28 protein-coding genes and 2 pseudogenes (2 of these 30 cut by a window edge) are annotated in these 57,671 nt (G+C 41.4%); 20 read left to right on the forward strand and 10 right to left on the reverse strand.

The window, feature by feature from the left end; genetic code table 11:
- The 18 genes from DWZ47_RS05905 to DWZ47_RS05990 all read left to right on the forward strand — a co-directional run.
- Positions 1-1,466 carry the 3' portion of a glycoside hydrolase 43 family protein gene (locus DWZ47_RS05905; protein ID WP_117512536.1) on the forward strand. 133 nt of this gene lie to the left of the window's left edge, so only the last 1,466 of its 1,599 coding nucleotides appear in the window; the start codon falls outside the window, past its left edge; the stop codon is at positions 1,464-1,466.
- A gap of 96 nt (positions 1,467-1,562) precedes the next feature.
- The gene (xyl3A, locus tag DWZ47_RS05910) at positions 1,563-4,148 is read left to right on the forward strand and encodes a xylan 1,4-beta-xylosidase (RefSeq protein WP_117512537.1); all 2,586 of its coding nucleotides are present in this window, start codon (positions 1,563-1,565) and stop codon (positions 4,146-4,148) included.
- 432 nt (positions 4,149-4,580) lie between these two features.
- Positions 4,581-6,308, forward strand: a complete 1,728-nt coding sequence (locus tag DWZ47_RS05915; RefSeq protein ID WP_117512538.1) for a glycoside hydrolase family 43 protein — start codon at positions 4,581-4,583, stop codon at positions 6,306-6,308.
- Between the two features lie 25 nt (positions 6,309-6,333).
- Positions 6,334-8,778: a TIM-barrel domain-containing protein gene (locus DWZ47_RS05920; RefSeq protein ID WP_117512539.1), complete on the forward strand. Its 2,445-nt coding sequence runs from the start codon at positions 6,334-6,336 to the stop codon at positions 8,776-8,778.
- 20 nt (positions 8,779-8,798) lie between these two features.
- Positions 8,799-10,775, forward strand: coding sequence for a glycoside hydrolase family 97 protein (locus DWZ47_RS05925; protein WP_117512540.1), 1,977 nt, complete (start codon positions 8,799-8,801; stop codon positions 10,773-10,775).
- Between the two features lie 19 nt (positions 10,776-10,794).
- On the forward strand, positions 10,795-12,126 hold the full coding sequence (locus DWZ47_RS05930) for a glycoside hydrolase family 43 protein (RefSeq protein WP_117512541.1): 1,332 nt from the start codon (positions 10,795-10,797) through the stop codon (positions 12,124-12,126).
- A 217-nt stretch (positions 12,127-12,343) separates the two neighbouring features.
- Positions 12,344-14,077 (forward strand): glycoside hydrolase family 43 protein, encoded by a 1,734-nt coding sequence (locus tag DWZ47_RS05935; RefSeq protein WP_117512582.1) that lies wholly within the window; start codon positions 12,344-12,346, stop codon positions 14,075-14,077.
- A 120-nt stretch (positions 14,078-14,197) separates the two neighbouring features.
- Positions 14,198-17,350 (forward strand): SusC/RagA family TonB-linked outer membrane protein, encoded by a 3,153-nt coding sequence (locus tag DWZ47_RS05940; RefSeq protein ID WP_004316139.1) that lies wholly within the window; start codon positions 14,198-14,200, stop codon positions 17,348-17,350.
- 16 nt (positions 17,351-17,366) lie between these two features.
- Positions 17,367-19,238 carry a RagB/SusD family nutrient uptake outer membrane protein gene (locus tag DWZ47_RS05945; RefSeq protein ID WP_004299665.1) on the forward strand — a complete coding sequence of 624 codons (1,872 nt, stop codon included), beginning with the start codon at positions 17,367-17,369 and terminating at the stop codon, positions 19,236-19,238.
- Between the two features lie 32 nt (positions 19,239-19,270).
- The gene (locus tag DWZ47_RS05950; protein ID WP_117512542.1) at positions 19,271-22,090 is read left to right on the forward strand and encodes a SusC/RagA family TonB-linked outer membrane protein; all 2,820 of its coding nucleotides are present in this window, start codon (positions 19,271-19,273) and stop codon (positions 22,088-22,090) included.
- A 27-nt stretch (positions 22,091-22,117) separates the two neighbouring features.
- Positions 22,118-23,893, forward strand: a complete 1,776-nt coding sequence (locus DWZ47_RS05955) for a RagB/SusD family nutrient uptake outer membrane protein (RefSeq protein ID WP_117512543.1) — start codon at positions 22,118-22,120, stop codon at positions 23,891-23,893.
- A gap of 31 nt (positions 23,894-23,924) precedes the next feature.
- A complete protein-coding gene (locus DWZ47_RS05960) occupies positions 23,925-24,959 on the forward strand; it encodes a DUF5627 domain-containing protein (protein ID WP_004322246.1) in 1,035 nt (344 codons plus the stop codon).
- A 32-nt stretch (positions 24,960-24,991) separates the two neighbouring features.
- Positions 24,992-27,244 (forward strand): endo-1,4-beta-xylanase, encoded by a 2,253-nt coding sequence (locus tag DWZ47_RS05965; RefSeq protein ID WP_117512544.1) that lies wholly within the window; start codon positions 24,992-24,994, stop codon positions 27,242-27,244.
- Positions 27,245-27,277: 33 nt separating this feature from the next.
- Positions 27,278-28,921, forward strand: a complete 1,644-nt coding sequence (locus DWZ47_RS05970; protein ID WP_117512545.1) for a glycosyl hydrolase — start codon at positions 27,278-27,280, stop codon at positions 28,919-28,921.
- A 23-nt stretch (positions 28,922-28,944) separates the two neighbouring features.
- Entirely contained in the window at positions 28,945-31,764 is a 2,820-nt protein-coding gene (locus tag DWZ47_RS05975; protein WP_117512546.1) for a glycoside hydrolase family 98 domain-containing protein, read from the forward strand.
- An 85-nt stretch (positions 31,765-31,849) separates the two neighbouring features.
- Positions 31,850-34,393 carry a glycosyl hydrolase 115 family protein gene (locus tag DWZ47_RS05980; protein ID WP_117512547.1) on the forward strand — a complete coding sequence of 848 codons (2,544 nt, stop codon included), beginning with the start codon at positions 31,850-31,852 and terminating at the stop codon, positions 34,391-34,393.
- 26 nt (positions 34,394-34,419) lie between these two features.
- Positions 34,420-36,336, forward strand: a complete 1,917-nt coding sequence (locus DWZ47_RS05985; RefSeq protein WP_117512548.1) for a sialate O-acetylesterase — start codon at positions 34,420-34,422, stop codon at positions 36,334-36,336.
- Between the two features lie 7 nt (positions 36,337-36,343).
- The gene (locus tag DWZ47_RS05990) at positions 36,344-37,732 is read left to right on the forward strand and encodes a glycoside hydrolase family 43 protein (protein ID WP_117512549.1); all 1,389 of its coding nucleotides are present in this window, start codon (positions 36,344-36,346) and stop codon (positions 37,730-37,732) included.
- 21 nt (positions 37,733-37,753) lie between these two features.
- Here the strand turns inward: DWZ47_RS05990 and DWZ47_RS05995 are convergent, their stop codons facing one another.
- Both DWZ47_RS05995 and DWZ47_RS06000 read right to left on the reverse strand, forming a co-directional pair.
- Complete coding sequence (locus DWZ47_RS05995) at positions 37,754-41,773, reverse strand: two-component regulator propeller domain-containing protein (RefSeq protein ID WP_117512550.1); 4,020 nt, start codon at positions 41,771-41,773, stop codon at positions 37,754-37,756.
- A 158-nt stretch (positions 41,774-41,931) separates the two neighbouring features.
- Positions 41,932-44,367 carry a glycosyl hydrolase family 95 catalytic domain-containing protein gene (locus DWZ47_RS06000; protein ID WP_117512551.1) on the reverse strand — a complete coding sequence of 812 codons (2,436 nt, stop codon included), beginning with the start codon at positions 44,365-44,367 and terminating at the stop codon, positions 41,932-41,934.
- A gap of 318 nt (positions 44,368-44,685) precedes the next feature.
- On the opposite strand from DWZ47_RS06000, the gene DWZ47_RS06005 reads away from it, so the two are divergent.
- Together DWZ47_RS06005 and DWZ47_RS06010 are read left to right on the forward strand one after the other, a co-directional pair.
- Entirely contained in the window at positions 44,686-46,563 is a 1,878-nt protein-coding gene (locus DWZ47_RS06005) for a sialate O-acetylesterase (RefSeq protein WP_004316127.1), read from the forward strand.
- 1 nt (position 46,564) lies between these two features.
- Positions 46,565-47,442: pseudogene (locus DWZ47_RS06010) on the forward strand (alpha/beta hydrolase).
- Positions 47,443-47,706: 264 nt separating this feature from the next.
- On the opposite strand, the gene DWZ47_RS31365 reads toward DWZ47_RS06010, so the two are convergent.
- The 8 genes and pseudogenes from DWZ47_RS31365 to DWZ47_RS06045 form a co-directional block, all read right to left on the reverse strand.
- Positions 47,707-48,231 (reverse strand): DUF6805 domain-containing protein, encoded by a 525-nt coding sequence (locus DWZ47_RS31365; protein WP_371825049.1) that lies wholly within the window; start codon positions 48,229-48,231, stop codon positions 47,707-47,709.
- A pseudogene (locus tag DWZ47_RS06015) lies at positions 48,232-50,112 on the reverse strand (glycoside hydrolase family 127 protein); the annotation flags it as partial.
- 72 nt (positions 50,113-50,184) lie between these two features.
- On the reverse strand, positions 50,185-52,653 hold the full coding sequence (locus tag DWZ47_RS06020) for a glycosyl hydrolase 115 family protein (RefSeq protein ID WP_074635904.1): 2,469 nt from the start codon (positions 52,651-52,653) through the stop codon (positions 50,185-50,187).
- A 179-nt stretch (positions 52,654-52,832) separates the two neighbouring features.
- Entirely contained in the window at positions 52,833-53,639 is an 807-nt protein-coding gene (gene murQ / locus DWZ47_RS06025) for an N-acetylmuramic acid 6-phosphate etherase (protein WP_117512552.1), read from the reverse strand.
- Positions 53,640-53,679: 40 nt separating this feature from the next.
- A complete protein-coding gene (locus tag DWZ47_RS06030; protein WP_009039792.1) occupies positions 53,680-54,516 on the reverse strand; it encodes an ATPase in 837 nt (278 codons plus the stop codon).
- A gap of 13 nt (positions 54,517-54,529) precedes the next feature.
- On the reverse strand, positions 54,530-55,813 hold the full coding sequence (locus DWZ47_RS06035; protein ID WP_022199305.1) for an MFS transporter: 1,284 nt from the start codon (positions 55,811-55,813) through the stop codon (positions 54,530-54,532).
- Between the two features lie 14 nt (positions 55,814-55,827).
- Entirely contained in the window at positions 55,828-57,177 is a 1,350-nt protein-coding gene (locus DWZ47_RS06040) for a SpoIID/LytB domain-containing protein (RefSeq protein WP_117512553.1), read from the reverse strand.
- A protein-coding gene (locus DWZ47_RS06045; protein WP_117512554.1) for a DUF4922 domain-containing protein crosses the window boundary here: on the reverse strand, positions 57,174-57,671 show its 3' portion. The gene runs 1,968 nt beyond the window's last position; the window shows 498 of its 2,466 coding nt (coding positions 1,969-2,466); its start codon lies beyond the right edge, outside the window — the gene reads right to left on this strand; the stop codon is at positions 57,174-57,176. Before DWZ47_RS06045 ends, DWZ47_RS06040 begins: the two co-directional genes overlap by 4 nt.

A 57,671-nucleotide genomic window follows, 5' to 3' on the forward strand; every position in this document is an offset into this window, starting at 1 on the left:
GTGATTACTTTTACATGGTTTCCACTACTATGCACCTGATGCCGGGAGCGCCAATCATGCGTTCGCCGGACATGAAACATTGGGAAACTATCAGCTACGTATTTCCTCGCATTGACGATGGCCCCCGTTATGATCTGCTTGAAGGCACTGCTTACGGGCAAGGACAATGGGCATCATCTATCCGCTATCATGACGGTAAATTCTATGTATGGTTTACAGCCAATGGCGCGCCCGGACGTGGGTTTGTCTATACTGCGACAGATCCGGCCGGTCCCTGGAAACTTCTTTCGCGTCCCCCGCATTTTCATGACGGTTCGCTTCTGTTTGATGATGACGGGCGGGTGTATCTCTTTCACAGTACAGGACAGCTTACGGAGTTGAAACCCGATTTGACCGATGTACTTCCCGGTGGCATCAATCAGCAAATATTTGAACGGGATGCTGACGAACAAGGTCTGTTGGAAGGTAGTTCCGTCATCAAGCATAATGGGAAATATTATTTGCTGATGATTTCTATGGATTGGAGTATTCCCGGCCGTCTGCGTCGTGAAGTGTGCTATCGTGCCGATAAGATTACCGGACCTTACGAAAAGCGTGTCATTCTTGAAACGGAGTTTGACGGGCATGGCGGTGTTGGTCAGGGATGCATCGTAGACGGGAAAAACGGTGAATGGTACGGACTCATTTTCCAAGATCGTGGTGGCGTAGGGCGTGTGCCGTGTCTCATGCCTTGTACATGGACGGAAGATGGTTGGCCTATGCTGGGAGACAAGGACGGGCACATTCCGAATGATACCACTTTATCGTATATGTCAATGGATGGTATCTGCGGTTCGGATGATTTTTCCGCTTTCGGGCTTTCCCTCTATTGGCAGTGGAATCATAACCCCGTCGATCAGGCATGGAGTCTTACCGACCGTCCCGGATTTCTGCGTTTGAAAACCTCTCGTGTGGTAGATAACCTGTTTGTTGCTCCCAATACGTTGACCCAACGTATGGTAGGACCGAAATGCATGGGCACTGTCAGTCTCTCTCTGGGGGGGATGAAAGATGGTGACCGTGCAGGATTATCGGCTTTTAATGGTGACAGCGGTGTGCTTACGATTGAAAAGAACGGAAATAAACTGTCTCTTGTGATGAGTGAACAGAAAAGTGTGTTTGAGAAAACGAAGCGTGCCATTAGCCGTGTGGATATGACCGAACAAGCCCGTATACCTCTTAACAAAGAGCTTGTCTACTTGCGTGTGGAAGGTGACTTTACCAATGGACGGGATGAGGCTCGTTTTTCTTATAGTCTTGATGGGAAAACATGGCTACCTGTCGGTCTGCCTATTAAGATGAAATTTGACTACACCCGTATGTTCATGGGCAGTAAGTTTGCCATATTTAACTATGCTACACGTTCCGTGGGCGGTTATGTGGATGTGGACTCTTTTGATTATTCGTTCTGTGATGCGTCAATGTAACACACAAATATGTATTTGTAACCAATGAAACATTGTTTTATTAGGAAATAGGCTATTTTTGTTTCCAAATTAATCATAACTAATAAGTATAATATTATGAAAAGAGGTTGGATACCGATTATGGGTGTTTGTTTGGTGTTATCGTTTTCGGCATGTAAGCAATTGCTGCCTTACCAGGACACTTCTTTAACGGCGGAACAACGGGCAGAGGATTTGTTGCCCCGGTTGACTTTGGAAGAAAAAGTATCAATCATGCAAAATGCGTCACCTGCTATCCCTCGACTGGGAATTAAAGAATATGAGTGGTGGAATGAGGCGTTGCACGGTGTGGGACGTGCCGGATTGGCTACTGTTTTTCCCCAGTCTATCGGTATGGGAGCTTCTTTTAATGATTCATTATTATATGAAGTGTTCAATGCCACTTCCGATGAGGCTCGCGTAAAATCGCGTATTTTCGGTGAAAGCGGCGTGCTGAAACGCTATCAGGGATTAACATTCTGGACACCGAATGTCAATATATTCCGTGACCCTCGTTGGGGACGCGGTCAGGAAACATACGGTGAAGACCCTTATCTGACAGGACAAATGGGAATGGCTGTAGTCCGTGGTTTGCAAGGACCGGAAGATGCCAGGTATGATAAGCTGCACGCATGTGCCAAGCACTTTGCAGTTCATTCAGGACCGGAGTGGAACCGGCATAGTTTTGATGCGGAGAATATAGATCCCCGGGATTTATGGGAAACCTATCTACCTGCTTTTAAAGATTTGGTACAGAAAGCACATGTAAAGGAAGTGATGTGTGCCTACAATCGTTTTGAGGGAGAGCCTTGTTGTGGCAGCAATCGCCTGTTGATGCAAATATTGCGGGATGAATGGGGATACAAAGGCATTGTAGTCTCTGACTGTGGAGCGATTTCCGATTTCTATAGACCGGGAACGCATGGGACTCATCCGGATAAGGAACACGCCTCGGCCGCTGCTGTGCGGACAGGCACAGACCTTGAATGTGGAAGTGAATATGCTTCACTGGCGGATGCTGTAAAAGCCGGTTTGATTGACGAAAAAGAAATAGATATTTCATTGAAACGTTTGTTGACAGCACGTTTTGAACTGGGAGAAATGGACGAACAACCGGCTTGGTCGGAAATTCCAACCTCTGTGTTGAATAGTAAGGAACATCAGGCATTGGCTTTGCGTATGGCTCGTGAGTCATTGGTGCTCTTGCAGAATAAAAACAACATCCTTCCTCTGAATACCCATCTGAAAGTAGCCGTTATGGGACCTAATGCCAATGACTCCGTGATGCAGTGGGGAAATTATAACGGTATTCCGGCACATACGGTTACCTTATTGGAAGCTGTCCGTGCCAAACTACCGGAAGGACAAATCATATACGAACCGGGTTGTGACCGTGTGGACGGAAAGACACTCCAAAGCCTGTTTGATGAATGTAGCATAAATGGTAAACCCGGTTTCTTGGCAGAATATTGGAATAATCGTGATCGTGAAGGGGAAGTGGTCACTACTGACCAGATTTCCACTCCGTTCCATTTTGCAACAACAGGGGCTACTACGTTTGCGCCCGGTGTGGAAATTACTAATTTCTCGGCTCGTTATGAATCTGTCTTTCGTCCTTCGCAGTCCGGTGATGTTGCTTTCCGTTTCCAACTGGATGGTGAAGTGACTCTTATTATAAATGGTGAGCAAGTGGCTCAGAAAATATATGTTAAGAATCCGACGAACCTCTATACGTTACAGGCGAAAGCTGGAAAAGAGTATCATATCGAGATTTTATTCAAACAACGGAATGAAAGGGCTACACTTGATTTTGATTTGGGCAAAGAGGTCGGGATCGACTTGAACCTCGCAGTGAAGAGAGTAATGGATGCTGATGTGATTCTTTTTGCTGGTGGAATTTCTCCAAGTCTGGAAGGTGAAGAAATGCCGGTAGAAGTTCCCGGATTTAAGGGTGGTGACCGTACGGATATTGAACTTCCGGACGTTCAACGTGATTTGTTGAAAGCTTTGAAGAAGGCTGGTAAAAAGGTTGTCTTTATCAATTATTCCGGTTCAGCTATCGGACTAGTGCCCGAAACGACTACTTGTGAAGCGATTCTGCAGGCATGGTATCCGGGACAGGCGGGTGGTACAGCTATCGTTGATGCTCTTTGGGGAGAGTATAATCCCGGTGGACGCCTGCCGGTCACTTTCTATAAGGATGTGAATCAATTGCCGGACTTTGAAGACTATTCCATGAAGGGGCGTACCTATCGATATATGCAACAGCAACCACTTTTCCCATTCGGTCATGGGTTGAGTTATACTGACTTTACTTATGGAGAAGCTAAATTGAGCAAGAATACAATCGCCAAAGGTGAAAATGTAGTATTGACTATTCCGGTAAGCAATGTCGGGCAACGTGATGGAGAAGAGGTGGTTCAGGTTTATTTGAGACGTCCGGGTGATAAGGAAGGTCCCCGTTATACCTTGCGTGCTTTCAAACGCGTTCATATTCCGGCAGGGAAAACTGAATCAGTAGCTATTTCTCTTACCGGTGAGAACTTTGAATGGTTTGATGCAGAGTCGAATACGATGCGTCCGTTGGAAGGTACTTATGAATTACTGTATGGAGGAACTTCTGATAGAAATAAGTTGAAAACGATTGTAATGAACGTACAGTAATACCGCTTTGGAATTTTGTTTATTTTTACAGATAGACAATCCGGATTTATTTATTGAATGAATAAAGAAAGAACGACCTTGTTCCTTTAAAAGGAACGGGTCGTTTCTTTTAAACCAAGCCCCCGTTTCTTTTAAACCAACGGGGGCTTTCCTTTAAAGGAAAATGAATATTTTCTAATCCTTGATATTCAGCATTTTATATGATGGAAGATAAAAGTGCTGAAATAATAGGTAATGTAGTTATTTATCTTACCATTTTTCTGTTTTGGGGCTTTTTGTTACATCAGAAAAGAATCATGTTACATGTCTGTGATAAATGTAACCTGTATATAGATGCCTGTATCATGATTGTACATATATGATAAAACCGAATCGATACATTTGCAAACACTACTATGGAACAGAAAATTATAGAAAATAAAAAGTGATAATATGAGAACATTAAAATTGATTTTGTCGGGCTGGCAATCCGTGGCGCTTGTCGTATTTTTTATGCTGTTTTTTAATATGGAGGTGAGTGGCAAGGGTAAAATAACGAAAAATGCTCCTGTCTTTACGCAATTTATTTATCAGGGGGAGGATGCTATTTATCAAAACAATCCTTTAAAGCCGGGTGAGTTCTATAATCCTATTTTGCAGGGTTGCTATCCCGATCCGAGTATAACGCGGAAAGGTAATGATTATTATTTGGTGTGCTCATCTTTTGCTATGTTTCCCGGGGTACCTATTTTCCATTCTAATGATCTGGTCAACTGGAAACAAATCGGTCATGTGCTGGACAGAACGTCACAATTAAAGGTTGAAGATTGTGGTATTAGTGCTGGTGTATATGCTCCTGCTATAAGATATAATCCCAATAATGATACGTTTTATATGATAACCACTCAATTTTCCGGTGGCTTTGGAAATATGGTAGTAAAGACAAAGAATCCGGAGAATGGCTGGAGTGATCCGGTCAAACTTCAATTTGAAGGCATTGATCCTTCTCTTTTCTTTGATGATAATGGCAAGGCATACGTGGTACATAATGATGCTCCTGCTAAAGCAAATGAGCGTTACTCGGGACACCGTGTCATAAAAATATGGGATTATGATGTGGAGAATGATAAAGTGGTTCCGGGAACGGACCGGATCATCGTAAACGGTGGCGTCAATATAGAAGAAAAACCGATATGGATTGAAGCTCCTCATATCTATAAGAAAGATGGACGTTATTATTTAATGTGTGCCGAAGGAGGAACCGGAGGCTGGCATAGCGAAGTCATTTTTGTAAGTGATCATCCGAAAGGACCTTATCTTCCGGCAAATAATAATCCTATTTTAACTCAACGTTATTTTCCTGCAAATCGGGCGGATAAAGTAGACTGGGCTGGTCATGCAGACTTAGTGGAGGGACCCGACGGAAAATATTATGGTGTATTTTTAGGAATACGCCCCAATGAGAAGAACAGAGTGAATACCGGACGCGAAACTTTTATTCTTCCGGTGGACTGGAGCGGAACATTTCCCGTTTTCGAGAATGGGCTTATCCCTATGAAACCTACATTGAAGATGCCTTCGGGAGTTGAGAACCAAACAGGGAAAAACGGTTATTTGCCTAGTGGCAACTTTGTCTTTAAGGATGATTTCTCCGATAAGACATTAGATTTTAGATGGATCGGTCTTAGAGGTCCTCGTGAAGAATTCGTTGAGATGACCGATAAAGGGTTGCGGATCATCCCTTTTACCTCAAATATCAATGAAGTGAAACCTACTTCTACTTTGTTCTACCGTCAACAGCATAATCAATTTACCGCGGCAGCAACCATGGAGTACAAACCAAAAAATGAGAAAGATTTTGCCGGTATAACATGTTATCAAAATGAAAGATATCACTATGTTTTCGGTATCACTAAAAAGGGAAAAGACTATTACCTGATACTGCAAAGAACCGAAAAAGGACAAGCGAGTGTCCTGGGTGAGGTGAAGATAGAAACAGAGAAACCTGTGACACTGCAAGTAACAGCCAATGGAGATGATTATCGTTTTAATTATTCGATTGATGGCAAGGGTTTCCTAAATTTAGGAGGAACCGTTTCCGGCGATATTCTTTCTACTAATGAGGCTGGTGGCTTTACAGGAGCAATGATTGGACTGTATGCAACATCTGTTGGTTATTAATTAGAAACCTTATCATTCTATAATTATGAAAATACATCATCTATTTTGGGGTATATGTTTATGCTTCAGCACAAATATCTTATTCGCACAGAACTATCAGAAAACATCGTCCGGTATCAAAACCACTGTAAATGCAGTGGATATAGAAGTACAATTCTTTGCGCCTGCTGTGGCGAGAGTAATAAAGTCACCGGAAGGTGTTGCCTATGAAAAACAGAGTCTTTCTGTAATTGCCAAACCTGAAAAGGTGAGTTTCAAAGTTGATATACAAGATAATAAGATTGTATTGAATACCAGTGAACTAAGTGTCAGTGTGGACACCGGGACGGGAATTGTTTCTTATTTCTCAAAGGATGGCAAGTCGTTATTGGCAGAGAAATCCGGTATGCAGTTTATCGATTTCGATGATGCCGGGACAAAAACTTATCAGGTTTATCAACCTTTTGTATTAGATAAGGAGGAAGCTATTTATGGTTTGGGACAATTGCAAAATGGAAAGATGATTCAGCGGAACATGACCAAAAATCTGATACAGGGAAATGTTGAAGATGTGTCGCCATTCTTCCAGTCCACCAAAGGATATGGTGTGTTTTGGGATAACTATTCGCCGACTCTTTTTACGGACAACGAAGTTGAAACATCTTTTCGTTCTGAAGTAGGTGATTGTGTAGACTATTATTTCATGTATGGGAAGGATGCCGATGGTGTAATAGCACAAGTACGCAGCTTGACCGGGCAAGCACCGATGTTTCCTTTATGGACTTATGGTTACTGGCAAAGTAAAGAAAGATATAAAAGCCAGGAGGAAGTGGTAGACGTTGTTCGTAAATATCGTGAATTGGGTATTCCTTTGGATGGTATTATTCAGGATTGGCAATATTGGGGGCATAACTATTTGTGGAATGCGATGGATTTTCAGAATCCGACTTTCAATAATCCTCAAAAGATGATGGAGGATGTCCATGCGATGAACGCACACATGGCTATATCTATCTGGTCGTCATTCGGACCGATGACCAAACCTTATAGAGAATTGGACAAAAAAGGTATGTTGTTTAACTTCACTACCTGGCCGCAATCGGGATTGGAGTCATGGCCCCCCAACATGGAATATCCTTCCGGTGTAAGGGTGTATGATGCTTACAATCCCGAAGCACGTGATATTTATTGGAAATATCTGAATGATGGAATTTTCAAGCTGGGAATGGATGCCTGGTGGATGGACTCTACCGAACCCGATCATCTGGATTGGAAGCCGGAGGATATGGATACCAAAACCTATCTGGGCTCGTTCCGTAAGGTGCGCAATGCTTATCCGTTGATGACTGTCGGAGGGGTTTACGACCATCAGCGTGCAGTGACTTCGGACAAACGCGTGTTTATTTTAACCCGTTCCGGATTCTTGGGGCAGCAACGTTATGGTGCAAATGTATGGAGTGGTGATGTCGCTTCCACATGGGAGAGTTTTAGAAATCAGATTCCTGCCGGATTAAACTTTTCTTTGTGTGGTATGCCTCACTGGAATAGTGATATTGGTGGCTTTTTTGCAGGACATTATAATAAAAGCTGGAATGATGATAGTGCTTCAAAAAATCCATTGTATCAGGAGCTTTATGTGCGTTGGTTGCAGTTTGGAACGTTCAATCCGATGATGCGTTCGCACGGGACGGATGTTTATAGGGAAATCTATAAGTTCGGAAAGAAAGGCGAGCCTGTATATGATGCTATCGAGAAGATGATAGGTTTACGTTACTCTCTGTTGCCTTATATTTATTCTACTTCTTGGGAGGTAAGCAATCGTCAATCGAGTTTTATGCGCGCTTTGATGATGGATTTTGTAGATGACAGAAAGGTGTGGGATATCAATGACGAATATATGTTTGGAAAATCGATCCTTGTGGCTCCGATTACTCATGCACAATATACACCGGAAGCTGTGGTAAAAGTCTCCGAAGAAGAAGGATGGAACAGAGATGGAGCGAAAAAAACAAAAACTGACGCTGCTGTGGATTTCATGGAAACGAAATCTACTAACATATACTTACCGGCAGGAACGCTATGGTATGACTTCTGGACAAACGAGAAACATGAAGGCGGAAAGGAAATTACCAAAGAGACTACACTTGATGTTATTCCATTGTATGTAAAAGCGGGTAGTATTATTCCTGTCGGTCCACAAGTTCAGTATGCAACTGAAAAACCGTGGGATCATCTTGAATTGAAGGCGTATGCGGGTGCGAATGGAAACTTCATTTTATATGAAGATGAATTTGATAATTACAATTATGAAAAAGGAGCTTATACGGAAATTCCAATCTCTTGGAATAATATATCTCGTAAATTGACGATAGGGGCAAGAAAAGGTGCGTATGGGGGAATGTTGAAGAACCGTAAATTTACTGTAACTCTTCAGGACGGGACTCAAAAAAACGTCGATTATAATGGGAAAGCGATTTCTGTAAAGTTTTGATTGTAATAGAATGTGTGATTATGTCAGTAGAAAAGAATCTAAAAAGTAGAAATATGATGAAGTTTTTTATAGTAATGGCTATGCTATTGGGTAGTAGTATTGTAAGTGCAGAAGATAAACAGATAGCAAGTCCTGATGGAAAGTTGGTAGTAACAGTCGCAGATATGGATGGAAGACCCTCTTATTCTGTTAGTTATGACAATGTTCTTTTTTTGAAGCCATCTCCATTGGGAATTATTGCAAATATAGGAGATTTTTCATCGGGGATGTCGCTGGAGAAGAATGTTTCAACCAATAAAATAGATGAAACATACGAGTTGGCTTCTATTAAAAAGAGCAAGGTACATTATGTGGCGAATGAAGCTGTATTTTCGTTTACGCAACAAGGGAAAACAATTTATGATGTTATATTCCGCATAAGTAATAACGATGTTGCTTTTAAATATAAGATGTATCCGCAAGGTGAGACACTAAGTTGCGTGGTTAAGCAAGAAGTCACAGGATTTGTGTTTCCTGACGGAACCACCACTTTCCTTTGTCCGCAAAGTAAACCGATGGGAGGATTTGCCCGTACTTCTCCAAGTTATGAGACGTCTTATACGGCAGATGATGTCGCAGGCAAAAATGGCTGGGGAGAAGGGTATACATTTCCCTGCCTATTCCGTAATGGAGATAATGGTTGGGTGCTTGTTTCCGAAACGGGAGTAAATGGTGGATATTGTGCGAGCCGTCTGTTGGGACACAAAGGAGGAGTGTATACCATTGGATTTCCGCAAGAAGGTGAAGCAAATGGGAATGGTACGGTTTCTCCGGGGATAGCGTTGCCGGGCGAGACGCCTTGGCGTACTATTACTGTGGGCAAGACTTTGGCTCCAATAGTGGAGACAACGGTTCCTTTTGATGTTGTAAAACCGCTTTATCCGGCAAAAGGAGAGTATACGTATGGACGGGGTTCATGGAGCTGGATTATCGGTATGGATGGAAGTACTAATTATAAAGAGCAACTCCGGTATATTGATTTTTCGGCAGCAATGGGGTATCAGTCCGTGTTGGTGGATGCCTTGTGGGATAAACAAATAGGACGTGAAAAAATTGAAGAATTGGCTAAATATGGGAAGGACAAAGGGGTAGCTCTTTATTTGTGGTATAATTCGAATGGGTATTGGAATGATGCTCCGCAAACTCCGAGAGGTATTATGGATAATGCGATAGCCAGACGTAAGGAGATGAAATGGATGCAAAGCATTGGTATTCGTGGAATAAAAGTTGACTTTTTCGGAGGTGACAAGCAAATGACTATGCAGTTGTATGAGGATATCTTGTCGGATGCAAACGAGTATGGTCTTTTGGTTATTTTCCATGGATGTACTTTGCCTCGTGGCTGGGAACGTATGTATCCTAACTTCGCATCGAGTGAGGCTGTATTGGCTAGTGAAAATCTTCATTTCTCTCAAGGCAGCTGTGATCATGAGGCCTTTAATGCTACTTTGCACCCGTTTATTCGTAATACTGTGGGTAGCATGGATTTTGGAGGTAGTGCATTGAACAAATATTATAATGCGGATAATGCTCCACGGGGAAGCCGGCGGGTGACATCAGATGTCTACGCACTGGCTACGGCGGTGCTATTTCAGAGTCCGGTACAGCATTTCGCTTTGGCACCGAATAACCTGACCGATGCTCCGTCGTGGGCTATTGATTTTATGAAAGAGGTTCCAACGACTTGGGATGAGGTACGTTTCATCGACGGTTATCCGGGCAAATACGTTATTCTTGCCCGTCGTCATGGAGATAAATGGTATATTGCCGGAGTAAATGCGCAGAAGGAAACACTGAAACTTAAAGTTAATTTGCCGATGTTCTCCAATGGAGAAAAGGTAAGACTGTTTAGTGATGATAAGGCATTGCAGGGCGGTGTGAAACAAATAGAAATAGGGAAGAAACAAGAATTACAGTTGGCTATTCCTTGTAATGGTGGAGTATTAATAACCAGATAACCATTTAAAATAAAAGAATATGAGAAACTTAAAATTTTTAGGCGTGTCGTTTTTGTTGGCAATGACTGCTGCCACTTCGGGGGTGGCACAAAATCCTATTATCCAGACAAAATATACCGCTGATCCGGCTCCGATGGTATATAATGATACCGTTTTCCTTTATACAACTCATGATGAGGATGATGCCGAAGGATTCAAAATGTTGGACTGGTTACTTTATACTTCCACCGATATGGTCAATTGGACCGATCATGGAGCTGTCGCTTCTCTGAAGAGTTTTGATTGGGTGAAACGTGATAACGGTGCCTGGGCAGAACAAGTCATCGAACGTAATGGCAAATTTTATATGTATTGCCCGATTCATGGTAATGGTATTGGCGTATTGGTCTCCGGCTCTCCTTACGGTCCTTTTAAAGACCCATTGAACAAACCGTTGGTTTGGCAGAAGGAGCATTGGTATGACATTGACCCGACCGTATTTATTGATGATGACGGACAAGCGTATATGTATTGGGGCAATCCGAATGTTTATTATGTGAAACTGAATGAGGATATGATTTCATATTCGGGGGAAATTGTACAAGTGGAAAATAAACCGGAACATTACCAGGAAGGTCCGTGGGTGTATAAACGGAACGGGCATTATTACATGGCTTTCGCTTCAACTTGTTGCCCGGAAGGGATTGGCTATGCCATGAGCGACAAAGCTACCGGACCATGGAGTACAAAAGGATATATTATGCGTCCAACAGAGCGGAGTAGAGGAAATCATCCTGGAATTATCGATTATAAAGGTAGCTCTTATGTATTTGGCCTAAATTATGATTTGCTTCATTTGGAAACATTGGATCATAAGGAACGTCGTTCCACGTCTGTTGCAAAAATGCATTATAATCCGGATGGAACTATTCAGGAAGTTCCTTACTGGCAGGAGACGAAACTGGAACAGATTGAAAACTTTAATCCTTACCGTAGAGTGGAAGCTGAAACGATGGCTTGGGGATATGGTCTTAAAGCTGAAAATCATAAGAATGGTGGTTTGTATATAACCGATATTGATGATAATGAATATCTGTGTGTGCGTGGTGTCGACTTTGGCAAGAAGGGAGCAAAGAAATTCAGTGTAAGCGCAGCTTGTGTTGAAAAAGGCGGAATGATAGAAATTCGTCTGGACAGCACTGAAGGTCCGGTAATAGGCAGTGTCAGTATATCACCGACAGGAGGACTGGATATATATAAACAGATGTCATGCCGGATAAAGAATGCAAAGGGTGTACATGATCTTTATTTCTGCTTTAAAGGAGAGAAAGGAAACAAACTTTTCAATCTGGATTATTGGGAATTTGAATAGCTTTTATTCAAAAAAAATAAGATTGTAATGTGCTTATAATCAGTGTAATTATTAGGGCGTGCTACAAGGGGAAAGATAGATGTAACATTGAAAATGAAGATGTTATTTAGGAAAAGAAGCCCGTAACATAATTATGTTTGTAGTTTTATAAGCTGGCATATCTTTGCAGAAAAAGATCAGTAATTCATATTTGATTATAAAGAAAATAAGAGGTATTATGAAGAATACACAGGTAATACAATTAATGTCAATCGTCCGGCTCTCCATATTTATGTTGGGGATAACAATGATGTCATGTAACTCAAAGAAAGAACAACAATTACCGGCTATTGGAAAATCTGTGGCTCTCTTTGATTATTTTTCTTATAAAGGAAATGATGATTTTTATATTTCCAATCCTCTGTCAGATGAAGACTATTTCTATAATCCTATTTTGCCGGGATGGTATTCTGATCCTAGTGTTTGCACAAATGGAGAAGGTGATTATTTCCTGGTAACATCTACATTCACTTATTTCCCCGGTGTTCCTATTTTTCACAGCAAAGACTTGGTGAATTGGAAACAGATAGGGCATGTGTTGAACCGTGCTTCGCAATTAGTGAATATGGAAGGACAGAAAGTGAGTGGCGGTATTTTTGCTCCGGCTATTTCTTATAATCCGTATAACAAGACATATTATATGGTAACAACCAATGTAGGAGCCGGAAATTTCTTTGTTAAGACGCAAGACCCGTTTGGTGAATGGTCGGAACCCGTCATGTTGCCGGAGGTCGGAGGTATTGATCCTTCTTTCTTTTTTGATGAAGATGGTAAGGCATATATTGTTAATAATGATGAGGCTCCGGATAATAAGCCTGAATATAGCGGACACCGTACTATACGTATACAAGAGTTTGATGTGAAAACAGATAAGACGGTCGGTCCCCGTAAAATTCTTGTAAACAAAGGAGCTCAACCGGCAGACAAACCAATTTGGATAGAAGGCCCTCATTTATATAAAATAAATGGAAAGTACTTCTTGATGTCCGCCGAAGGTGGAACGGGAAACTGGCACTCGGAAGTGATTTTCCGTGGTGATTCTCCGATGGGTAAGTTTCTTCCATGGAAAAACAATCCGATTCTGACGCAAAGACATTTGAATTCTGACCGTCCTAATTCGGTAACCTGTGCTGGTCATGCAGACTTGATTCAAACAAAAGAGGGAGATTGGTGGGCTGTTTTTCTGGCTTGTCGCTCTATTAATAATCAGTTTGAGAATTTGGGACGTGAAACATTTATGATGCCGGTGAAATGGAGTGAAGACGGATTCCCGTACATGACACAAGGCGATGATTTAGTACCTATGATTGTAAAACGTGAAGGTGTGAAACGCGATACGACAGTTACTTATGGTAATTTCGAGTTAGTAGAGAACTTTGATTCTCCTGTACTTGATATGCCATGGATGACTTTAAGAACTTCTGCATCCGATCTATATTCTTTGTCGGAAACACCCGGATACCTGACCTTGAAGTGTGCAGATATTAGCGCTACGGAAAAGAAAACTCCGGCATTTGTCTGTCGTCGGTTACAACATCATAAATTTGAATGTGCTACCCGTATGTTGTTCAATCCTTCTAACGATAAGGAAACAGCCGGAATGCTGTTGTTTAAAGATGAGACACATCAATATTTCTTCTGCTTGAATAAAGTGGGTGAGAATAAAAATATTTCTCTGAAACAAATCGGTGAAAAGGAACAGACATTGGCTTCAGATGAAATAGACGCAGATACAAATGAAGTATATTTGAAATTAGTATCTCAAGGAATTGGTTACGATTTCTATTATTCTATTGATGGTGAAAAAAGCTGGAAACTGCTTTGTAAAGATGTAGATCCCAGTTATCTCTCTACTACAACGGCTGGTGGATTTACCGGTACTACAATTGGATTATACGCTACTTGCAAATAATTATTTTTTTTATATAAATCTAATACTAGTAACTATGAGTGATATTTATAATGATAGCTAATGCAATTAAAAAAAGAATGATGATTAGAAAACAATGTAGTTAATTAACATCTTAAACTAATGGTAATGAAAAATGTAACGAAGAAAATTCAAAAAATTCCTTACCTGTTTCTCCTTATGTTGTTTAGTTTTGTAACAGCATCAGCACAGAAAGGGATAACGGTGAGGGGAACGGTTCTTGACAGTAATGGTGAGACAATCATTGGAGCCTCGGTAACTTTAAAAGGTAATAATTCAGTAGGTACGATCTCAGATATAGATGGCAATTTTGTGTTGACTGTGCCCAGTGAGAAGTCTGTCCTTATTGTTTCGTATGTAGGAATGAAACCACAGGAAGTGAAAGTATCTTCCAAAGGGATGATAAAAGTGACGTTGGAAGATGATACCAAACAACTGGAAGAAGTCGTAGTTGTAGGTTACGGACAACAGAAGAAAGCGTCAGTGGTAGGTGCTATCACGCAGACAAGTGGCAAGACACTGGAACGTGCCGGTGGTGTAACTAGTCTTGGTTCAGCATTGACAGGGTCTTTGCCGGGAGTTATTACTTCTGCTTCTTCTGGTATGCCTGGTGCAGAAGATCCTCAGATTATCATTCGTACACAGAGCTCGTGGAATAATAGTGAACCTTTAATATTGGTGGATGGTATTGAACGTGAGATGAGTTCGGTAGATATCTCGTCTGTAGAGAATATTTCAGTGCTAAAAGACGCCTCTGCTACGGCTGTTTATGGTGTGAAGGGTGCCAATGGTGTAATTCTTATAACTACCAAACGTGGTAAGGAAGGAAAAGCTAGTGTGCAAATCAAAGCTAATGTAACAGCAAAGGTGGCATCCAAACTACCGGAGAAGTATGATGCATACGATACTTTTTATCTGTTGAATAACTCTATTGAACGCGAGGCTTGTCTTAATCCTAATGGCTGGAATGACTATACTCCGACTTCCATTATTGATAAGTATCGTCATCCTGCCAATGCGGAAGAATGGGATCGTTATCCTAATACTGATTGGGAAAAAGCACTGTTTAATAGTACAGCCATGTCTTACAATACCAGTGTCAATGTTTCCGGAGGTACAAAAATTGTCAGTTATTTTGCAGCGGCTGATTTTGTAAGTGAGGGTGACTTGTTTAAAGTATATGATAACCGTCGTGGCTATGATTATGGTTTTGGCTATAATCGTATTAATGTGCGTAGTAATTTGGATTTCCAATTGACTAAAACTACAAAGTTTTCTACCAATCTATTTGGATCGAATGCTCAGCGTACCGTACCATGGGACTATAATGACCAAGATGCAACTTTTTGGGCAGCAGCCTATAAAAGTGCTCCTGATGCCATGCGTCCGATTTATTCTAACGGTATGTGGGGATGGTATCAACCTCGTGATGCCGATGTGCCTAATTCCGTATACAAACTGGCTGTAGCAGGGTCGGAGAAACGTACGACTACAAAGATGACTTCAGATTTTATCCTTGAGCAAGATTTGCATATGCTTACCAAAGGGCTGAAATTCAAAGCTAATTTCTCAATGGACTATACATTCGTTGAAAATAAGCGTGGTGTCAATGATATGTATCATAATTCTCAGCGTATGTGGGTTAGACCTGATACTGGAGAAATTATTTTGGAACAACCGGAGCTTGGTACCGGTTTGGATGCTATTATCAATCCTATCTATTGGGAACATCAGGCTGGTAGCGTGAATACTGGTGCTACTTATCGTAAGCTTTATTATTCCATGCAAATGGATTATGCACGAAATTTCGGTAAACATGAAGTGACTGCTCTTGCTCTTTTCAGTCGTTTGAAAGAAGCGTCGGGCAGTGTGTTCCCTATTTATCGTGAAGATTGGGTGTTTCGTTTAACTTATAATTATGCTATGCGCTACTTCTTTGAAACTAATGGTGCCTATAATGGTTCTGAGAAGTTCGGTCCTGATTACCGTTTTGCTTTTTTCCCTTCTTTTTCATTAGGATGGATGATTAGCGAGGAAAAAATTGTTAAGAACAATCTGAAATTTCTCGATATGTTGAAGTTACGAGCTTCTTGGGGTAGAGTGGGAGATGATGCGGTGGTTCAGCCTTGGCAAAGATTTACAGATGGTCGTTTCTTATATAAAAATCAGTTGGATTATGGAGGTAATACACTGATGGGTAATATTAAGCCTGCTAATACTCCTTATACTTACTACACAATCAGTCGACTGGGGAATCCTAATATCTCATGGGAAACTGTAGAAAAGAGAAATTTAGGTATTGATTATGCTTTTTTAGGAGGGGCGGTTGCCGGTTCGGTGGATATATTCAATGACACTCGTACTGATATTTTGGTGAAGGGAAGCGATAGAGCGATAGCTTCTTATTTTGGAACTGATGCTCCTTATGCTAATCTCGGTAAAGTGAGCAGTCATGGTTATGAGTTGGAGTTGAGATTGAACCATACTTTTAATAATGGTATTCGTGCTTGGCTCAATACTAGCATGACTCATGCTGTCAACAAAGTAAAATTCCGTGATGATGCACCTTTGAAACCTGATTACCAGAAAGGGGCGGGACACGCCATTAATCAGGTATATTCTTATATTGATCATGGTAATCTTGCTACATGGGATGACGTGATTGGAAGTCCGGTTTGGACAACGGGTAATGATGCAAAACTCCCTGGGGATTATAACATTGTCGATTTTAATGGCGACGGTGTAATTGATGCTGATGACCGTGCTCCCTATCAGTATTCTACGATGCCTCAGAATACTTACAATGCTTCAATTGGAGCTGAATGGAAGGGATTTAGCATTTTTGCACAGTTCTATGGAGTAAACAATGTGACTCGTGAAGTCAATTTCCCGACGTTCCGTAGCACTGCCCATGTAGCTTATGCTGAAGGTGATTATTGGACTCCCGATGGGAGTGCTACTCTGCCCGCACCGCGTTGGGGGACCACTATTGATCAAGCAGCATCAGGCACTAGATATTGGTACGATGGTTCTTATTTGCGTTTGAAAAACGTTGAATTGTCCTATACTTTCCAAAAATCAAACTGGTTGAAGAAGATGGGGATCAAAAACTGCCGTATATATCTGAACGGTGATAATCTTTATATGTGGACTAAAATGCCGGATGATCGCGAATCTAATACCGGATATAGTTCTTCTGATGGTGCTTATCCGACAATGCGCCGTTTCAATCTTGGTATCGACATTACTTTATAAATACTAAGTAAAGACTATGAATAAGTATATTAATAAAATATTCCTTACGTCGGTCATCACTTTGGCCGGTATGTTGGGAGCTACTTCTTGTACTGACTATTTGGACAAATCTCCATATAGTGACATTGAAGAAAATGATCCATATAAGAATTTCAAGAATTTCCAGGGATTTACCGAGGAACTCTATAACTGTATACCTGTTGTATCAAACAGTGAGTATCATACTAGTTTTAATTTTGGTGAGGAAGATTATTGGGAGCCACAGGAGCTTCGCCTCTTTGCCCGTAATATTGACTATGGTGATTTCTGGGGATGGACTACCTGTTATTATTCTTATCCTTCTTCTATACGTGGTGGAAAGGCTAATTCACAGGAACGCAGTGATAAGGGTAATTTGTGGAAACTTTGCTGGTATGGTATCCGTAAGGCTAACATTGGTATAGCTAATCTTGGTAATTTGGTAAGTGCTACAGAAGAAGAACGTAATCTTATTGAAGGACAACTTTATTTTTTCCGTGGATGGTTTCATTTTATGTTGATGGAATGGTGGGGTGGAATGCCTTATGTTGACCAAGTATTACCGCCAGATGTTGCTCCTGCATTATCCAGACTTACCTGGCAAGAGTGTGCTGAAAAATGTGTGGCTGATTTTGACCATGCTATTCCTTTGCTTCCCGTTGACTGGGACCAAACCACAGCTGGTAGAGCTACTCTTGGTTTGAATGATACTCGTATTAATAAAATTATGGCCTTGGCCTATAAAGGGAAGACATTGCTTTGGGCGGGTAGTCCGCTAATGAACTGGGCTTCCGGAGGTGACAAAGAGTATGATGCGGGACGTTGTAAGCGTGCAGCTGAAGCTTTTGGCGAAGCTTTGAAGATTGTTGAGGATACTAAACGCTATGAATTAGCAGATATGGAAAATTATAACGACCTGTTTGTCGTATACAATTCCGGCGGTAAGCTTAACGGGGTGAAAGAAGCTATCTTCCGCGAAAATTTAGTGCAGTATGATGGTCGTTGGAACTATAACATGAATACAGATTTTCGTCCGCGTTCTCATATCAATGCTGGTATTAAATGTTATCCGACTGCTAATTATGTAAATTATTTTGGTATGGCTAATGGCTATCCGATCAAAGATATGACAAAAGCCGATGCAGAATCAGGATATGATCCTAAGTATCCTTGGAAAAATCGTGATCCGCGTTTTTATAAAGACATCATATTTGACGGTGAATGGTGTGGAGAAACTGGAAACGGACAATATTGCCAGTTGTATACGAATGGAGCGGACAGTGAAGAGAAAGATCCACAGAAAGGGTGTTTTACAGGTTATATGAATAGTAAGCTCTGTCTAAAAATAGTGAATAATGCTAACGTCAGAGGTGCTCACTACGCTGTTTTAAGTTTGATGCGTTTAGCGGATGTTTATCTGATGTACTCGGAGGCAACGGCTGTAGGTTATGGTTCTCCGCAAAGTAAAGCTTCTAGCTTCTATATGACGGCTGAGGATGCTATCAATGAGATTCGTGATCGTGCCGGTGTGGCTCACGTACTTGATCGATTTACTGGAAATACGACAGACTTTCTTGGTGAGATTCGCCGCGAGCGTGCCGTAGAACTTGCTTTTGAGGGCTTTCGCTTTATGGATCTCCGTCGTTGGATGCTTCTTGATAAGAGTCCTTATACCTTGAAGACAAAGATTGAGTTTGACCGTGTACCTACCGCAAGCTATAACAAAGAGCATCCGGAGGAGAATGAAATCATGAATTTGAAAGAAGTGGTACTGGTGGAGAGAAAGTATACCGACAGACACTATTGGCTGCCATTACCCAAAGCAGATGTTTACTTGTATGAAGGCTTTGGCCAGAATCCGGGATGGTAATCATGACGTATTAACTAATAATGACGCGAAATATGAATAGAAAGTTTATATATATCGGCTGTACTGTTTTTGCCATGTCATTGCTTAGCATGACAGGTGTGCAAGCACAGGAGGAAAGCAAGGACAGCTTAGTGAATGTGGCTTTCGGCAAAGTTGCTCAGGAAGATTTGACTCATGCCATTTCTACTGTCAACACGTCAGAGCTGACAAAGAAGACTGCTAACAATAATAGCCTTGTGGGCCTTGAAAGTTTTGTCGGTGGTTACAATGGATCATCCCTTTGGGGACAAGGACCGTTGGTACTGGTAGACGGTGTGCCTCGTAGTGCATCAAGTGTGAAGGCTTCGGAAGTGGAAAGTATATCTATGCTGAAAGATGCGGCAGCCGTGGTACTCTATGGTAGCCGTGCCGCGAAAGGAGTAATTCTTATCACCACCAAGCGAGGCAAAGATTCACCCATGCATATCGATGTTCGTGCCAATGTAGGGGTGAATGTCCCGAAGGCTTATCCTAAGTACTTGGATGCAGATTGTTATATGACCATGTACAATGAAGCCTGTCGTAATGACGGTATAGCAGAAAGGTATGATGCCGGTACTATTTATAACACGGCAATGGGTACTAATCCTTATCGTTATCCGGACATAGACTTTTATAGTTCAGATTATTTAAGAAAGTTCTATACTAATTCTGATGTTACGGGTGAAGTGTATGGAGGTAATGAAAAGACTCATTATTACTTGAACTTCGGTATGAATTATGCTAATAGCCTGTTGAAATACGGTGAGTCAAAGAAAGCTTATGATATGAGTTTTAATGTACGTGGTAATGTGGATATGGCACTGGCTTCATGGCTTAAAGCAACTACTAATGCTGCTATTATCTTTGACAATAGTTATCAAGGCCGTGGTGACTTTTGGGGAGCGGCTTCTACATTGCGCCCCAACTGGTTTGCACCATTATTACCCATTGATATGATGGATCCTAATGTTGCATATATACAGGAATATATAACTAACAGCAATCATCTTATAGACGGTAAGTATCTGTTAGGAGGTACTTCGGCAGACACGACAAACCCGTTTTCCGAATTGCTTGCTGCTGGATATACGAAGGAAAAAGCACGTAGATTTATGTTTGATGTGGCGGTGATGGCGGATCTTGGAGGCTTGTTAAAGGGTTTATCTTTCAAAACTGCTTATAGCGTAGATTACACTTCTTATTATTCAGAAGCTTATGCTGAAAAGTATGCTATTTATGAGCCTAAATGGTCTAATGTGAATGGTAAGGATATGATTATCGGACTTACCAAATTCAATGATGATACAAAATCAACTAACGAATATGTAGGTAAATCGACTTACGACCAGACCATGACTTTCAGTGCACAGTTTGATTATAACCGTACATTTAAGACATTCCATAATGTATCTGCGACCTTGTTGGGATGGGGATATCAGACACAAAGTTCGGCTGATGAAGGTCATGAGAGTAGTGATTATCATCGTACCAGCAACGTAAATCTGGGATTGCGTGCTTCTTATAATTACGATCATAAATATTATGCAGACTTTAGTGGTGCTTTGGTACATTCAGCTAAGCTGCCGGAAGGAAATCGCAACGCTTTTTCTCCATCGGTCACTTTGGGATGGAGACTCAGTAAAGAGAAGTTTATGGAAAGTGTAGGCTTTGTGGACGATCTGAAGATTACGGCTTCTTATGCCAAGTTGCATCAGGATCTTGATATTTCTGATTACTATATGTATAAGGGCTATTTTTCTGACAAAGGCGGTTGGTTTCAATGGTATGATGGAACGGTGGGTGGTAATACGACCGGTTCAAAACGAGGTGACAATCCGAATCTTGACTTTATCACTCGTGAGGAAGTTCGTGCAGGTATAGACGCCACTTTATTCAATAGACTGTTGAGAATTAATGCGAACTATTTTACTCAGAAGACTAGTGGACTTCTTACTCAAGGTGCTTCTACTATTTATCCTTCGTTTTTCGATTTAGGTACAGATCTTTCATTTTTACCTTGGATCAATTATAATGAAGACAAACGTACTGGTTTTGATTTTTCACTAAGTGCAAATAAAAAGATAGGTGATTTCGACGTGACTCTCGGGTTTAATGGAATGGTATTTTCTTCAAAAGCTTCTATTCGTGATGAAGTGGCGAATGAGTCTTATTTGTTGCGCCAGGGGCGTGCACTTGATGCAACTTATGGATATGTTTGCGAAGGTTTCTTTCAAGATCAGGCTGATATCGAGAAACATGCCAAGCAGACATTCGGCACAGTTCGTCCCGGTGACCTGAAGTATAAGGATATCAATGGTGATGGTGTAATCAATAGTGATGATCAGATTGATCTGGGTGCAGGCGGGTGGTCTACATCACCATTTACTTTTGGTTTGAATTTGACATTGAAATACAAGAACTTTACTCTTTTTGCAATGGGATCGGGACAAACCGGTGCGGTGGCTTTTAAAAATAATTCTTATTACTGGAACAGAGGTACGAGCAAGTTCTCAGAAATCGTTATGGGACGTTGGACTGAAGAAACGAAAGGAACAGCTACTTATCCTCGTCTTTCTACCAGCAATGGTGATAATAACTTCCGTAATTCTACTTTCTGGATGTACAAGAATAATGTTTTCCGTTTGAGTAATGTGCAGCTTACTTATGATTTTCCTACAGATACTTTCAACGGAACTTTCATACGTGGACTTAGCTTGTATTGTGGTGGAAGCAACTTACTTACAATAGCAAAAGAACGTGAGTATATGGAGATGAGTTTGGGGGCTCCCCAATACCGGAATTTCTATCTAGGCTTTAAGGCCGCATTCTAAATCTAACTAAAAAAGATAGTACATAATATGAAAAAGAAAATAATATTTTTGGTAGCTGCTGCCTTGATGCTGAATAGTTGCGATGACCTTTTCGAGCCGGCCATCGAGAACTTCAAGGATGTGGAACAGATGTACGACGATGCTCAATATGCACAAGGCTTCCTGGTGAATGTGTACCGTTGCGTTCCGGGATACTATGATAATAGTGAATATGCAACAGATGATGCTGTCATTAATCAGAAGAACAATGCATTTCTCACGATGGCTACCGGTGGTTGGACTTCCCGGTTATGGACGCCTATCAATCAATGGACCAATTCGTTCAGTTCTATCCAGTATATCAATCTTTTCCTGGAAAATGTGGATAAGGTAAGGTGGTCGGATGATGCAGAGAAAGCACAATTGTTTGCTCGTCGTACCAAGGGGGAAGCTTATGGACTTCGCGGTATGTTTTTATACTATTTGCTTCGTGCACATGCTGGATTTGGAGAAAACGGAGAATTGCTCGGTGTACCTCGTTTGACAGAGTATCTTACTATAAACTCGGACCTTAATTTACCTCGTGCTTCGTTTGCTGATTGTGTACAGCAGATATATAGTGACTTGGAAAAAGCCGAAGAATTACTTCCTTGGGAGTATAATGATGTGAATGAGATACCTGCCGATTTTCAGAGTATTACTCAGGATAAAGGTAAATATAATACTGTAATGGGAGAGAAGTCCCGTCAGTTATTCAATGGTCTGATTGCACGTGCTTATCGTGTTCGTACAGCTCTTTTGGCTGCTAGTCCGGCTTTTCAGGATGCCTCTAATCCTGCTTCATGGGCCGATGCTGCTAATGCGGCTGCCGCTGTACTCAACTACAATGGAGGATTGGGCGGATTGGATGATAAAGGAGTGGAATATTATTCAAAAGAGGTAGTAGAGAACTTGCAAAAAGGCATTAATCCTAAAGAGATTATTTGGCGTGAAAATGTTAGTAATAGTGAGGCTGCCAATTCACAGGAGGCAAATAACTTTCCGCCTTCTTTGAATGGTAGTGGCAATATGAATCCGTCACAAAACCTTGTTGATGCGTTCCCTATGGCTAATGGGTATCCTATCTCGGACATTGTTAACAGTAACTATGATAAGAATAATCCTTATAATGGACGTGATCCTCGTTTGGCAAAATATATTATCTATAACGGAAGTATAGCTGGAGTAGGCGATGTACCTATATATACAGGGCGTAAATCGGGCACTGATGACGGTATAGATGTGAAAGAGCAGAGATCTACACGTACCGGTTATTATATGAAGAAAAGACTGCGTATGGATGTAAATCGTGCGCTCGGATCGGTTACGAATCAGCAGCATTATATTCCACGTATTCGTTATACAGAGATGTATTTGGCTTATGCTGAAGCGGCTAATGAAGCGTGGGGACCTAAAGGAGATAATGGAAATGGTTATTCGGCTTATGATGTAATCAAGGCTATTCGTAAGCGTGCCGGTATAGGCGGTACTTCTGATCCTTATCTGGAACAATGTGCGGGCGATAGAGACAAAATGGCTAATCTTATTCGTAATGAACGTCGTCTGGAACTCTGTTTTGAAGGTTTCCGTTTCTGGGATATACGTCGTTGGAAAGAAAACTTGAACGAGCCGGTACGTGGTATCGACTGGGACAGAGATGGACATTCTTTTAATGAATTCGTTGTCGAAGAACGTAATTATGAAGATTACATGTATTATTGCCCGATTCCAAATTCTGAAATACTCAAGTTCAGCAACCTTGTACAAAATAGAGGGTGGAAATAATTATAGAATTATATTTAATTAAAAGTACGTTATGAAAAAGAACTTAGCATATATCGGACTGGTTTTATTGATCCTTACTTGGACGTCATGCGAAAGTAGTGACAATGAATTTCCTGATTTCGATTACCAGACAGTATATTTTGCCAACCAATACGGACTTCGTACCATAGAGCTTGGTGAGAGTGAATTTGTGGATAACACTCTTGACAATCAGCATAAGATGGTAATAAAAGCTGCTTGGGGTGGAGGATATACTAATAGAAACAATGTGGTGATAAACTTTAAAGTGGATGAGTCCTTGTGTGACAATCTTTATTTTAAAGATACAGATCAGCCTCTTGTCCCTATGCCGGCTTCTTATTACACGTTGGCTTCCGATCGAATTGCGATTCCTAAAGGGCAAATAATGGCGGGAGTAGAAGTGCAGTTGACGGATGATTTTTTTGCTGATGAAAAATCGATCAGTGAGAATTATGTCATTCCTTTGTTGATGACTAATGTTCAGGGGGCGGACTCTATTTTGCAAGGGAAGCCGGTTGTTGAAAATCCGGTGTTAACTAATGCCAGTGATTGGAGCATATTGCCGCAGAATTTTGTCTTGTATGCAGTGAAGTATGTGAATCCTTGGCACGGAGAGTACTTGCGTCGTGGTATTGATCATGCTACTGTAGCAGGTACATCAAAAGATATTATTCGCCATGAACAGTTTGTGGAAAATGATGAAGTTGTGAATATTTCTACTAAAAGTATGAAAGACAATCTTTTGACATTGAAAACCAAGGATGAAAGTGGTAAGGATATTAGCTATACTGTTCGTTTGTCATTTGCAGAAGATGGTTCGTGCACTGTACACTCTGGTTCGCAGAATGTAGTGGTAAGCGGTAGTGGCAAGTTTGTCAGCAAAGGTGAGAAAAATAGTCTTGGCGGAAAAGACAGGAATGCCATTTATCTTGACTATACAGTCAATTTGACAGACAATAACATTCAGCTTGCAACAAAAGACACTTTGGTGTTACGTACACGTAATGTGTATGGTGGCAAGTCACTCGAAGTAGTGAGAAAATGATGTTTTGATATGAACGTTAAAATCAAGAGTATATGAAATACATCAATAACAAGATAATTGCTTTTACACTGATCGCTGCGTCGATAATGTCGTGTACAGACGAATATGATTGCCAGCTTCAAGTAGAGAAACCACAGAATGCAGCTATCAACGAATATTTAGCTCAATTTGACCTGCTGAAGTCGTATATTGACCGTAGTGGTACACCTTTTCAGTTGGCTGTAAATGTACCGGGAAGCGAATTTGTAAAGAAAGAAATTGCATTCAGTACAGTGTTTACCAATTTTGATGCAGTGGATATGAACGGTTCTTACGATCCGCTAAATGCACTAAAGGAGGACGGTACTTACAATTTTGGTGGCATGCAAACGGCTGCCGATGTAGCAGCGGAGGCTGGCGTGACTCTTTATGGAGGGGTACTTTGTTCAAACCAAGGACAGCGTGCCGCATATTATAATAAGCTTATCGAGCCGATAGATATTCCGGTGGAAGTACAAAAAGGAACGACTAAGTTGTTTAATTTCGAAAATGATGCCATCGGTACAAGTTATCCTATGACTGGCAATAGTTCGGCTACAGTTGAGGAAGACCCTGCCGGTGAAAGCGGTCATGTTTTGCATGTGGGAACAGATGATGTGAAAGCTGCTTATTCCTATCCTAAATTTCACGTAGTTTTGCCTGCAGGAAGAAAACTCGGAGACTACGTTAGATTGAATATAGATTTGCGTTTTGTAGGAACTGATGGGATTTGGGGACAAGGTTTACGAGTCTTTATCAATGGAACGGAGTTTAATGTAGGAAAAAATGGAGATGGTTTCTGTGACGGAGGTGACAAATGGAAACGTGAAGGAACAATTAATCTGAAAGATGCCACTGCTCCCGGAGTGGTAATACCCGAAAGTTTAGGAAGTCTGACAGAATTTGATTTAGCGATAGGTTCCGCATCGGGTGGTGCACAATTTTATCTGGATAATATTTCTATGGACTATGAAGTATCCGGAAAAGGTACTACGGTTATCAATTTTGAAGGAGATAATCTGAATACAGTGTATCCTATGGTTGCTGGAGCTGGTGCTCCCAATAGCGGTACAGCTACTGTAGTAGAAGATCCAGAAAGAGAGACTGGTCATGTACTTTACATAGATCAGGCTTCACATTACTTCCCGGAATTTACAGTTAAGTTAGCTGAAGGCAAGACCCTTGGAGATTATACTGGCATGTCAATGGATATGCGCCTTTTAAAAGGGATGTATGGTTATGGAATGTACGTGAAAATTAATGGTCAGTTATTAAATCTCAATCAAAATGCAGCTGCTTACGGTTACGCAGAGAATGATACTTGGAAACGTGATGGTGTATTTGTGACCTTTGTGAAGGAAGGTACTTACACTGCTTTGGGTGAAACGGTTCCAGCTACTACAATTGAGATACCCAATGTAATGAAAGACCTCAATGAAATAACATTTGCGATCGGTTCCAGTTCTGGCAACTGGACAGCATACATCGATAATTTGATTTTTACATGGGAAGCTAAGCCGCAACATATCGAAAAGACTCCAGAAGAGAAAAAGGAAATCTTCACTAAAGAAATGGAAAAATGGATTGGTGGTATGGTGTATGCAGGTGTGAATGAAACGAAGAGTGTAAAAGCTTGGAATATCATTGGTAATCCTTTGGATAAGACTGTTAATGATAATACATTTAACTGGGGTGAATATTTGGGTGAAGTAGACTATGCACGTACCGCCGTGAAGATTGCCCGTGATACAGTGAAGAATGCCAATGTAGATCTTGAGCTTTTTGTCAGCAACACATTTGGTCAATATGATGAAATGGGGAATATGGCTGATGAACTCATATCTTTAGTTGATGCTTGGGAAGCAGACAACGTTACCAAAATTGACGGGTACAATATTCTTCTCAATGCAATTTATTCCAAAGATGTTGTTTTCCAGGAAGGCAATAAAACGATGATCACCAATCTGTTTGATAAATTAGGTAAGACTGGTAAACTGATACGGGTATCCGATCTTAGCATGATGGTTGAAGAACTGGATGGCAACTTTATTGCGATTAATAAATTAACAGAAGAAGATAGAGCTGCCGCTGCTTCTTATATGGCTTTTATCATGCAGGAGTATCGAAGACTTATTCCTGCAGACAAGCAATACGGAATCTCTATATCGGGTATTACAGAGACCAATACTGGTTATAAACTGTGTCCTTGGACATCGGACTATAACCGTAATGAAATGTATGAAGGTATAGTGGACGGATTGAAATAATCCTCTCCTCTGGATTAAAAGGACTATTTATATATGAAGAATATTACATTATTATTTTGTCTCTTTCTTGCGAATATCCTCTTGGGGGCTTGTTCGGGAGGGGAAGATGAAAAAAAAGAAATGGATGAAGGAAAGGGCGCGTATGCGCTCTTTCTTAAAAAATCCATTACTGTGAGTACTGGGGAAAGTCAGACGGATGTTGTGGTGGAATGGGCGAAGACTTCTTGGGAGATAACTCTTGGTGAAGGGGATATTGTAAAAAGCGTCACTCCTACATCAGGTGGCAGTAATACTGGGGAAAAACAGTACACGAAGGTTCGTGTATCTTGTGGGGCAAACAGTACGATGAAAAAGCGTACACAAACCATTCATTTGTTCGATAAAACTAATGAAACGACTGTTGATTTGTTGGTAGAACAAGAACCGCCATTCAAGTCGGTTACACTAACTGTTGATCCTATGGTGAAATATCAGCCGGTTGTAGGATTTGGCGGCATGTACAATCCGAAGATCTGGTGTGGTGACAATCTTATTTCTGCACCACAATTAGATAAAATGTATGGTGTCGGCGGATTGGGATATTCTATCCTTCGCTTGATGATTTATCCCAACGAATCAGATTGGAGTGCAGATGTAGAAGCAGCAAAGGCAGCACAAGCTAACGGAGCAATTATCTTTGCATGTCCATGGGATTGTACAGATGCGCTTGCAGATAAAATCACGGTGAATGGAAAGGAAATGAAACACCTTAAAAAAGAAAACTATGAAGCGTATGCAAACCATCTTATCCGTTATGTTACATTTATGAAGGAAAAAGGGGTGAACCTCTATGCGATTTCCGTCCAGAACGAACCGGATATGGAATTTACGTACTGGACTCCTTCTGAAGTAGTGGATTTTGTAAAACAATACGGAGCAAGGATACGGGAAACAGGAGTGAAGCTGATGTCACCGGAAGCTTGTGGTATGCAGCCTGAATATACTGATCCTATTATCAACAACGCCGAAGCATTTGCTCAAACGGATATTCTAGCCGGACATCTCTATCAAGGGTTTACAGATTTGAGTAGCGGATATGTTAAGAACCGCCACGATTACATCTGTGGTGTGTATTCACGTATTCAAGGAAAGACATGGTGGATGACAGAACATCTTTTTAATGACGGTGAGAATTCTGATGATTCTTCGAAATGGGAATTCCTGAAATGGCAATACAGTCTCAATCATCTTGGTAAAGAGATTCACATGTGTATGGAGGGATATTGCAGTGCTTATATATATTGGTATTTGAAGCGCTTTTATGGTTTGATGGGCGATACGGACAAACGGAGTCCGACGAGTGAAGGAGAAATCACAAAGAATGGTTATATTATGGCTCATTATGCTCAATATGCAACAGAAACAACTCGTATTAAGGCAGTTACAAATAATGAAGAAGTCTGTGCTACTGCTTATTTGGATGAAAAGACCGGTGAAGTGACCATCGTATTATTGAATCTGAATGGTGCTTCTCAATGGCTGGAAATACCATTAGCAGGAATAAAAAAAGCAAGTGCCGTTGAAACGAACGAAACAAAAAATATGGAAGTGATCGATACTGGTTTGATGGAATCTGCTGAAGGTATAACGGTGTTGTTATCTGCTAACAGTATAACTTCAGTCAGATTGACATTTTAATGATAATAATAACTAGTTGGAATATGATGAATTTGTTAAATACGAAAAGTAAGCTATCATACCTACTTTTTCTCGGAATAGTATGCTGTGCATGTATTCTTGGTTCCTGTAAAGATGACGATGTCATTGATCCTGACGCTCCTTCCGTACCGAAACCCGGTACGGCTGTCGAGAATATTAATACTAATGTCAAGGCATTACGTAAGCTTATTGAGGCCAAACAACAGGACCTGGCTGTAAAGACATACAATCCGGTGAATAATGGTGCGAGTTATACGATTGAGTTGTCGGATGGTACAAGCTTCAGTATGTATGCTCAGATAGCAGCATTGGAAGGCGGAGGAGAGGATGTAGTTTATTCTCCAAAAGTAGGTGCCAAAGTAGAACATGATGAATATTATTGGACTCTTGATGATGCCTGGCTAACGTTTGAGAATGATGAAAAAGTCAAGGTGTTAGATGAAAACAATACAGTTGCACCTATAGTGGATATTAACACTGACGGCTATTGGACTGTAAAATATGGAACTAAGTCTCGTACCCTTGACAAGGCGGTGAGCGGCAAACTTACCAGTCAGTTTAAACAAGTGAGTACTATTGGTGACGAATCTGTCAGTTTCACTTTTACCGACCGAACACCTGTCATCGAACTGAATCTTTTTAAAGGAGACAATCCCGAAATTCCTCCGGTAACGGGGGCGTTACGCCGTCCTATTTCTCCTGAACAACCGGCATGGTTTGTTCATATCGATTCATGGAATTATGCCGATCCTCAGAAAATCATAGACCTTATCCCTGCTGATATTCGTCCGTTTACCATTTTTAATATCTCGTTGTCTGTAAGCCATGATGAGGCTACTGGGATCTATAATGTAAGCGAGTATGGTTATGAGATAGCAAAGTCGTGGTTGAGGACGTGTGCTGAAAATAATGTGTGGGCAATGGTGCAGCCTTCAAGCGGTGGTTTTAGTCATTTTAAGGATGTCAGCTTATATAGTCAATTTGAAAGTGACGATCAGGTTCGGGTATATGATGAGTTTTTCAGAGAATATCCCAACTTTCTTGGTTTCAATTATTGCGAGCAGTTTTGGGGGTATGATGACCAGTTCTCTGTATCGTGGTTACAACGAGTGGCTCACTGGAGTCAACTTTTGAAACTTACTCATAAATATGGAGGATATCTGGTAGTTAGTTTTTGTGGTAATACTTGGTCGGCTAATATCAATCCTATTGCTCTTGTGAAGCGTAATTCTGATTTTGCCCAAACTGCCAAGTTGTACTCTGAAAATTTCATTATGTGTGAGAAATACACCACACAAAGTGGCTTCTTCAATGTCGAAGGAATTTGCTTAGGCACGTGGCTCTCCGGTTTTGCAGGTCAGTACGGCATCCGTTTCGACCAATGCGGCTGGACAGAGGAGAAAGGACAGAATGGCGATAAGGATTTCCCGCCGGCTGCCGGTGCGCTGCCTATTATAGAGCATGTGATGCTGACAGGTCAGACTGTTATTGACGGACCTGAACTTATATGGCAGCAATGTTTTAAGGAGACGAATGCAGTCAGTGTAGGTGATGGTTATCAGAGCCGTAATTGGGAATGTTTTCCGCAATTTGTCAATATCAATATAGATATGTTCCGTAAGATTATTGATAAAACGATTCGTATTCCTTCCCGGAAAGAAGTTATTGACCGCACGAAAGTGGTGATTCTTCAAGATGTCTATTCCGGTGATGATAATGCTAAATACAGCAGCCCGAAGAATTTGCATGAAGGGCTTTACCTTCGCGATGATGATGGCAATCTTTGGGATAATCATTGTTACTTTAAGAAAACGGGCCGTTATCCTACGATTCCTGTTGCGTTCGAATTGTGTGACGATGTAGCTAATTCATTCCAGTATAAGATCAACCAATCAACTTTCGAAGGATCTTGGAGCGATGTAAATACTAAAGTTGGAAAGTTTAACCGTTGGTTCCCACAAGAGTATACAGGAGAACTTTATGCTGGACGTATAGAAAATGGTTGGGTGGTTTATAACGGACTTGCCGGAATACGGAATGCTGCAATTCCGTTTAAATACAATACATGTGACAAGATGGAATTGGCTTACTCCAAATATACTGTAAGTGTTATAAAAGAATATGCCAATAAGCTCACCTTCTACATGAATAACTATGACCCTAGTGGTTCGAGCAAAACGGAGGTCATCAAGATATATGGATGTACATCCAAACCAACTCATTCTGTATCTTCCAGAGCCAATGGTACTGCACAAGTTTCCGAGAATTGGAAAGAAGATGTATATACGCTGACTGTCACTCATAACGGACCATTGGATTTGACGGTCAATTGTTCAGGAAAAGCCACCGATCGTTTAACTGTATCTACTGCAGCATCTATCCAGATTCCCGCTTCTCCACAAATTTATCAGGGCGCTTATCAGTATGAGGCTGAATGCTTTGATTTTAAGAATGTGACTAAGAGAGTGACAAAAGGAGATTCGGAGCCGATACGTAACTACACAGCACAGGGATATATAAATTTTGGTGCTAGTTCTGCAGCTGCCGTACGTGATGCTGTTACTGCACTGGAAGATGGTGTATATACAATCCGTATTCGCTACCGTGCTCCGTCGGCTACAGTCAATACCGTAGATATGTATATAAACAATACCAAAGTAGGTACTCCGGAGTTTGCACAAACTGATAATGACAATACTGTATGGAATACAGCCTTAATGTCGGTTTCCTTACGAAAAGGGGCAAATACGTTTGAATTGAAAGCCAATTCATCAGGTGCCGGTGACTTGTATCTCGACAACATTGTTATCGAAAGAAAATAAGAATTCTCTTAAATTCGATTATCCGCATTTTACAAGTAGTATCTTGCGGATAATTGTTTTTAGGACAGTATGTAACTAGAAAATAATGAAGAACATGTTTTTGAGTCGGATAATAATTATATTTCTATTCTTATGTGTATCTGTTTTGAATGCTGCGGAACCATTTGTCACTTTTATATCAGCGGATGCCAAGTTACCTTTGGTTACACCACAAAACAGATCGTTCTCTATTTGGTGTGATGATGCAGAACATCGTGGGGTGCTGTTAGCGGTGCGTAATTTACAAACGGATTTTGAAAAAGTGACTACTGTAAAACCCGAATTATCGAATATTGCGGGAAAAGAAGTGCGTATTATCATAGGTTCGTTTGACAAAAGCCCACTTATACGTCAATTAGTAAAAACAGGAAAACTGGATGGTAAAGAATTGAGAGGTAAGAATGAAAAATATATAATCACCACTCTTCATGCTCCTTTGGAAGGTTTACAGGGAGATGTGTTGCTGATTGCTGGAAGTGATAAGCGTGGAACGATTTATGGTATTTATGAATTATCAAAACAAATAGGTATTTCCCCTTGGTACTGGTGGCTTGATGTTCCGCCGGTAAGGCATCAGGCTGTTTATATTAAAGAAGGTGTTTATACTGATGGTGAACCGGCTGTAAAATACCGTGGCATTTTCATTAATGATGAATGGCCTTGTATGGGAGGTTGGACAACTGAAAAGTTCGGAGGATTTAACAGTAAGATGTATGTGCATGTCTACGAACTTCTCCTCCGTTTGAAAGCTAATTTTCTATGGCCGGCCATGTGGAGTGCAGCATTTTATGCAGATGATCCGATGAATAGTCCTTTAGCTGATGAAATGGGGATTATAATCGGGACTTCCCATCACGAACCGATGGCACGTAATCACCAGGAATATGCCCGTAATCGTAAGTTGTATGGTGAGTGGAACTATCAGAGGAATAAAGAGGGAGTAGAACGTTTTTTCCGTGAGGGTATCAAGCGAATGAATGGAAAGGAAGAAGTAATTACTATCGCTATGCGTGGTGACGGTGATGCTCCGATGGGACCCGATACAGATACGCATCTATTGGAGGAAATCGTAAAAGGACAGCGTAAAATAATAGTAGATGTAACAGGTAAACCTGCTTGTAAGACTCCACAATTGTGGGCACTTTATAGTGAAGTGCTGGAATATTATGATAAGGGAATGAAAATACCTGATGATGTCATGATTTTGCTTTGTGATGATAATTGGGGGAATGTACGTCGTTTACCAGATTTAAAGGATAAACGGCATCCTGGTGGATATGGTATGTATTATCATGTAGATTTACATGGAGCACCACGTGCCTATCAATGGCTGAATATGACACAGATCCAGCATATGTGGGAACAATTATATTTGACTTATTCTTATGGTGTGGATAAAATGTGGATTCTAAATGTGGGTGACTTGAAACCGAATGAATTTCCTGTTGATTTTTTCTTGAATATGGCATGGAATCCTGGACACCTTACGGCTGATAATTTACAGGAATATACTTGTAGTTTCTGTAAACAACAGTTTGGGGATAACTATGCAGTAGAAGCCGCTCGCATCTTAAATCTGTATTGTAAATATGCTGCTCGCGTAACTGCAGAAATGTTGGATAGCCAAACTTATAATCTTTCCAGTGGAGAATTTAAGGCTGTAACAGATGAATTTCTTGCTTTGGAGGCGCATGCCTATCGTCAGTTTATGACTTTACCGGAAGAATTGAAGGATACATATAAAGAACTCATTCTTTTTCCTGTTCAGGCCATGGCAAACCTTTATGAGATGTATTATACGGTTGCTATGAATCATAAGTTAGCATCTGCGGGCGATCCACGTGCCAATGAATGGGCAGATAGAGTGGAGTATTGTTTCAGGTATGATGCGGAACTTTGCTATGACTATAATAACAATATAGCTGATGGAAAATGGAATCATTTAATGGATCAGACGCACATCGGTTATACAAGCTGGGATGAGCCTAAAGGAGGAAATATAATGCCCGAAATCATAAGAGTGGATGTCTCTGCATATAAGCCGGGAGGATATGAGTATAAGGAGAAAGGCGGGGTGGTAGTAATGGAAGCGGAACGTTTTGCAGAATGTACACAAGGGAATAAGACGGAGTGGACAGTTATTCCTGACTTGGGACGTACTCTTTCTGGTTTGTCGTTGATGCCCTATACGCAACCTGTAACAGGAGCTTCATTGACATATCGCATGAAGCTTAATTCAGAGATGAAAAATATACGTGTAAGATTAATCTTGGATAGTACTTTGCCTTTTATAAAAGGAGGACATAGTTATGCTATCAGTTTGGATGGTGGTAAAGAACAAATAGTAAATTACAATTCAGAGATGACTTGGGCTAATTGTTATACGAAGATGTATCCCGCCGGTGCTGCGCGGTTGATAGAGTCGGTGGTGGATTTTTCCAATGTTAATCTGAAAGAAGGAATACATGCATTAATTATTCGTCCGTTAAGCCCTGCTATTGTATTGCATAAAATTATAATTGATTGTGGTAGTGATGAAGTCAGTCGATTGAATCTTCAGGAAAGTCCTTATCGCAAGGTTACGCATTAATTAATATTTATGATATAGATACGCAAATGAAGAAGATTATTGTCTTATGTTGTTTATTATGTGCAGGCATATTTGCCTTTGCACAAGACCCGAATTTCCATATTTATCTTTGTCTAGGACAATCCAATATGGAAGGGAATGCAAAGATCGAGGCCCAGGATACGTGCAATGTCAATGAACGCTTTCTGATGATGGCGGCTGTTGATTGTCCGTCTTTGGGACGTGTCAAAGGACAGTGGTATAAGGCTGTTCCTCCGTTGGTACGTTGCCATACAGGGTTAACACCGGCCGATTATTTCGGACGTACGTTAGTGGAAAGGCTGCCTGATAATATTAAGGTAGGTGTCATCAATGTAGCTGTAGGTGGTTGCAGGATTGAACTGTTTGATGAGGAGAATTGCGAAGAGCATATTGCCTCTCAACCGGAATGGCTGAAAAATACCGCGAAAGCGTATGGTAATAATCCTTACCGTAGACTAAAAGAATTGGCTGTAGAAGCACAGAAAGCCGGTGTGATTAAAGGTATCCTCTTGCATCAAGGCGAGTCTAATACCGGTGATAAAGAGTGGCCTCAAAAAGTAAAGAGAGTCTATGAGAATTTGTTGAGGGATTTGAATCTTCAGGCAAAAGATGTTCCTTTGTTGGCGGGAGAAGTGGTGCATGCCGACCAGAATGGCAGATGTGCAAGCATGAATGAGATAATCAATACGCTGCCGCAAGTGATTCCGACCGCATACGTGATTCCTTCTTCGGGCTGTCCTGCCGCAGAAGATAATTTGCATTTCACGGCAGAAGGATACAGGAAATTGGGAGTGCGGTATGCCGAGAAACGACTCCTTTTGTTGGAGAAGGAACCAAACTCCGGGATTACTACCGAACCGGCATCCACTAATATTCCGGGATATGACTATCCCCGGGTGGATAAAGAGGGGCGTGCTCATTTTCGTTTCTATGCTCCGCAGGCTAACAGGCTACAAGTGGATTGTTGCGGAAAGAAGTATGATATGTGGAAAGATGCCGGAGGACTCTGGACGGCAACGACCAACCCTCTGCCTGTAGGATTCCATTATTATTTCCTGATTGCAGACGGGGTGTCGGTAACAGATCCTTCCAGTTATACGTTCTTCGGTTGTTGCCGTATGGCAAGTGGCATCGAAATCCCTGAAGGTGAGGAGGGGGATTATTATCGTCCTCAACAGGTACCTCACGGGCAGGTTCGTTCCTGTACGTATTACTCCGAAACGCAGAAAGAGTTCCGTCTGTGTATGGTATATACGCCGGCAGAGTATGAAACTCATCCGAAGAAGCGCTATCCGGTATTGTATCTGCAACATGGCATGGGTGAAGATGAAACCGGCTGGAGCACGCAGGGAAAGATGAATCATATTATGGACAACCTGATTGCATCCGGTCAGTGTGTGCCGATGCTCGTGGTGATGGATAGCGGTGATGTGGAAGCTCCGTTCCGGCCGCGTCCGGGAAAAGATGTGAACGAGGAGCGGGCTTTGTATGGCGCCACCTTTTATGACGTTATTCTGAAAGACCTGATTCCTATGATAGACCGGACATTCCGTACGAAAACCGACCGCGAACACCGTGCTATGGCAGGACTCTCGTGGGGAGGACATCAGACTTTCAATACGGTTCTGCCTCATCTCGATAAGTTTTCTTATATCGGAAGTTTCAGCGGGGCGATTTTCGGTCTGGATATGAAGACTTGTTTTAACGGAGTGTTTGCGGATGCGGACAAGTTCAATAAGAAAGTGAATTATTTCTTTCTCGGCTGTGGCACGGAGGAACAAATGGGAACAAAGAAGATGGTGGATTCACTCCGGAAACTGGGTATCGAGGTTGATTATTACGAATCGCAAGGCACAGCGCATGAATGGCTCACGTGGAGACGTTGCCTGAAAGAATTTGTACCACATTTATTTAAACACTGAAAATAGCATGAAAATGAAATCTACATTTATCGCAGCCACATTGTTGCTCGTTTCGGTTATGACCGAAGGAGGACTGTCGGCACAGAACCCGATTGTGCAAACTTGCTTTACTACAGACCCTGCTCCTATGATGCACGACGGCACCTTGTATGTGTATACGGGACACGATGAAGACAAAGCGGATTTTTTCTGGATGCAGGAATGGCGTGTGTATTCTACCAAAGATATGGTGAACTGGACCGATCACGGCTCTCCTCTTGCCATCGAATCATTCGACTGGGCGGACGACCGTGCTTGGGCAGCACAATGTGTAGAGCGTAATGGTAAGTTTTATTGGTATGTCTGCCTGCATTCCAAACTTTCCAATACGATGGCAATCGGTGTGGCGGTAGGCGATTCGCCTGTCGGTCCTTTTAAAGATGCCATCGGCAAACCGCTTCATGACGGAAGCTGGGACTATATTGATCCTACGGTCTTCATTGATGATGACGGTCGTGCTTATCTGTATTGGGGAAATCCGAATATCTATTATGCAGAATTGAATGACGACATGATTTCCTTGAAAGGTGAAGTGGGCAAACTGGAACAGACTGTTGAGAGCTTTGGTGCACCCAATCCGGAAAAGCGTGTCAAAGGTGTTAAGTATAAAGATACTTATACAGAAGGTCCATGGCTTCATAAACGGGAAGGAAAATACTATCTTCTTTATGCTGCCGGAGGTGTACCCGAACATATTGCCTATTCCATGAGTGACGGACCTCTTGGCCCGTGGAAGTATATGGGAGAAATCATGCCTTTACAAGATACGGGCTCGTTTACTAACCATTGTGGAGTGATAGACTATAAAGGCAATTCTTATTTCTTCTATCATACGGGTAAGCTGCCGGGTGGTGGAGGCTTCGGGCGAAGTGCGGCGGTGGAGCAATTTAAGTATAACGCTGACGGCACTTTCCCGATTATTAATGCTACCCGGGAAGGGGTGTCACCGGTAGGTACGCTCAATCCTTACGAAAGGGTGGAAGCTGAAACAATCGCTTTTTCTGAAGGTGTGAAGTCCGAACCAAATGTGAAAACCGGTGTATATATATCTGAAATTCATAATGGAGATTATATAAAGGTACGTGAAGTGGATTTCGGCAATAAATCCCCCAAACGGTTCACTGCTACCGTTGCCAGTGCCCTTCGTGGCGGAACACTTGAAGTACGTACAGACAGCATAAGCGGACCATTAATTGCGGAACTGACTATTCCTTCAACGGGAGGTTGGGAATGCTGGAAAACATTGCAGGCTGATATTGTAAAACCGGTCACAGGAATACAAGATATTTATTTTGTATTCAAAGGACGTAAAGGCTGCAAACTGTTTAACTTTGATTGGTACAAGTTTAACAGATAAACATGCTAGAGAGCAGTTGGGTTACTCTTCTTTTTTACTCAACTGCTCTTTCATATACATTGAAGGCGGCATTCCATACAATTCTTTGAATGTTGTCGAGAAATTATTAGGATCAGTGAATCCTGTTAACATGGCTATCTCGGATATGGTGTGCTGTTTTTCGGACAATAGACGAGCGGCTTCTTTTAAACGTATATTACGTATAAAGTCACGGGTTGTCTGGTTGGTGAGCTCCTTGAGTTTCCTGTGAAGATGTACGCGGCTGATACCTACTTCGGTGGTGATTGTCTCTATTGTCAAGTTAGGGTTACCGATGTTTTCATTGATCACTTTCATAATACGTTCCATCAATTTCTCATCGGGTGATTTCACTTCCAGTTTCTGAACCTTGTTCTCCAGATTTTGCTGGCCTGTAAATACTTTGCGTAACTGCTGCCGTGTATTAATCAGATTTTCTACCGTCTTTTGCAGAATTTCGATATTGAATGGCTTCATGATATAGGCGTCGGCTCCTGTATTCAGACCTTCAAGGTTGTCTTCTTCCCTCGTTTTCGCAGTAAGCAAAATGACTGGGATATGATTGAGATTTACATTCTGCTTGATCTTCCGGCATAAGGTAAGTCCGTCCATTTCGGGCATCATGATGTCACTAATGACTAAATCCGGAGTCTTTTTAAATATTTGCTCTAATGCTTCTTTACCATTACGGCTTTCCATGATATGAAATTTGTCCCCGAACTCCTTCGCTATATAATTTCGGATTTCTTCGTCGTCTTCTACAATTAATACGCGATATTTAGTTTTTACCCAGACTTTCTTTTCTTCCTCATTTTCTATAATGGGAGAGATGACAGGAACAGTTGGTACGGCTACTGTTACCTTTTGCTCATTGTTGTCAACTTCTTCAGGGCGTAGATGCTTGTTACCCAACGGTAATCGGATAATAAAACGGCAACCCGGTTGTTCTTTATTATTTTCTACATAGATAATTCCATGATGTAATTCCACTAATGAACGAGTAAGATGTAATCCTATTCCTGTTCCGCCTTTCGGATTCTGTTGGCTGTTACGGATCTGATAGAAACGTTCGAAGATATGTTCTTTTTCCTGTTCATCGATGCCTGTTCCGGTATCCGCGATAATTATTTCGGCATATTGTTTCAAGGGATCGGGCAGTGTATTGTCTTCTCCCGTACCGATGGTAATATCTATGTTTCCTTTTTCAGGAGTAAACTTGAAGGCATTAGACAGAATATTCAGGATAATCTTATCAAAATTACCTGTGTCTACCCATACATTCAGTTTCCGGAGCGTACTGTGAAGTTGTAGCCGGATATTTTTTGTATTTGCCTGTTGACCGAACGTTGTACATAAATCCTCTATAAAAGGAATAATATTGGTCTCCCGGAACATCAGGAACATTTGCCCTTTATCAATTTTCCGAATATCCATTAGTTGATTAACAAGATTCAGAATACGTTCCGCATTTCTGTAGATAATATGATATATTTTCAGGCGTTCATTGTTCTCCTCATTCTTAATCAGTTTCTGTAGAGGGCTGATGATTAGAGACATCGGAGTGCGTATCTCATGAGAGATGTTGATAAAGAACTGCAATTTTGCTTCATTGATTTGTTCGGCATGGATATGTTGCAGCATTTCCTTATGCATTCTGTACCGATGTCTGATCTGAAGAATAATGATAAATATAATGGTCAGTAATAATAAGGAGTAGATAACTTTGGCCCACCATGAAGCATACCATGCAGGAGATATAAAGATGGTAATTTCTTTTATATTTGAATACACAGTGTTGTCTTTTGCTCTGATTTTAAAGTTATAGGTACCGGGTTTCAGATTGCTGAATGAGATACGGTTTACACCTTTGGGCAAACTAATCCATTTTTCATCGTTGATAGAATAAAGGTAGTTGATGTGTTCGGGGGCATTTAATTCCAGAGTGGCAAACTCGATACTGAACACATTGTCTTTATGGGATAGATAAAACTCTTTTGCGTTGAATACAGGGCAGTTGATAATATTGTGAATACCGGATTTCATTCCTTTTCTAACCGGATTGTTATGCAGGAAAAAGTCGGTAATCCGGATATTCCATGTTTTTGCCGGATTGATAATGTCTTGCGGATTGAAATAGGTGATACCATTCATTCCGCCAAACCAGATGGTGCCTTGCTCATCTTTGAATGAGGCATTTTTATAGAACTCATTCCCTTGTAATCCGTCACCTACATAATAATTGATGAATTTGTTATTTTTCTTTTGAAATTGGGATACTCCTGCGTTGCTACTTATCCATAGGAAATCATTCTCGTCTCCTTGTATTGCATATATTGTATTGCTGGGCAATCCATCCGCGGTGGTATAGGTCGTTATTTCTTTGGTCTCCTTATTCCAACTTGACAGCCCTTCGGAACTTCCAAGCCATATAATTCCATGGTTGTCTTCATAAATTGAATAAATCACGTGTTGGGGTAGTATCTTATAGCTCTGAAAATCAGAGGTGTCAAGGTCAATGCAGTTCATTCCGTCGTAAGTTCCTACATATAGCTTGTTGTCATTGGAGTAGTGCAGGCAACCTATCCATTCATTTATCAATGAAGAATTGGATTGCACAGAAGTAAACTCCTTGGTTTTAAGATCATAATAAAACAGCCCGAATCCCATTGTTGCAACCCACAAACGTTTGTTTTTATCTTCTGCAAAGTCATATACACGTTGTATATAGTTGTTGTTCTTGTCCATTAGCTTGTACTGGTAGCTACACTGTCCTGTCTGTTTGTTCAGCTTCCCCATACCGTTGATAAAGGAGCCGACCCAAATGTTGTACTCGGAATCTTCATATAGTTTTATAACTGTTGAAGGCACAGAATTAGGGTGATTAGTATGCGAGAAATGTTTTGCCGGTTCTAACTTTTCTGTAAGAGCATAAATTCCGTCATTATCCGTTCCTACCCATAATATGCCGTTGTTGTCCTTGCAAAATGAAGTAATGCAACTGGAACCGATAATATTCTTGTCCATGGACTTATGGCCTATATACTTGAAACTGTTGGTTCGGGCAGGTATTTGTATGATCCCTTTCTGATAAACAGCCAGCCATAAGTTACCGGAGTTATCTTTCAGAATAGAATGTATTTTCGATTTATTGGAGTCAAAGTAACTGTTATCGAACCGATATTCAGAAATCTCATGAGTCTTGTTGTTATAGATATTCATACCTTTTCCATCAGTTCCGATATATAACTCATTCGGGCTTGCGGAATAAAGGAAGCTGACAGGAAGTTCTTTTTTTTCTTTGAAGTCAACGGGAACGAAAGTATCGGATTTCTTCTCATAGGCGAATAATCCTTTTCTCATGCTCCCTACATAAATATTTCCCTGTGGATCCTCACAAATACTGTTGATGTATCCGTTGTCTTTAGACAAATATAGGGAAAGCCGGTTGTCGGGATCGAGACGATATAACCCTTCTTCTCCTTTGGACATCCAGATATTCAGCTTTCTGTCTTCAATCATATACCCCGGTGAGGTTATGGAAGCATTAATCTGTTGAACAGTCAATTGGTTGTTTTTGATATTCAGTCTACACAATACATTACCTGATATCCATATTTCCCCGTTTCTTCTTTCGATTATGGAAACGATGTTGCTTTCAAATATTTCTCCATTGTCTTCCCATTTCGCGAGTGGGGTAAAGTTATCAGTGGCGGGGTCATACATTTGGACTCCCATATATGTACCGATAAGCAGATGACCTTTACTGTCTTCAAATACGGTACGGACAAAACTATGGGCCAATGAATGTTCATTGGCGGGTTCATGTTTGTAAATAGTGAATTTTGCACCGTCATAACGGTTCAGCCCGTCTTCTGTCGCAATCCAGATAAAGCCGTTCCGATCCTGATACATATGATTAATCAGACTACTGGAGAGTTCTTTGTCAGTAGTGAATAACTTAGGAGATTGCCCGTTGCATAACAAAGAAAACAATAATAATAGAAAAGTGAATACATTTTTCATAGTTATAGATCGTTGTTTGTTGTACAAAGAAAAATAAAAACCTAAATATAACCTAATAAAAGATGAATATTTTCATTAGGCTCCGGGAGTACAATCAGATGTTGTAACATCGTTTGTGAAAAATGTAACATGAGAAAAGATTAACCTCTCCTTATGTATTATTGTTTTCCTTTCATTGTATTTACAATATAGCTTTTACCGGCTTTTGTTTCGATGTCATATTCGTAAACCTTCTGCAGTTTGGGAGACTGCGCACTTACTCCTTTGGCTACAAGAGGTTGCTTGATAGGAGTGGTGGCGAATAATCTATTTGAGCACTCTTTCCCGTTTACTTGTTTTAAGCCTTTCCCTTTCAGGGGAACATAAGACCGGATGCGGAGCGTACCGCCTATATTCGACCGGATGATCGCTTTATTTAACATATTGTTTTTCCAGTCCATATCAACAGTAAAGTTTCCACGTGCCACCAGCCCCTTCACACTTCCTTCTTCCCATGCATCAGGCAATGCCGGCAATAAATGTACGGCACCGTCATGACTTTGGAGCAACATTTCCGCTACTCCGGCTGTATAACCGAAATTACCGTCAATCTGGAAAGGCGGATGGGCATCCAGCATATTGGGATAGGTACGCCCGTTCGGATATTCTTTAGCCAAGTGATCGTTGGGCAATAGTTGAATCATATTTTTGATGATTTGGAAGGCATGGTTTCCATCCAGCATACGTGCCCAGAAGTTGACTTTCCAGCCGATACTCCAACCGGTAGCCTTATCACCGCGTTGAAGCAATGTGTTTCTTGCTGCCTGGAATAACTCGGGATTTGAGTATGGAGAAATTTGATTACTCGGATATAGCCCGTACAAATGTGAAATATGACGGTGCTCGTCCTTGGGATTGTCAATATCTTCAAGCCATTCTTGTAGTTGGTTATGTTTTCCTATTTGCATAGGTGGTAACTTCTCTAGTGTTTGTTTGAGGGAGTCTTGGAAAGAAGGGGCTTCACCAGCGATGTATGAAGCCAATAAGGTATTATGCAGTGCATCAAAAGCAATCTGGTTATCCATGGTGCATCCGGCAGTGACCGGACCATGTTCAGGCGATACGGAGGGAGCTACCACCAGCCATTTATAGGTAGGATGTTCTACCAAGAAATCCATGTAGAACTGCGCTGTTCCTTTCAGGATGGGATAATACTCTTTCAGGAACTCTTTATTTCCTGTAAAGAGGTAATGTTGCCAGATATGTTGAGCTAACCATGCGCCGCCGCTAGGCCACATGCCGGCTGCTGCAAAATCGACTACACCACAGATTCTCCATAAGTCAGTGTTATGATGTGCCACCCATCCCCAACAATCATACATGGTTCGGGCTGTTTCTGCTCCTGTGACGGATAAATCTTTCAACATAGAGAATAACGGACTATGTGTTTCACTTAAATTAGTGACTTCTGCCGGCCAATAGTTCATTTCTGTATTGATATTGATGGTGTATTTGCTATCCCAAGGTGCATGAGTACTGTTGTTCCATATTCCTTGCAAATTGGCAGGTTGTCCTCCCGGTTGTGAAGAAGAAATCAGCAAGTAACGTCCGTATTGGAAAAGCAAGGCTGCCATTGCCATGTCATTGCCTTGCCCGAAGTTTTCAATTCGTCGGGGAGTTTCTATTTGAGATGCTTCACTTGACGGCAAATGAAGTTGGACACGGTCGAATTGTTTTTTATAGAAGGCGATATGCTCTTTAAGAGCTTTTTCATAAGGAATAAGTATTGCTTCTTCCAAATAATCAGTAGTCCGTCGGGATTCATCTGCGCTCACATTCTGGTAATTTACATAGTTTGTTGCCGCCGATATGTAAAGAGTTGCTTCTGTACCACCATTTATCTGAAGAATATTGCCTGCCGGGTGGATAATGCCATCTGTTTTTACTTGTACTTGACACTCTGCCCGTAGCGCGGCTTTCATGCCTTCCTGTTCTTTTCCTTGACAGGTGATAATCAGTTTGTCATTTTGAACATTGACCTCATTTTTCAGCGGACAGTTGTATGACACATTGAAATTTAGTGCATTAGGTTGACTCGCCTTGATGTGCATGATGATGACATTATCCGTGAATGAGGCGAAAGTAGTGCGGGTGTAGTTTATACCATTCACTTGATAGCGGGTAGTAGTTGTTGCATTTTCCAGATTCAAGTCGCGGTAGAAGTCGTCGGCATCCTTATGTCCGGGGAACTCCAGGTATAGATTTCCCAATGTCAGATAGCTCATTCCGTGTTGCCGGGTTAGAAAGTTGGCATCAATGAGCCTTTGTGCTTCCTTGTTTCTTCCTTCAAATATCAGTTTGCGCACAATAGGCAGGACATGTACTGCATTCGGGTTATTATTGTTATAAGGAGAGCCTGCCCAAAAAGTTTCTTCATTCAGTTGCAGTTCTTCACGCTCGGTTCCTCCATATACCATCGCCCCAAGGCGGGAATTGCCGATAGGAAGAGCTTCCGACCAGTTCTTTGCCGGTTGGCTGTACCAAAGTTTCAAATCTTGTCCTGAAACTAAATTGCTAGTTAACAGGAGTAACAGGAAGAGTGTGTTTCTATTCATATTATAGTATTTGTATAGGAATTAATATGGGTTTCTCATGATTCGAAAGCCTTTGTTCAAATCGGTTGGATGTATTTGTTGCAAAGATAGATTATTTATTTGTTACGAAAGATAAAATATGTATCCGATTTTTTGTCCGTAGGTTGCCTCTTCCTGTGTTTGTGTTACCAATACTATGATGTATGTTACATACGGCTTATTGGGGAAGGAATTTTTTTGCTTTTTGTGCGAGAGCAACGTACTTTTGCAATATCTGTTTGAAAAGTGGAAGTATTAAACGGGTGTCTTACATAACTGATAAAACACATTATGATAATTATGATTACTGTAAAAAATGCATTCATACTATTGATGGTGTTGGCAGTCACATTGATTGCGCAACCTCTTTCTGCTGTTATACGGCTTCCTCGATTAGTCAGTGACAAAATGGTGTTGCAACGTGATACGGAATTGAAAATCTGGGGGTGGGCGGATTCCGGTGAGAAGGTCACTGTACGTTTTCAAGGCAAGCATTATGATACGGAGGCGAATCAGAAAGGTGAATGGTCGGTAATGTTGCCTCCTCAAAAGGCGGGAGGTCCTTTTGTGATGGAAGTGAACGAGCTCATTATTCGTGATATTTTGGTGGGAGATGTTTGGCTATGTTCCGGGCAATCAAATCAGGAGACGCCTATTTCGCGCCTGACAGATATGTTTCCCGAGATTAATGTGTCGAATAACCATATGATCCGTCATTATAAAGTACCTACTCAAAACTCAGTAGAAGATTTAAAGGAAACGATTGCCGGTAACGCTGTATGGCATTCGGCTATTGCTTCTGAAGTGATGAACTGGACTGCATTAGCCTATTTCTTTGCGCAGGAAGCGTATCAAAAATATAGAGTTCCTGTGGGGATGCTTGTTTCTAGCCTTGGAGGTTCCGCCATAGAAAGTTGGATTAGCCAGGAACATCTGAAAGAATTTCCACAATTGCTCATTGACAGAGAGGCATTGGATAGTTTGCGATTAGTCAGGAGAGATAAGGGAGCCGGTAAATGGATGGCAACCGATGTTGATGATTCTGATTGGTCGACGATACAGGTTCCGGGTAATTGGAGAACAAACGGAATGGATGTAAACGGTGTGGTGTGGTACAGAAAAGACTTTGAGGTCCCTGCTTCTATGGTCGGTAGGCATGCGAAGTTGTATATGGGGACACTTATAGACAGCGACTCTGTTTTTGTGAATGGATGTTTTGTCGGTTCCACAGCGTATATGTATCCACCGCGCAAATATAACATTCCGGCAGGCGTTTTGCGTGAAGGGAGGAATAATATAACAGTGAAACTGACGGCTAATTCGGCTAACGGTGGTTTTGTGGAAGAGAAACCATATAAGATAGTCGGCGATGAGGCGGAAATAAATTTGGTCGGTACTTGGAAGTATAGAGTCGGCATGAACCTGAATGAAGCAGGGAAGTATGTTAAACGACTGGCTAACTTAAAGTCTGCGGGGTCGGGACTTTATAATGGAATGATTTATCCGATTAAAGATTATAAAATCAAGGGAACAATTTGGTATCAGGGCGAAACTAACGCTGGACATCCGCAGGGATATGCCACATTGTTGGAATCATTGATTACTAACTGGAGGGAACTTTGGGAAATGCCGGAGATGCCTTTTTTATTGGTTCAGTTACCTAACTTTATGAAGAAGCAGATGCAGCCTTCGGATGGTGGTTGGGCAAGGCTCCGGGAAGCACAGTTGCAAATTGCTATGAATGTGCCTCATACTACATTGGCGGTAACTTATGATGTGGGAGAATGGAATGATATTCACCCGTTGAATAAGAAAGCTGTAGCGCACAGGTTATTCTTGGGGGCTCGTAAGGTTGCTTATGGGGAAAAGTTGGTAAGTTCGGGACCTGTTTATAAAGAGATGAAGATAGAAGGTGATAAAATCATCCTGACATTTACGGAAACAGGCAGTGGGCTCACCAGCAAGGAAGGAGTGTTAAAGCACTTTGCCATTGCAGGCGAAGACAGAAAGTTTGTTTGGGCGAATGCTGTTATTAAAGGCGGTAGGATAATCGTTAGCAGCAAAGACGTAGCAAAACCGGTGGCTGTCAGATATGCTTGGAGTGATAATCCGGAAGAAGCTAATCTTTGTAATAAAGAAGGATTGCTGGCTTCTCCTTTCAGAACAGATAATTGGTAATATGAAGAAGGTGATTTTATTTTTTATTGTATCAGTTTGTTGCTTGTCGTTATATGCACAAACAAACTATCAGAGTAGAGTGATGACAGATACGCTCTACAGTGACGTATTAAAAGCAAAGCGTGCGTATACTGTTTATCTTCCTAAGAGTTTCGAACAGGATAAAAAGAAAATGTATCCTGTGCTCTACCTGTTGCATGGTATGTGGGAAAAAAATGATGTATGGATGAACCGCGGGCACGTAAAAGACGTGATGGACTGTCTTACGGCCAGCGGTGAAGCTTGTGAAATGATTATTGTCTGCCCCGATGCGGGGGGAGGAGATCCGAATATATTTCAGAATGGGTATTTCGATATGCCGGGTTGGGCGTATGAAACATTCTTTTTTACGGAGTTTCTGCCCTATGTAGAGAAACGTTTTCGTGTGATAGGTGATAAACGGAATCGGGCTGTAGCAGGACTTTCGATGGGTGGTGGCGGAGCTACTTGTTATGGGCAACGCCATACGGAACTTTTTTGTGCAGTCTATGCAATGAGTGCATTAATGGATATTCCGGAAGAAGGGGCCGCCCGCTTTAATGATCCGAATGGTAAATTGGCTGTTCTGACTCGTTCGGTTATAGAAAAAAGTTGTGTGAAATATGTTACCGGGGCAGATGAAGAACGGAAGAATGAACTGCGCAGTGTAGCTTGGTTTGTAGATTGTGGTGACGATGACTTCTTACTCGACCGTACCGTAATATTGAATTTTATCGTGCAATGAGGCAGGCTGATATCCCCTGTCAGTTTCGTGTGCGCGATGGAGGGCATACTTGGGAATATTGGCATTCGGCTCTCTATATTTGTTTGCCTTTTATTAGTCGGTTTATGGGGGTGTGATTTTTGTTTTATTTTATACGGAAATAACCCAAAATACTATCGCTGACAATAACTCGTCAATATGCAGCTTTTATCTCTTTCTCTTGCTTAAAAATAACTAATAAAATCATTTGTGGCAATTGATTCCCAACCAGGCAGTTATTGGTTAAATGATCATTTAGTTCATTAGAACCCGATATGAATCAAATTTTGGTGTGATTACTCTGATATATTATGTTAATACGAATAATTTGAATTTCATTTATTTATGAGTATCATTTTATCTTAGTCCTTAATAGCCGGGTCATCAACTCTTTTAACCAAACGGATAAAATAAACTGCTCCAGCAGTATTTCCCGGAATGGATTGAAATTTAACTCTTATATGATTTTTACCTTGAACCATTGAGCTAGGTATCTTATATCTTATATCTTGAAATTTAGATTGATTCCATCGCCCTGTATTATCCTCAGTCAGAAGCTTTTCATCATCAATGTAAATATCAAATTTGCGTCCTCCCCATTCTGCACCCCAATAACGAACCATTAAAGACAACTCAGTTTCCGCATTAGTTTTCATTTCGTAGCTGAAGTAACCTTCCGAAGATGCTTCACGGAAAAATTGTTGGTTTGCATTGCCTGTTCTTGACTTTTCTTGTAGTATTTTGTGGTCGGTTTCGGGTTGTTGTTCGCCCGGAGCGACAAAATCAACTGTCAGTTTTTCGAGGATTATCTTTTCCTTTTCGATAGTCGATAAAGAGTCAATATATGTCTGATACCCTTTGTTGGTTAAGGTTAGCCAGTACATCATGTACCTTGCGTCATGGATATTTGCAAAAGGTTCCAGTTTTATATCAATAGAATTAGCCGCTTTGATATTTGCTTTAAAGTGTAAAGGTTCATTCTTAATGGGAACTAATTTGCTCGTGATGTTTTCCATATCATCAACTATCAGAATGGGGGCTTGGTCCACAGGCAGCAATTTCCCACTTGGATATTGCCCCCAACGTCCATCGCCTGCGATAAGCCCTCGTAAATCCTCGGTGCCGGTTTTTGCTCCTAACAATATGGGACCATGCATAAATGCGATATAATTGGGAACATTTGGCAAGTGCTCAATGGTACTTCGCATAGGCAGTTCCACTTCCACTACATCACCTTTATTCCATTTTCTGTCAATACAAATATATGATGAAGGAAGAGCAGAGTAGTTCATGGATTTTCCATTCACAGATACCTTTAAAGCACCTTTATCCACCCATCCGGGATATCTGATCATTAGTTTAAAGGGGGATGATGCTTTTGTCACAGTCAGTTTTGTGCGCTCTTCGTAAGGAAAGTTTGTTTCCTGCCTGAGCGATATTTTCTTATTTTTCCAATTAAGTTCTGATGCAATAAACAAGTTTACGAATAACGAATCATCCGAATGAGTATAAATAAACTGGTTATATTTACTGTGGTTTTCCATGCCGGTACCTACACAACACCACATTGCTTCGTTGGGTGCAGAATATACCCTGTAGTGGCGCGGACGGGCAGAAGTAAAATATACGTATCCACCATGTTCAGGATGTTGGGTAGATAAAATATGGTTGAAAACAGTACGTTCGTAATAATCTGCATAGTGAGCTGATGGTTGCATGCGAAATAAATCTTCAGTCAATTTTAACATATTGTAAGAGTTGCACGATTCGGGGCCATCAACGTCATTGATATAATCACTACACGAAGTTACGCTTGGAAAATGTTCTCTCCGGCTGTTACCACCAAAAGCTAAAGAACGGTTTCCTGTGATCGTTTCCCACGAAAAGCGGCTGGCATTGGTATATTTTGTGTCTCCACTAAGTTCTGCTATTCTGGCAAAACCGATGAATTTGGGTATTTGCGTATTAGCGTGTTTGTTGTCAAGATTGTCAATACCTTGTGATAAGGGATCAAGAAGTATGTTTTGTGAATACCTTTTAGCCGCGACTAAATATTTTTTATTTCCGGTAATCTGATAAGCATCGGCAAGAATCTCATTCATACCACCGTATTCCATTTTAAGTACCGTCTGCATTTGTTCTTCATTCAGGTCATCCGTGATGCTAATGGCCCAGTCGCAGAACTTAAGAAACAGCGTTTTTGCTTGTTTGTTATTACAATAAAGCCAGGCATCTCTGAGGCCGGCATACATTTTATGCAAATTGTAAAATGGTGCCCATGCGGAATTATAGATACGGAGATCACCTTTTTTGAAAGTCGACCACAGATTCTTACTATTGGGAAAGCCACCGATATAACCAATTGCCCATTCTGTATTGTTAATGGCATTTGCTTCAAGGCATAGTTGAAGCTCCGAAATCATATATTCCATACGCCGTCCACATTCCTTATTGCCTGTTGCAGCATAATTCATTGACATAGCCGAAAGGTAATGCCCTGCCACATGGCCGTCAAGACCATCCCAGTTGGGATAGGTTTTCTTTCTCTCGGTCAATCCTGCTTCTTTGCGGTAAGGCGCCAGCAAACGGTCAACGTCATATTTGAGCAGGACTTCAATATTTAACTCACGGGCATGTTTGAATACTCCGTCAAGTAACTTCACATCCGCTATAGGGAATTCATTTTTGTATAATTTTTCCTGAGCGTTAGTAGGCGTTAATAACAATACTAACGCACAACTTAATAAAAGAAATTTTTGTTTTATCATTTTATTCTTATTTATAATAGAAACATTGATTCTCAAACCAGATGTATTCTCAGTTTTATTATATGTTTTGAATTATTTCAGTGTTTCCGGTGCTCCCAGATAGCTCGGTTGCAATCCGCCGGTATTGATTTGGATTTTCTCAATTACGATTCCCGGATCTAGCGGACGGATGCGAAGTGTATGTTTTCCTTCTTTTGCTAATAAATGATTAGAACGGGATTCGATAATCGGATTTGCCTGCCACTTGCCAAGTTCGCCCTGATAATGCCCATTGAAATTAATAATTTGTTCTTTATCTCCGTCAAGGCAGATTGCATATCTTAATCCTTTATTATCGTTGAAATTAAGGGTAGGGGCGAGTAAAAGTGTGACTTCTACGCTACCTGCTTTTTCTATTTCAATATCATATTCCAAGCACATTTTATCTGGAGTTTTAGTGACGGGAAGAGTCGTTACTCCTGATAATGTCTTTCCAAAATCGGGGATAAGATTCCATGTCGTTTCACCTTCTGCTATTGCTCGTGTGAAGTGCTCTGCTTCGATAGAAATATATCCGTTTGTCTCTATGAAAGTATACGTTCCCGCCTGTTCCGGAACTCGTGTGATCTTAGGCATTATTTGTTTGGGAGGATTATTCCATGAAGTATAACCTATATGAACTTGATCCATTAGGTGGTTCCACTTCCCTTTAGACATCACTTTATGGTAATAATGGGTTAGTAGAGAATCCCGCTCATAGCAGGCTACAACTTTGTCGGCCCATCGGTTAGCTTCCGTCTTTTGTTCGGCAGCAAGACGTTGGTTTTGGGCCTGTGCGTAATACATGTTGTACAAGTTGGCGCATGCTTGTACCGGAAATAAAATTAGTTGGTCGTATGCGTCTTTGTACGAGGCCGGCATTAGAAATCCTAGATTATGTGCATCCAATGCCAACAGATTATATTCATTTACTACCCGTTCCCATTCGTTATAATGAAAGCTGTATGTTTGGGCATTTAAGAGTTCCGGTGTCACACGACGATTGTATTTAGCATATTGGGAAAGAATACGGGCAGCTTCTTTCGCATATTTCTCACCGAATTGTTGGGCGCAGAAATCTTCTGTATGTCGTTGTAAGTTTTGGGCATTGAATTTTTCCGGATTCCATGCCATATCCAAGAAGAATGTAATAGGATATTCCATTGGTTTCAAGTCTCCTACATTTACAATCCATAGTTTACGTACTCCATATTCGTAGGTAAGATTCATTTGTTCCCATACACGTGGAATCGGACTGATATTGATCCATTTGGAGTTTCGTGGAGCTCCTACGTAGTCGAAATGATAATACATGCCATATCCGCCCGAACGTGGTTTTTCGTTTAGGTTAGGGAGCTTGCGCACATTTCCCCAGTTATCGTCACATAAGAGTAGAGTAATATCATCCGGTACTCGCATCCCTTTATCGTAATAGTCTTGTACTTCTTTGTAGAGCGCCCATACCTGTGGGGTGTTTTTAGCTTTTTTCTTGGTGACGGTTTCGATAATTTTTCGTTGGTCTTTGACGATATTTTCCAGTAGTGAGATATTGGCGCCTTCACTCATAGGCTCGTCGCCGTCACCACGCATACCTACGGTAACAACGGTTTCCCAATTTTTTACACGTTCCATTCCGGAAGTCCAAAAGTTACGAAGTTCTTTAGCGTTGTGATTGTAGTCCCATTCACCTTTTCCACGACGTTTCCAGTCTTGTTGTGCCAGTGCCATCGGTTCGTGATGAGAGGTGCCCATTACAATTCCCATCGTGTTGGCTAATTCTCCATTTTGTGGATCATCGTCGTAAAATGCGCTTGCCCACATGGCAGGCCACATAAAGTTACCTTTCAAACGCAATACCAACTCGAAGACATGTTTATAAAATTGGCTGTTGAATCCTCCGAACTTTTCTTGAGACCAGCTCCCCAGGCAAGGCCACTCGTCATTCAGGAAGATTCCCCGATATTCCACTTTCGGTTCTCCATCTGTGTATGTACCTGGTTTGATGTATATGTCCGTTTGTTTCTTGACGGGTACGTCTGCCCACCAATACCAGGGCGAGACTCCGATTTGTTTGGACAGTTCGTAAATACCGTAAATTGTTCCCCGTTTGTCACTTCCGGTAATTACAAGTGCTTCATCCACTCCTTCCAAAGGAGCGGTAACAACTTGCAGGATATATTTTTCGTTTTTGCCTTCCAGCTCTTTTCTATCTATTTTACCGGAGGCTATTAATTTTTGTATAAGTGGAGTTTGAAGGGTACCTATTAACAGGCATTGCTTGTCACTAGCCTTTGTGTTGATTTCGGATTGGCTACCGCAGACATTCAACAAATCCTGTTGTAGATTATCAATAGCCATTTTAACTCCTTTGTCTTCGTTTATATCCATCAGAATAGAACAAGGCTTTCCATTTTTTATTAATGGGAAATGGTGGTCAGCTGGTGTGAAAATAACGAATGTATCTGCTGCTGATATTAAAAGGCTGATTATTGAAAAATACAAGAATAGAAATACCTTCTTCATGGTTAATAAATAAAATGGTTAATCATAATTTATTTTCTTGTTTACAAAGGTAGGACATCTTAAAATAGAATGTACAAAGAAGATGTTTCTATTCCATATAACCGGTGTTACAATGTTATTCTGTACGTTTCATATTGCTTTAGAGGTGTTACATCTTGCTTATTGTGAGTATATAGATACTAAGAATGTTGATATGCATCAATAGCCTTTTTTACTGACCCATGAAGTAAAAGGAGTTTTTGCGCACGGTCATGGTCCAGTCCTAATTCATCCATAATCATCTGCGTCCCTCTTTCTATAAGTTTATGATTGGTCAACTGCATATTCACCATCTTATTTCCTTTCACCCGTCCTAGTTGAATCATGACGGAGGTACTAATCATATTCAGAATCATTTTCTGTCCGGTGCCTGATTTCATCCGGGAACTGCCTGTCACATATTCCGGCCCTACAATCATTTCGATGGCTACATCCGCTTCTGCCGCCATTGGAGAATCGGGATTACTGGTGATACAACCTGTCAGGACACCGTGTTTACGGGCTTCCCGTAAAGCACCGATTACGTACGGGGTAGTGCCGGAAGCGGCAATGCCGATAACGGTGTCTTTTTCGTTGATCTGGTGTTCGACGAGTTCTTCCCAGCCGCGATTTTCATCATCTTCGGCTCCTTCTACCGGATTGCGCAGGGCTGTATCGCCTCCTGCAATCAGTCCGATAATCCAGTTGGGAGACATACCGAAAGTAGGAGGAATTTCGGAAGCATCCAATACTCCTAGGCGACCGCTTGTGCCGGCCCCCATATAAAAGATGCGTCCGCCTTGTTTCATGCGGGGCACAATCTGATTGACAAGCTCTTCAATTTGTGGAATAGCCTTTTGTACGGCTAACGCTACTTTCTGATCTTCCTGGTTGATATCTTCTAATATCTCTCGCACAGATTTCTTTTCCAGATGATCGTAAAAGGACGGTTGTTCGGTTATCTGCATTTTTATAATTACTGGTTATAAATTACAATAGGTAAAAGAATTATTGTTGATGGTATTGAATCAGTCCTTCCATCGGACTTTGAAGAATCTTACCGATTTGAATACCTGTTGTTTGCGCAGCCTCCTGCAAAATCTCCTTGTAACAGTGAGCTACGGAACCAATAAAATGTACCGGATATTGCTTATAATCATATTGCATCACGTTTCTGCGGAGAAAAGCGATAAAGCTGTTGAGTACTAGTGAACGGATAGCCGGTTCTTCCAAGTGCTGTGCAAGGAAAGGGGAGAGACTAGCCAGAAAACGGTTCGGAAAGGGTTGGCGGTAAACGCGGTCGATGATTTCGGGGGCCGTCAGGTCGAACTGTTTTAAGAAAGCTTCTTTGATGGCAGGCGGAAGCTGGTTTTTCAGTACATCGCCTACCAGTAGTTTTCCTAAGACTGCGCCGCTTCCTTCATCTCCCAGGATGAATCCAAGAGGGGAGATGTTGTTGACAATCTCTTCACCGTTGTAGAAACAGGAATTGGAACCTGTGCCGAGGATGCAGGCAATCCCTGCTTCATGTCCGCATAGTCCGCGGGCAGCGGCAAGCATATCCGAGTAGGCTTTGATGTTCCCGATGACGGGCAGGCTGTCGGCAATAGCCCGCCGGAGGACGGGAGCTTTTTCGGGAGTGCATCCTGCACCATAAAAAAAGACGGAGTTGATCGTTCCTTCCGGTAGTTGTGGCAGAAGGGAATGTGTCAGCTCTTGTTGAATTTCTTCTTCTGATTGGAAGAAGGGATTAATTCCCTTCGTTCCCATTCGTTTGATTGGGGTGCCGTTGAAAACGATGCACCAGTCGGTTTTGGTGGAACCACTATCTGCAATGAGTATCATATCTTTGAGTTTTTTATTGTTTCTTTCCGAAAGAATCCTCCAGTCGGTTGCGAATCATTAATGAGGCGACGATACCGGGTAGGGTACAAATACAAACCCAGATAAAGAAGTTTGTGTATCCGAGGTGTTCCTGTATCCATCCGGCAGGCATCCCCGGAATCATCATGCCCAGTGCCATAAATCCGGTTCCGATAGCATAGTGCGCCGTTTTGTGTTCACCTTCTGCTATATAAATCAGATATAGCATATAAGCGGTAAAGCCGAAACCATACCCCAACTGTTCGATCGCTACACAAATGGCTATAAATATAGGATTGTCCGGAGTGGCGGCAGCCATCCATACATATAATAGATCGGGAATGTTGATGGCTAATGCCATGGGTAATATCCATTTCTTGAATCCGTCACGGGAAACGAGGAAACCACTAATGATTCCACCGAGCAATAAAGCTATGACACCTATGGTACCGTAGATCATTCCGACAGTTGCTGTGGATAAACCCAGTCCACCTTTATCGGTCGTGTCGAGCAGGAAAGGAGAAGCTATTTTGGCTAACTGTGATTCTCCCAACCGATAGGTGAGGAGGAAAAAGAACATGAGACCGAGGTTCTTTTTCTGAAAGAATGTGACAAAGGTCAGGAGAAAATCCCCCAACAACTTACCCGGTGTGAGTCCGGGACGTTTAATGTCCGAATCAGGATGGGGGAGGATAAGTCGATGATAGATAGTAAGAGCCAGAAATAATCCGGCAAGGAGGTAGAATGTAATACTCCATGCCAAGGGAATATTGTTCTGTGATGTTTCCAGCCATCCTGCCAGCATGACTAGAATTCCCTGCCCGAAAATATTGGCAAGCCGATAGAAAGTATTCCGGATACCGACAAAGAAAGATTGTTCCTTATTATTGAGCCCGAGCATATAGAAACCGTCTGCAGCGATGTCATGCGTAGCGGAACTGAACGCCAACAACCAGAAAAAGGCGAGAGTCAACTGTACATAATGAGCAGTCGGAATAAAGAAGGCTATTCCTGCAAATCCGGCAGCGATGAAACCTTGCATGGCAATAATCCAGGCGCGTTTCGTTTTCACCAAGTCGACGAAAGGACTCCATAGCGGTTTGATAGTCCAAGGAAGATAGAGCCAGGAAGTATATAAGGCTATTTCCGTATTGGATAATCCCAAACGCTTGTACATGATAACAGCAATCGTCATTACCGCTACGTATGGCAGCCCTTCTGCGAAGTAGAGGGTGGGTATCCAGCTCCAGGGATTTCTTTTTGTAGTGGGGGTTGTCATGGTATTATTCTTTTTTATTGATATTGTTTCTCGAGCGTACTGCCGGGGTAATAGTGAGACAGTATTTCTTCATATTTGTAATCTTGCTCTCCCATTACGGCAGCACCAATCTGGCAAAGTCCTACTCCATGCCCCCATCCGGCTCCGGTAAGGATGAATCGTGAAGGGATTTTATCCTTTTTATGTCCTTTTTCCTCATATTCCTTGTCTACTACGAAGGCGGAACTATACAGATGGGAAGTAGATAAGGTACGGCGTATTTCCAGTTCTTTCCCGATAATAAGCGTTCGCAAGGTTCCTACAATTTTCAATCGGACAAGACGTCCCGACGTTCCACGTTCTATAGGAATTAAATCCAGAATTTGCCCGAAGTCAATTCTCGAACGTTGATGAATCAGTGTTGAAAGTTCTTGTTGGGTATAGTTGACTTTCCAACGGTAGAAGTCTGCCGTTTCCTGATCGTAGTTGTTTAGTACTTGGCTTAGAATTTTCTTATCCTGCGTATTACAAAAAGCAACAGGTGAGGTACGTATCCATTTATCAGCTTCCGCCTCTATGGTCAAATCGGGAAGTTGTTTTTCAGTCTTGCTATCCCGTTGTCTGATTAGATAAGGATGCTTTACGTTTTCCCAACAATTTTGGAACTCTTCAAAAGCTCCGCCACAACATTTAGAGAAACGGGTATCACAAATCGCTCCTTTATACATCAGCACTTCCCCCCGCGTGGCGGAGACTGCTTCGATGGCTTGTGGTGTTGAGGCTCGTGTAATTCCCTGATAACGCTGGCAATGATCATCGGCACATACATCGAAATTTCTATGTGCTTCATGGTCATACCATTTTATAAATTGAGAATGGAGAGTGGAGAGTGGAGAGTGGGCTGCGCTATCCGGCTGCACAGTAACTCTCCACTCTCCATTCTCAACTCTCAACTTATTAAGTAGCCAGCTTCGGGAGATGACGGCGTGAGCCTTTAGTAGTTCTAAAGAAGCTGTTGCGCTCATTTCGGATGAAATTACACTGGTAAGATATTCCTCAATGGAAATCACATTGATGGCGGTTAGTTGTTCTCCTTCGATGATAATCTTTAATTCCCCTTTGAATTTCTGGACTTCTTTGCGTTCCCAATGGAAGTTGATTCCGATGGTCACATCTTTCAGTTCAAAGAAAGCATGCGCATTTTGTGGAGGAATGAAGGATAATTCGTCGTACTCTTTCCCTTGCCAATGAATCTTCCCATCCTGATAAATAACTTTCTGTGTTCCGGAAATTTTCGTTCCGACAGAAGAACTAAATTTCACCGGGAAAGAGAATTCAATCTCTTTCCCGGAAAGGATACCGACTGTTATTTGAGGTTGAGTCATAATACAGCTTTAATACGTTCTAGTATTTTTTGCAGTTTTTCTTTGGATATAGATATTTCCCGATAGATATCATATACCTTTTCAGGAGTCAGTTTCTCCATATCCTCTTCACGTACTATAGGGAATATGCCGTTCATTTCAGCAATAGCAGGACTGATGAGAATTTGTTCGTCTCCTTTTGCGTAATAGCAGTCGGGACGATGTTTGCTGCGTAAGAAGATAATACAATTGTAAGGGTGTTCGGCCACTGACTCAAATTGATCGTCGTAGTTCTTTCCAAAATGCTCTTTGGTGATTTCCAAACCATACCAGGCAAGAATATTCATCATTGGTTCTTTTCCGTTGTTATTGGCAGCTAAAATGTCGTAAATCAGATGAAAGGTTTTCGACATTGTTTTCTTATTTTTCGCCTGAATCCTGATGAAACTGTACGGGAAATCTTCATAACTAATTCGCACCTTGTCGTTATCTATTAAATCTATGTGATCGTAATA

This window comes from Bacteroides sp. AF32-8BH (assembly GCF_003435205.1).
GTDB classification, from domain to species: domain Bacteria; phylum Bacteroidota; class Bacteroidia; order Bacteroidales; family Bacteroidaceae; genus Bacteroides; species Bacteroides ovatus.

Bases quoted from the DNA above. Each gene is read 5' to 3' on its own strand.
- xyl3A (WP_117512537.1), top strand. From the start codon at position 1,563: ATGAAAAGAGGTTGGATACCGATTATGGGTGTTTGTTTGGTGTTATCG.
- DWZ47_RS05915 (WP_117512538.1), top strand. From the start codon at position 4,581: ATGAGAACATTAAAATTGATTTTGTCGGGCTGGCAATCCGTGGCGCTT.
- DWZ47_RS05920 (WP_117512539.1), top strand. From the start codon at position 6,334: ATGAAAATACATCATCTATTTTGGGGTATATGTTTATGCTTCAGCACA.
- DWZ47_RS05925 (WP_117512540.1), top strand. From the start codon at position 8,799: ATGTCAGTAGAAAAGAATCTAAAAAGTAGAAATATGATGAAGTTTTTT.
- DWZ47_RS05930 (WP_117512541.1), top strand. From the start codon at position 10,795: ATGAGAAACTTAAAATTTTTAGGCGTGTCGTTTTTGTTGGCAATGACT.
- DWZ47_RS05935 (WP_117512582.1), top strand. From the start codon at position 12,344: ATGAAGAATACACAGGTAATACAATTAATGTCAATCGTCCGGCTCTCC.
- DWZ47_RS05940 (WP_004316139.1), top strand. From the start codon at position 14,198: ATGGTAATGAAAAATGTAACGAAGAAAATTCAAAAAATTCCTTACCTG.
- DWZ47_RS05945 (WP_004299665.1), top strand. From the start codon at position 17,367: ATGAATAAGTATATTAATAAAATATTCCTTACGTCGGTCATCACTTTG.
- DWZ47_RS05950 (WP_117512542.1), top strand. From the start codon at position 19,271: ATGAATAGAAAGTTTATATATATCGGCTGTACTGTTTTTGCCATGTCA.
- DWZ47_RS05955 (WP_117512543.1), top strand. From the start codon at position 22,118: ATGAAAAAGAAAATAATATTTTTGGTAGCTGCTGCCTTGATGCTGAAT.
- DWZ47_RS05960 (WP_004322246.1), top strand. From the start codon at position 23,925: ATGAAAAAGAACTTAGCATATATCGGACTGGTTTTATTGATCCTTACT.
- DWZ47_RS05965 (WP_117512544.1), top strand. From the start codon at position 24,992: ATGAAATACATCAATAACAAGATAATTGCTTTTACACTGATCGCTGCG.
- DWZ47_RS05970 (WP_117512545.1), top strand. From the start codon at position 27,278: ATGAAGAATATTACATTATTATTTTGTCTCTTTCTTGCGAATATCCTC.
- DWZ47_RS05975 (WP_117512546.1), top strand. From the start codon at position 28,945: ATGATGAATTTGTTAAATACGAAAAGTAAGCTATCATACCTACTTTTT.
- DWZ47_RS05980 (WP_117512547.1), top strand. From the start codon at position 31,850: ATGAAGAACATGTTTTTGAGTCGGATAATAATTATATTTCTATTCTTA.
- DWZ47_RS05985 (WP_117512548.1), top strand. From the start codon at position 34,420: ATGAAGAAGATTATTGTCTTATGTTGTTTATTATGTGCAGGCATATTT.
- DWZ47_RS05990 (WP_117512549.1), top strand. From the start codon at position 36,344: ATGAAAATGAAATCTACATTTATCGCAGCCACATTGTTGCTCGTTTCG.
- DWZ47_RS05995 (WP_117512550.1), bottom strand. From the start codon at position 41,773: ATGAAAAATGTATTCACTTTTCTATTATTATTGTTTTCTTTGTTATGC.
- DWZ47_RS06000 (WP_117512551.1), bottom strand. From the start codon at position 44,367: ATGAATAGAAACACACTCTTCCTGTTACTCCTGTTAACTAGCAATTTA.
- DWZ47_RS06005 (WP_004316127.1), top strand. From the start codon at position 44,686: ATGATTACTGTAAAAAATGCATTCATACTATTGATGGTGTTGGCAGTC.
- DWZ47_RS31365 (WP_371825049.1), bottom strand. From the start codon at position 48,231: ATGATGTACTGGCTAACCTTAACCAACAAAGGGTATCAGACATATATT.
- DWZ47_RS06020 (WP_074635904.1), bottom strand. From the start codon at position 52,653: ATGAAGAAGGTATTTCTATTCTTGTATTTTTCAATAATCAGCCTTTTA.
- murQ (WP_117512552.1), bottom strand. From the start codon at position 53,639: ATGCAGATAACCGAACAACCGTCCTTTTACGATCATCTGGAAAAGAAA.
- DWZ47_RS06030 (WP_009039792.1), bottom strand. From the start codon at position 54,516: ATGATACTCATTGCAGATAGTGGTTCCACCAAAACCGACTGGTGCATC.
- DWZ47_RS06035 (WP_022199305.1), bottom strand. From the start codon at position 55,813: ATGACAACCCCCACTACAAAAAGAAATCCCTGGAGCTGGATACCCACC.
- DWZ47_RS06040 (WP_117512553.1), bottom strand. From the start codon at position 57,177: ATGACTCAACCTCAAATAACAGTCGGTATCCTTTCCGGGAAAGAGATT.